Source organism: Streptomyces sp. NPDC005925 (genome assembly GCF_040638805.1).
Taxonomy (GTDB): Bacteria; Actinomycetota; Actinomycetes; order Streptomycetales; family Streptomycetaceae; genus Streptomyces.
In genome coordinates this window covers 1-57,671 of sequence record NZ_JBEXVL010000006.1, presented here as the reverse complement: position 1 = coordinate 57,671, position 57,671 = coordinate 1, and the positions used below count along the sequence as shown (strand labels likewise).

General features: G+C 73.2%; 39 protein-coding genes (1 of these 39 running past the window's edge). 18 read left to right on the top strand and 21 right to left on the bottom strand.

Translation table 11 applies throughout. The features are described 5' to 3' along the window. Together ABZ354_RS10480 and ABZ354_RS10475 are read left to right on the top strand one after the other, a co-directional pair. On the top strand, positions 1-873 hold the 3' portion of the coding sequence (locus tag ABZ354_RS10480) for an erythromycin esterase family protein (RefSeq protein ID WP_358655073.1). Its footprint begins 339 nt before the window's first position; 873 of the gene's 1,212 nt are visible here — the last part of the coding sequence; its start codon lies beyond the left edge, outside the window; it ends in the stop codon at positions 871-873. 547 nt (positions 874-1,420) lie between these two features. Continuing rightward, on the top strand, positions 1,421-2,023 hold the full coding sequence (locus ABZ354_RS10475; protein ID WP_358655071.1) for a hypothetical protein: 603 nt from the start codon (positions 1,421-1,423) through the stop codon (positions 2,021-2,023). Positions 2,024-2,142: 119 nt separating this feature from the next. Here ABZ354_RS10475 and ABZ354_RS10470 read toward each other — a convergent pair whose 3' ends face one another. Next, positions 2,143-2,949 (bottom strand): M23 family metallopeptidase, encoded by an 807-nt coding sequence (locus ABZ354_RS10470; protein ID WP_358655069.1) that lies wholly within the window; start codon positions 2,947-2,949, stop codon positions 2,143-2,145. Positions 2,950-3,389: 440 nt separating this feature from the next. Continuing rightward, on the bottom strand, positions 3,390-3,536 hold the full coding sequence (locus ABZ354_RS10465) for a hypothetical protein (RefSeq protein ID WP_358655067.1): 147 nt from the start codon (positions 3,534-3,536) through the stop codon (positions 3,390-3,392). A 316-nt stretch (positions 3,537-3,852) separates the two neighbouring features. Between ABZ354_RS10465 and ABZ354_RS10460 the strand changes: the two genes are divergently transcribed. The 4 genes from ABZ354_RS10460 (at position 3,853) to ABZ354_RS10445 (ending at position 8,025) form a co-directional block, all read left to right on the top strand. Then, positions 3,853-4,146: a metalloregulator ArsR/SmtB family transcription factor gene (locus tag ABZ354_RS10460; protein WP_358655065.1), complete on the top strand. Its 294-nt coding sequence runs from the start codon at positions 3,853-3,855 to the stop codon at positions 4,144-4,146. Beyond that, positions 4,143-4,529: a VOC family protein gene (locus ABZ354_RS10455; protein ID WP_358655063.1), complete on the top strand. Its 387-nt coding sequence runs from the start codon at positions 4,143-4,145 to the stop codon at positions 4,527-4,529. Before ABZ354_RS10460 ends, ABZ354_RS10455 begins: the two co-directional genes overlap by 4 nt. A 492-nt stretch (positions 4,530-5,021) precedes the next feature. After that, positions 5,022-6,122: a serine/threonine-protein kinase gene (locus tag ABZ354_RS10450; protein WP_358655061.1), complete on the top strand. Its 1,101-nt coding sequence runs from the start codon at positions 5,022-5,024 to the stop codon at positions 6,120-6,122. A gap of 217 nt (positions 6,123-6,339) precedes the next feature. After that, positions 6,340-8,025: a carbohydrate binding domain-containing protein gene (locus ABZ354_RS10445; RefSeq protein ID WP_358655059.1), complete on the top strand. Its 1,686-nt coding sequence runs from the start codon at positions 6,340-6,342 to the stop codon at positions 8,023-8,025. Between the two features lie 88 nt (positions 8,026-8,113). On the opposite strand, the gene ABZ354_RS10440 is transcribed toward ABZ354_RS10445, so the two are convergent. The 3 genes from ABZ354_RS10440 to ABZ354_RS10430 form a co-directional block, all read right to left on the bottom strand. Further along, positions 8,114-9,451, bottom strand: a complete 1,338-nt coding sequence (locus ABZ354_RS10440) for a 6-phospho-beta-glucosidase (RefSeq protein ID WP_358655057.1) — start codon at positions 9,449-9,451, stop codon at positions 8,114-8,116. Between the two features lie 159 nt (positions 9,452-9,610). Further along, positions 9,611-10,081, bottom strand: a complete 471-nt coding sequence (locus tag ABZ354_RS10435; RefSeq protein WP_358655056.1) for a hypothetical protein — start codon at positions 10,079-10,081, stop codon at positions 9,611-9,613. Continuing rightward, positions 10,014-10,280, bottom strand: coding sequence for a maleylpyruvate isomerase N-terminal domain-containing protein (locus ABZ354_RS10430; protein ID WP_358655054.1), 267 nt, complete (start codon positions 10,278-10,280; stop codon positions 10,014-10,016). Before ABZ354_RS10430 ends, ABZ354_RS10435 begins: the two co-directional genes overlap by 68 nt. Positions 10,281-10,528: 248 nt before the next feature. Between ABZ354_RS10430 and ABZ354_RS10425 the strand changes: the two genes are divergently transcribed. Then, positions 10,529-12,616 (top strand): hypothetical protein, encoded by a 2,088-nt coding sequence (locus ABZ354_RS10425; RefSeq protein WP_358655383.1) that lies wholly within the window; start codon positions 10,529-10,531, stop codon positions 12,614-12,616. A 141-nt stretch (positions 12,617-12,757) separates the two neighbouring features. Here the strand turns inward: ABZ354_RS10425 and ABZ354_RS10420 are convergent, their stop codons facing one another. From ABZ354_RS10420 to ABZ354_RS10410, 3 genes are all read right to left on the bottom strand, one after another. After that, positions 12,758-13,738 (bottom strand): hydroxyacid dehydrogenase, encoded by a 981-nt coding sequence (locus tag ABZ354_RS10420; protein ID WP_358655052.1) that lies wholly within the window; start codon positions 13,736-13,738, stop codon positions 12,758-12,760. A 329-nt stretch (positions 13,739-14,067) separates the two neighbouring features. Then, positions 14,068-14,409, bottom strand: coding sequence for a plasmid stabilization protein (locus ABZ354_RS10415; RefSeq protein ID WP_358655050.1), 342 nt, complete (start codon positions 14,407-14,409; stop codon positions 14,068-14,070). Between the two features lie 723 nt (positions 14,410-15,132). Continuing rightward, positions 15,133-15,330 carry a hypothetical protein gene (locus ABZ354_RS10410; protein ID WP_358655048.1) on the bottom strand — a complete coding sequence of 66 codons (198 nt, stop codon included), beginning with the start codon at positions 15,328-15,330 and terminating at the stop codon, positions 15,133-15,135. Between the two features lie 517 nt (positions 15,331-15,847). On the opposite strand from ABZ354_RS10410, the gene ABZ354_RS10405 reads away from it, so the two are divergent. The 3 genes from ABZ354_RS10405 to ABZ354_RS10395 all read left to right on the top strand — a co-directional run bounded on the left by ABZ354_RS10405 (position 15,848) and on the right by ABZ354_RS10395 (position 19,671). Then, a complete protein-coding gene (locus tag ABZ354_RS10405; RefSeq protein ID WP_358655046.1) occupies positions 15,848-16,930 on the top strand; it encodes an NUDIX domain-containing protein in 1,083 nt (360 codons plus the stop codon). 259 nt (positions 16,931-17,189) lie between these two features. After that, positions 17,190-17,906, top strand: a complete 717-nt coding sequence (locus tag ABZ354_RS10400; RefSeq protein ID WP_358655044.1) for a hypothetical protein — start codon at positions 17,190-17,192, stop codon at positions 17,904-17,906. Between the two features lie 262 nt (positions 17,907-18,168). After that, complete coding sequence (locus ABZ354_RS10395; protein WP_358655042.1) at positions 18,169-19,671, top strand: mannitol dehydrogenase family protein; 1,503 nt, start codon at positions 18,169-18,171, stop codon at positions 19,669-19,671. 365 nt (positions 19,672-20,036) lie between these two features. On the opposite strand, the gene ABZ354_RS10390 is transcribed toward ABZ354_RS10395, so the two are convergent. Continuing rightward, positions 20,037-21,743 (bottom strand): hypothetical protein, encoded by a 1,707-nt coding sequence (locus tag ABZ354_RS10390; RefSeq protein WP_358655040.1) that lies wholly within the window; start codon positions 21,741-21,743, stop codon positions 20,037-20,039. 209 nt (positions 21,744-21,952) lie between these two features. Then, positions 21,953-22,180, bottom strand: a complete 228-nt coding sequence (locus tag ABZ354_RS10385; protein WP_358655038.1) for a DUF5133 domain-containing protein — start codon at positions 22,178-22,180, stop codon at positions 21,953-21,955. Between the two features lie 194 nt (positions 22,181-22,374). Between ABZ354_RS10385 and ABZ354_RS10380 the strand changes: the two genes are divergently transcribed. Together ABZ354_RS10380 and ABZ354_RS10375 are read left to right on the top strand one after the other, a co-directional pair. Continuing rightward, the gene (locus ABZ354_RS10380) at positions 22,375-22,659 is read left to right on the top strand and encodes a zinc-ribbon domain-containing protein (RefSeq protein WP_358655036.1); all 285 of its coding nucleotides are present in this window, start codon (positions 22,375-22,377) and stop codon (positions 22,657-22,659) included. Between the two features lie 322 nt (positions 22,660-22,981). Further along, entirely contained in the window at positions 22,982-26,134 is a 3,153-nt protein-coding gene (locus ABZ354_RS10375) for an NACHT domain-containing protein (protein WP_358655034.1), read from the top strand. Between the two features lie 273 nt (positions 26,135-26,407). On the opposite strand, the gene ABZ354_RS10370 is transcribed toward ABZ354_RS10375, so the two are convergent. Both ABZ354_RS10370 and ABZ354_RS10365 read right to left on the bottom strand, forming a co-directional pair. Then, positions 26,408-27,205, bottom strand: coding sequence for a VOC family protein (locus ABZ354_RS10370; RefSeq protein WP_358655032.1), 798 nt, complete (start codon positions 27,203-27,205; stop codon positions 26,408-26,410). A 160-nt stretch (positions 27,206-27,365) separates the two neighbouring features. After that, positions 27,366-28,577 carry a S8 family peptidase gene (locus ABZ354_RS10365; RefSeq protein ID WP_358655030.1) on the bottom strand — a complete coding sequence of 404 codons (1,212 nt, stop codon included), beginning with the start codon at positions 28,575-28,577 and terminating at the stop codon, positions 27,366-27,368. Between the two features lie 408 nt (positions 28,578-28,985). Between ABZ354_RS10365 and ABZ354_RS10360 the strand changes: the two genes are divergently transcribed. From ABZ354_RS10360 to ABZ354_RS10345, 4 genes are all read left to right on the top strand, one after another. Beyond that, positions 28,986-29,411, top strand: coding sequence for a hypothetical protein (locus tag ABZ354_RS10360; RefSeq protein ID WP_358655029.1), 426 nt, complete (start codon positions 28,986-28,988; stop codon positions 29,409-29,411). 363 nt (positions 29,412-29,774) lie between these two features. Then, the gene (locus tag ABZ354_RS10355) at positions 29,775-30,389 is read left to right on the top strand and encodes a dihydrofolate reductase family protein (RefSeq protein WP_358655027.1); all 615 of its coding nucleotides are present in this window, start codon (positions 29,775-29,777) and stop codon (positions 30,387-30,389) included. 372 nt (positions 30,390-30,761) lie between these two features. Then, positions 30,762-32,030 carry a glycosyltransferase family 4 protein gene (locus tag ABZ354_RS10350; RefSeq protein ID WP_358655025.1) on the top strand — a complete coding sequence of 423 codons (1,269 nt, stop codon included), beginning with the start codon at positions 30,762-30,764 and terminating at the stop codon, positions 32,028-32,030. Continuing rightward, positions 32,027-32,881, top strand: coding sequence for a transferase (locus tag ABZ354_RS10345; RefSeq protein WP_358655023.1), 855 nt, complete (start codon positions 32,027-32,029; stop codon positions 32,879-32,881). Before ABZ354_RS10350 ends, ABZ354_RS10345 begins: the two co-directional genes overlap by 4 nt. Here the strand turns inward: ABZ354_RS10345 and ABZ354_RS10340 are convergent. Continuing rightward, positions 32,871-33,893, bottom strand: a complete 1,023-nt coding sequence (locus ABZ354_RS10340) for a LacI family DNA-binding transcriptional regulator (RefSeq protein WP_358655022.1) — start codon at positions 33,891-33,893, stop codon at positions 32,871-32,873. The two genes, ABZ354_RS10345 and ABZ354_RS10340, sit on opposite strands and share 11 nt — an antisense overlap. Before the next feature lie 138 nt (positions 33,894-34,031). Between ABZ354_RS10340 and ABZ354_RS10335 the strand changes: the two genes are divergently transcribed. Both ABZ354_RS10335 and alr read left to right on the top strand, forming a co-directional pair. Then, positions 34,032-34,883, top strand: a complete 852-nt coding sequence (locus tag ABZ354_RS10335; RefSeq protein WP_358655020.1) for a phytanoyl-CoA dioxygenase family protein — start codon at positions 34,032-34,034, stop codon at positions 34,881-34,883. A gap of 220 nt (positions 34,884-35,103) precedes the next feature. Beyond that, positions 35,104-36,231, top strand: a complete 1,128-nt coding sequence (gene alr, locus ABZ354_RS10330) for an alanine racemase (protein ID WP_358655018.1) — start codon at positions 35,104-35,106, stop codon at positions 36,229-36,231. 414 nt (positions 36,232-36,645) lie between these two features. Here the strand turns inward: alr and ABZ354_RS10325 are convergent, their stop codons facing one another. From ABZ354_RS10325 to ABZ354_RS10290, 8 genes are all read right to left on the bottom strand, one after another. After that, positions 36,646-38,112 (bottom strand): MFS transporter, encoded by a 1,467-nt coding sequence (locus ABZ354_RS10325; RefSeq protein ID WP_358655016.1) that lies wholly within the window; start codon positions 38,110-38,112, stop codon positions 36,646-36,648. 7 nt (positions 38,113-38,119) lie between these two features. Next, a complete protein-coding gene (locus tag ABZ354_RS10320) occupies positions 38,120-38,725 on the bottom strand; it encodes a class I SAM-dependent methyltransferase (protein WP_358655014.1) in 606 nt (201 codons plus the stop codon). After that, positions 38,725-39,462 carry an alpha/beta fold hydrolase gene (locus tag ABZ354_RS10315; RefSeq protein WP_358655012.1) on the bottom strand — a complete coding sequence of 246 codons (738 nt, stop codon included), beginning with the start codon at positions 39,460-39,462 and terminating at the stop codon, positions 38,725-38,727. Before ABZ354_RS10315 ends, ABZ354_RS10320 begins: the two co-directional genes overlap by 1 nt. 5 nt (positions 39,463-39,467) lie before the next feature. Next, positions 39,468-40,694: an acyl-CoA dehydrogenase family protein gene (locus tag ABZ354_RS10310; protein ID WP_358655010.1), complete on the bottom strand. Its 1,227-nt coding sequence runs from the start codon at positions 40,692-40,694 to the stop codon at positions 39,468-39,470. Further along, a complete protein-coding gene (locus tag ABZ354_RS10305; RefSeq protein WP_358655008.1) occupies positions 40,691-41,914 on the bottom strand; it encodes an FAD-dependent monooxygenase in 1,224 nt (407 codons plus the stop codon). Before ABZ354_RS10305 ends, ABZ354_RS10310 begins: the two co-directional genes overlap by 4 nt. A gap of 10 nt (positions 41,915-41,924) precedes the next feature. Beyond that, positions 41,925-52,592 carry an amino acid adenylation domain-containing protein gene (locus ABZ354_RS10300; RefSeq protein WP_358655006.1) on the bottom strand — a complete coding sequence of 3,556 codons (10,668 nt, stop codon included), beginning with the start codon at positions 52,590-52,592 and terminating at the stop codon, positions 41,925-41,927. Then, entirely contained in the window at positions 52,589-55,885 is a 3,297-nt protein-coding gene (locus ABZ354_RS10295; RefSeq protein ID WP_358655004.1) for an amino acid adenylation domain-containing protein, read from the bottom strand. Before ABZ354_RS10295 ends, ABZ354_RS10300 begins: the two co-directional genes overlap by 4 nt. After that, on the bottom strand, positions 55,882-57,671 hold a 1,790-nt coding region (locus ABZ354_RS10290), incomplete at its 5' end, for a phosphopantetheine-binding protein (protein ID WP_358655002.1). The genes ABZ354_RS10295 and ABZ354_RS10290, both read right to left, overlap by 4 nt.

Sequence of the window (57,671 nt, the reverse complement as noted above, 5' to 3'; positions counted from 1 at the left end):
GGCCGGCCCACGTCCGAGCAGGTCCGCTTCGCCGGTTTCGACGGCCCGCTGGAGATCACGGAAGCCGCGAGTCCCCGCCGCGTCCTCACCGCGCTGCACGACTACCTCTCCTTGCGGGTCGACCCGGACCTGCTCCCCTGCACCGCGGGAACGCTCGACCGCCTGCTCGGCAGCGACGACCGGTGGACCGACCGGGCCGCGATGACGGACCCGTCGCGATCCGTGGGGCGGTCGGCGGAAGCCGGGGAGCTGCGGCTGCTCGCCGACGACCTGGCGGAACTGCTGGACGAGCAGACCCCGCACCTGCTGACGACGACCTCACGGGAGGACTTCGACCGGGCGCGCCTGTACGCGCGTACCGCCACCGGTCTGCTGCGCTACCACCACTGGATGGCCGACACCTCGCCCGCCCGCCTGACGCGGCTGGTGGGCGTGCGGGACCGGATGATGGCCGACAACCTCCTCGCGGTCGCCGAACGGGGCCCGGCACTGGTCCACGCCCACAACACCCATCTCCAGCGGCACAGGAGCACGATGCGGATGGGCGGCCGGCCGCTGGAGTGGTGGGGTGCCGGCGCGATCGTCAGCACCCGCCTGGGAAAGGACTACGCCTTCCTGGCCACGGCCCTCGGCACGATCCGGCACCAGGGCGTGGACACCCCGCCGCCGGACACCCTCGAAGGGTTCCTGTACGCCCTCCCGGGGGACGCCTGCGTCATCGACCCGCGCCGGCTGGCCGCCGCCCTGGGCGATCCCCGCCCCCTCCCCCGCGTGTCCCCCTGGTTCGGCTACGCCCCCTTCGACCCGGCCCGCCTGACCGACGCCGACGCGCTCGTGTTCGTCAGGGACCTCCCGCGGGGCGGGCAGCGCTAGCGGGCCGTCCTCGCGGCGGGGCGACGCGCGGCGGGCGGGCGGCCGATGTGTCGCTTTCAGGCCACCCGAGTCACGAACGCGGCGCGCCCGTCGGCACGTCGACCGCGACCCCGTGAACGAGCACGACCATGAGGTAGGTGCACCATGGCCGCACATGTACCGGTATGCGCGTTCTCCATGCCACCTACCGAACACGCTCATGAATGTTCACGACTACCGCAGCCACCGGCCCACCGCGCCTCGACCCTTCACGGATTGCGGGCCCGCGGGGCGACCGACGCCGCCCCGCCGAAATGCAGTCACCCGTCAAGGACCCCGGCCTTTCCTTACTCTCGGACGACTTTGTTACCCCCGGTAACTTGTCTTGTTCCATTCCAAGCCGAGTATTGCGATCCGCGCTTCCCGGCCCTTAAATTCCAGGCAGTGCTCGATCGGTCGGCCGGCGAATCCGGCTGACGTTTCCGTTACGTTTGCCACGTCTGCGGTTGCCGCCCGATCGGGGACGGTTTCCGCGGGCGCGGCAACCCCGCAGAAGGGAACCGGAACCATGCACCGCGTCACCCGCACGGTCCTCACCGCTGCCGCCCTCAGCGGCGCGGCCCTCGGCCTCACCGTCGCCCCCAGCTCGGCCGCCGCACAGGCCACCTGGACCGTGTCGCCGGGCGGCAGCTTCACCGGACACGCCGACAACCCGGGCTTGGTGACGGACTCCGGCACGCACTCCTGCACCTCCGCCGACGTCGCCGGCTCCGTCAAAAGCGGCTCGGGCCTGTCCGGCACGGGCATCGGCCAGCTCAACACGATGTCGTTCACCGGCTGCTCGGCGCTCGGGCTCAGCGTCACCATCACCGCCTCGGACACGCCGTACGCCATCGACGTCACCGGTGTGGACGCCACCGACCCGGACCGGGTGAACGGCGAGGTCGTCGGCGTCAAGGCCCACGTCTCCGGCTTCGCCTGCTCGGCCGACTTCACGGGCACGGTCCACGGCTACTTCGACAACGCGGCCGGCACCCTGGTGGCCGACGGGACGAGCCGGGACCTCGTGGCGTCCGACGCCAGTTGCCTGGGGATCATCAGCAACGGCGACACCGCGGCCCTCCAGGCCGTGATCAAGCTCAACCCGGCGTCGAGGATCACGCTGGACTGACAGGTCGGGCCGCGCGGCGAGAAGCGATTCGCCGCGCGGCCCGTTCATTTCCCTTTTCCCTCCCTTTCCTTCCCCGCGGCCGGTCCCTGACGGCGGGGAAGAAAAGAAAAGGGTCCTGCTCAGCAGTCCGGAATCACATTCCCGCTGTTGTCGCGCGCCTCGTCATTGCCCCAGCGGGACAGATAGTAGGCGGAGACGTACTGGCCGCCCGGGCCGACGTCCAGGTCGGTCTTCAGCCACCAGTGGTTGAAGCTCCCGGAGCCGTCGCGGATCTCACGGCCCCACGCCTTGCAGAACACGTAGTTGGTGCCCGCGTTGAGGGTGCCGGTCTGGGTGGTGCTGGTCGGCGAGGCGTACCCCGGCGCGTTGGCGAACGTGTCCACCCAGTACTTGCCGCCACCGCCACCGCAGCCGTTGTCGCTGGTCAGGTACTTCTGGTTGTACGAGCCCGGGTACGGGGCCAGCGAGGCGCCGTTGATGTGGATGGTCTGACCCACACCGTTGTAGAGCTGCTCGTAGTGGTTGTGCGCGCCGGAGCTGTTGCCGGTGGAACCGGTGTAGCCGATCGTCTGGCCCTGGGCCACGCCCTGTCCGTGGCTGATCGCGTAGGACGACAGGTGGAAGTAGTACGTCTTCCAGCCGCCGCCGTGGTCGATGACGACGTAGTTCCCGGCGCCGTTCGCCTCGTAGTAGCGGTAGGCGGTGCCCGAGGCGGACGCCAGCACCGGGGTGCCCGCGGTGGCGCCGCCGTCGGCCCGGACGAAGTCCAGCGCGAGTCTGACCTCCGCCGAGTGGTGGCTGTAGGTCCACTTCTGACCGCACGGGTAGGGCGCCTTGAAGTTGGGTGCCGCCTGCGCCGACGGGGCGGTGACCAGGCCGACGAGGAGCGCGCCCAGGACCATCATGATGATCCGGAGATGACGCATCGAACCTCCTGAGAGTGGGGTTTGCCAACAGGCAGAAACACGACGGCGGTCCGGAAGGACGATGCCGTCGCTGTCACACGTGCGCCCGGCGGCCGCACCGGCGGGCCGGAGTCCTACGGCGAGCCGTGGGCGCCACGGCCGTGCCTCACGGGAGGGTGCCGCCCGGGCCGTCGTGACGGTTGCCGTACGGCACGTCGACAAGCCGCATGCACAACTCCACTTCGCTGGTCATCCGCGCTGGGCGGGCGAGGCCGATCCGATCGTGCTCATGACAGACGATACCGACCAAGTCGACCGCGAAACAGGGGCGTCGGGCTAGACCGGCTGCCGCCACCTGCAATCGAGTTTTCCTCGACCGCGCGGCGGTGCGGGGTGGAGAACAGCGGTCACCCGCCGACGCCGGGCCGCGCGTCGGCCGCGCGCGTCGGCAGGTAAGGGCGTCAGCGGCGCGAGCGCAGCCGGGCCAGGAGTTGCCGGGCCTGGGCGCGGCGACGGGGATCGGACGCGGCACGCCGCGCCTGGTCGACGGTGCGCCGCCCCTGCGGGCTCCGCGCGAACCGCTTGATTCGTTCGATCAGACCGGGCATGACACTTCCTTCGCTGGGTCCGGCCGGGTTCGGCACCCCGGCTGTCGTACCGGGCCGAGGGCCGGAGGGTCGTACCGGGTCCGGACCCGGAGGTCGTACCGGGTCCGGCACCCCGCTCTCATGTGACCCCGTCTACCCGGTACCCGCAGGTCCATCCCGGCGGACGGAGGGCCTCCTCACCCGTTCGGCCCGGGCCGTGCCCCCGCGGCGCACGCCACGCGCCCGTCACCGCGACGCCCGCGAACGGGGCGACGGCGCGCGGACCCGATCCGGCCTCCACTTGATAGGCAAGTCACTACTTGCCTATGGTGGGGTCATGGCTGAGGATGTTTTCAAGGCCCTGGCCGACCCGACCCGTAGGCGCATCCTCGACGAACTGGTGGAGCGGGACGGCCAGACCCTGTTCGAGATCTGCACCCGGCTGGTGACGAAACACGGCCTGGGGCTGTCCCGGCAGGCCATCAGCCAGCACCTGGCCGTGCTGGAAGCCGCCGGCCTGGTCGTGTCACGGCGCCAGGGCCGCTACAAGTTCCACGACCTGAACACCGCACCGCTTGAGCGCATCGCCACCCGCTGGCTCAGGCCCCACAGACCGGAGAGCACATCATGAGGATCCACCTGTCGAGCGTTTTCGTGGACGACCAGGAGAAGGCCCTCCGCTTCTACACGGACGTCCTGGGCTTCGTGAAGAAGCACGACGTCCCGCTGGGCGAGGACCGGTGGCTGACCGTGGTCTCGCCCGAGGACCCGGAGGGGACCGAGCTGCTGCTGGAGCCCTCCGGTCACCCCGCGGTGCAGCCGTACAAGACGGCGCTGGTCGAGGACGGCATCCCGGCCACCTCGTTCGCCGTGGACGACGTGAGCGCGGAGTTCGACCGGCTGCGCGGGCTCGGGGTTCGGTTCACCCAGGAGCCGCTGGAGATGGGCCCGGTCACCACCGCCGTGCTGGACGACACCTGCGGCAACCTGATCCAGATCGTGCACAGCAAGTAAGAGACCGTACGGGCGGACGGACAGCCGCCTGCCCGTACGGCCGGGCCGGTCGCCGATCCCGTTCCCGGTCCGGGGCATTCCCGCGGAGTCCCGGGCGGCGGGCGGCCCGTGGGCACGGCTGCCCCGCGGGGTCGCCCCGACCGCCGACGCCGAGGAACCGCGGCCATGGCCGCTCCCCTGGACGCGCCGGCCCCGCCACCGGGTCCTGGTCCGCAGCCCCGCACGTGCCGCTCCCGCGCACCGCACGTGCGAGTGACAGTCCTGACGGTACTCGCGCTGTAAGCAGTGGACCCGGGTCGGCCGTCTCCGTCGCATCCGTCCGCCCTCGGGCCGCTCGGCGGGACGGTGCAAGGCGTCGGCGGGGGGCAGAGGCGGAGGACGGTGGCGAACGGCCGGGTAACCTGGGCCCGTCGTACCCCACATCACGACTCATCGTAGGATTTCGGGGCGGTGCGGGGTCCTGGTGTCGCGACGATGTGGGGTGGGCGGGCAGTGCTCTTGGCGGATCGCTACCGACTGCACGGGCTGCTGGGGCGCGGCTCCGTGGGCGAGGTGTGGCAGGCCACCGACGAGGTCCTCGGACGCCGGGTCGCGGTCAAGCTGCTGCGCACCGAGGAAGCGACGGACGTCGAGCGGTTCCGCATGGAGGCACTGACCGCCGCCCGTCTCAACCATCCGCACGTGGTGAGCGTGTACGACTTCGGTTCCGACCGGGGCCAGTTGTATCTGGTGATGGAGTGCGTCGACGGCTGGAGTCTGGCCCAGGAGCGGTCCCTGCGCGGCGTCCTGCCCCCGCGGGAAGCGGCCGTACTCGCGGCGCAGGTGGCCGCCGGTCTGTCCGCGGCGCATCAGCACGGCGTGATCCACCGGGACATCAAGCCCGCCAACATCATGCTCGGCGCCGACCGCACCGCAAAGATCACGGACTTCGGGATCGCACGCTTCGCCGACCAGGCCGACTGCTCCCTCACCGCCACCGGCAAGATCGTGGGAACCGCCGACCACCTCGCCCCCGAGCGCGCCCTGGGCCGGCCCGCCCGCCCACCGGCCGACGTCTATTCGCTGGGCTGCGTGCTGTACCAGCTCCTCACCGGCCGGGCGCCGTTCCAGGGAGCGACGTCCCTCGCCGTGGTGCGCCAGCACGTCGACGCCGTGCCGATCCCCCCGGCCCGGCTGCGTCCGGACATTCCGCCGGCCCTGTCCGACTACGTACTGCGCCTGCTCGCCAAGGACCCCACGCAGCGGCCCACCGCCGACGAGACGGCCGACTGGCTCAACGCCGGGCGCTGGGCGCTGCCGCCGCTGCCGGACCCGGCCCCGGCAGCGGCGGAGTCGGCCGGCGACAGGACCGCCGCCGGGTTCGCGCCACCGCCGTCGAGCGTCACCACGCCTTCGCCGCTCCACCCAACCGCCCCTGCCCGCTCCCGGGTCCGCAGTCGCGGCGTGCCGGCCTCGAAGGTGGTGCTGGGTGCTGCCGCCGCCCTCCTGTTCGCCGGGGCCGCGGCCGTGGGCGCGTCGATGAACTCCGGCGACGAGAGCCCCGTACCGCCGGCATCGTCGCCCACGCCGACGGCCGCCGCGTCCGCACCGTAGACCGGTCGCCTTGCCAGCCTGCCCGCACCGCGGGCCGTATGCCGGACCCTCCCTCCCCGGTCCCTCCCTCCCCTCGATCCCCAATCCCTCCGCATCCCTTGACACCGCGATTGGTCCATACCAACTTGGTTGCGCACACTCAGCAGTGCCTCGCACCTCTCGGTACTCCTCGCAGTCCCTGCACTCCCGAGCACCTCCATTTCTTCAGGGAGATCGCGTGCGCAACACATTCCTGCGGCGTTCCAGACGCCGCCTTCTCGCCCTGCTCGCCACGGCCGCTCTCGCACTCACCGGAGCGGTCGCGCTGCCGGGTACCGCCCAGGCGGCCAACACCCTGTCCAGTCCGGGCTTCGAGTCCGGCCTGTCCCCGTGGTCGTGCACCGGCGGCCTCGGCTCGGTCGTCACCTCCCCCGTGCACAGCGGCTCGAAGGCCCTCGCGGGCGCGGTGAGTTCGAGCGACATCGCCCAGTGCAGCCAGACCGTCACCGTCCAGCCGAACACCGCCTACGCCCTGACCGGCTGGGTGCGCGGCTCCTACGTCTACCTCGGCGTGGACGGCGGTTCCTCGACGTGGACGTCGTCCCCCTCGGCCTACAGCCGGCTGAGCCTGTCCTTCACCACCGGGGCCACCCAGACCCGCGCCACGGTCTACGTCCACGGCTGGTACGCCCAGGGCACCTACTACGCCGACGACATCAGCCTCGACGGGCCCGGCGGAGGCGACGGTTCGGACAGCCAGGCGCCGGCCGCGCCCGGCAGCCTGCGCTCCACCGGGAAGACCTCCTCCAGCGTGTCCCTGGCCTGGAACGCGGCCACCGACAACGTGGGCGTCACGGCGTACGACGTCTACAGCGGGTCCAACCAGGTGCTGACCGTCGCCGGGACGAGCGCCACCGTCAGCGGGCTCTCCCCGAGCACCGCGTACACGTTCACCGTCCGGGCCCGGGACGCGGCCGGCAACGCCTCGGCTGCCTCCAACGCGGTGTCGGTGACGACCGGCCAGGGCACGGGCAGCGGCACCGGATTCACCCAGGCGGCGCCCTACCTGTACCTCGGCTGGGGCGACCCGCCCAGCGCGACCTCGGTCATGAGCTCTACGGGCATCAAGTGGTACACGATGGCGTTCATCCTGTCGTCCGGCGGCTGCAACCCCGCCTGGGACGGGCAGCGCCCTCTGACCGGCGGCAACGACCAGGCCGTCATCAACTCCATCCGTTCCGCCGGCGGTGACATCGTGCCGTCGATCGGCGGCTGGAGCGGCAACAAGCTGGGCCCCAACTGCTCCACGCCCGAGGCCCTCGCGGGCGCCTACCAACGGGTCATCGACGCGTACGGTCTGAAGGCGATCGACATCGACATCGAGAACTCGGACGAGTTCGAGAACGAGGTCGTTCAGGACCGCATCCTCAACGCCCTGAAGATCGTCAAAGCCAACAACCCGGGTCTGCGCACCATCATCACCTTCGGCACGTCGACCACCGGACCCAACTACTGGGGCAACCGGCTCATCGACCGGTCCAAGGCACTGAACGCGAACATCGACGTCTTCACGATCATGCCGTTCGACTTCGGCGGCGGTGCCGACATGTACGGCAGCACCGTGAGCGCCACGGACGGGCTGAAGAACAAGCTGAAGTCCACGTTCGGCTGGGACGACGCGACCGCGTACGCGCACGTCGGCATCTCCGGCATGAACGGGCTGAGCGACCAGCAGGAGCTGACCTCGACGGGCGCCTGGACGCAGATCCGCGACTGGGCCAACTCCCACCACATCGCCCGGCTCGCCTTCTGGTCGGTCAACCGTGACCGGCCGTGCCCGGGCGGCGGCGTCACCAGCAACTGCTCCGGCATCAGCCAGAACAACTGGCAGTTCACCTCCATCACGGCCGGCTTCACCGGCTGAGCAGAACCGTGCGGGGGCGCCTCGACTGTCGCGAAAGCGCCGCCGAGGCGCCCCCGCACCCGTCGGGGCCGGTCCGCTCCCGGCCCGGCTACGTGAGGTAGGCGAGACCGGGATGGACGGCGGTGTAGCCGTCGACGAGCCGCTGTGCCACCCGGACGGAGTCCACGAGCGGGTGCAGGGCGAAGGCCTTGACGGCCGTCGCGCGGGAGCCCGAACCGGCCGCTGCCAGCACCTCGCGTTCCACGGCCTTGACCGCGCAGACCAGGCCGGTCGCGTGGCCGGGCAGCGGGTCCACGGCGACCGGGTGCGCGCCGTTGGCGTCGACCAGGCACGGCACCTCGATGACGGCGTCGGCGTCGAGGACGGACAGCGTGCCGCGGTTGCGGACGTTGAGGATCAGCGTGGCGCGCTCGTCACGGGCGACGGCCCGCATCAGGGCGAGGGCGACCTTCTCGTAGCCGCCGGACAGATCGTCCTCGTCGCGCTCGCCCGCTCCGGCCGTCTCCCGGTTCTCCGCCATGTAGGTGGCCTCGCGTTCGGCACGCGTGCCGTCCCAGAGGTCCAGGGCGGGGGCCGCCGGGTCGGCCATCCGGGCGTAGAAGCCGGCCTGCTGTTCGTGCAGGAAGGCACCGCGGGTCTTCTCGGCCTGCTGGTAGGCGCGTACGGTCTCGCGGTTGAAGTAGTAGTAGTGCAGGTACTCGTTGGGAATCGCGCCGAGCGACCGGAGCCAGTCGGCGCCGAACAGTCTCCCCTCCTCGAACGAGCCCAGCAGGTGGGGGTCGGCGAGCAGGCGCGGCAGTTCGTCGCGGCCGTCGACGCGCAGGCCGCGCACCCAGCCGAGGTGGTTGAGGCCGACGTAGTCGATCCACGCCCGGTTCGGGTCCGCGCCGAGCACCCGGGCGATACGGCGGCCGAGGCCCACCGGTGAGTCGCAGATGCCGATGACGCGGTCGCCGAGGTGGCGGGACATGGCCTCGGTGACCAGGCCCGCCGGGTTGGTGAAGTTGATGACCCACGCGTCCGGGGCGAGGGAGGCCACGCGACGGGCGATGTCCACGGCCACCGGGACCGTGCGCAGGCCGTAGGCGATGCCGCCGGCGCCGACGGTCTCCTGGCCGAGGACGCCCTCGGCGAGGGCCACCCGTTCGTCGTCCGCCCGGCCCTGGAGACCCCCGACGCGGATCGCCGAAAAGACGAAGTCGGCGCCGCGCAGCGCCTCGTCGAGGTCGGTGGTGGCGCTCACCTCGGGCGCGTCGGGGACGCCCGCGGCCTGTGCGGCCAGGACGCGGGTCACCGCGGAGAGCCGCGCCGCGTCCAGGTCGTGCAGCACGACGTGCGTGACCCGGCCCTCGGCGCGGTCGCCGAGCAGGGCCCCGTACACGAGCGGCACCCGGAATCCGCCGCCGCCCAGAATCGTCAGCCTCATGTCCGCGCCTTTCCGCCCCGCCGCTCCGTCCGGGGAGGACCGCGCCCGGTCCCCCGGTGAGCCGGTGATGTTGTCCCGCCAGTACGGATGAACCCTACTGGTCATCCTCCGTGACGCCCCTGACCACGGTCGGTCACGACCGCCATGCGGTCCGCCGGGTCAGCCGAGGACGAGGGGGACGCGCACGGCCGACTCGCACAGCGCGTCCCTCTCGGCGTGGGTCGGGACGCGGCGCCCGGTCCCGACCAGCAACGCGTCCTCGTCGGAGAACGACGTCGGGAACGGCGCCCCGGCGATCCTCTCCAGCGCCGCGCGGGCCGCGGCGAGGGTCTCGGCGGGCGGCCCGGCGGCCGATGCGGCAGCGGGCCCGGCGGCCGGGGGCGGCAGGTGCGCGATCAGGTCGAGGTGGTGCAGCGTCCACTCCATGACGTACGCCGACAGGTAGTCGCCGACGGTGAGCACCTCGTCGCGGGTGCCGACGCGGGCGGCGGGGTCGGCGAGTCCGGCGGCGCGCCCGGCCGCGGAGCCGACGTCGTCGAAGTGGAACTTCAGCCATCTCGGCTCACCGTACGCGGCGGCGAGCCGTGGAATCAGGGCGTCGAGCGGGTCCTCGCCGGTCGGCGGCTCCACCCGTTTCCAGTACGTCGCCGCGTCGACGGTGGGTTCGGCCTCGGTGGGTGATCAGGACGTCCTGGGCGTCGATGACCAGGTGGCACACCAGGTCCCGGACGCTCCAGCCGGCGCAGCCGGACGGCCGTTCCCAGTCCTCCTCGGACAACTCGTCGACGGCCGCGCGCAATGCGTTCCATGAACGGGAGAAGAGATCCACTGCGGCACGATAGGCCGCGGGGGGAACGCCGTACAAGCGCGGGTGAAGCGTCCGGGGTGCGTCGTCCGCCCGGCCGGTCGCCGGGCTTCGCCGTGCGTGTGCGTGGACGGACGGTGAACTTCCTCCGTCCTGCCGCTGTACAACCTTTCCCGCCCTTTCCCCGTCGAACTGGCCAACGACGGCGCTTTTGCTGCCGTTCGTGGGTTCCGGGGGGAAGGTTACTCGTGATGGTTCGTCAGTTGCGCGCTGTGCTGGGTGGGCGGGGCAGGGTCGACCTGTTCCTGATGTTCGGGTTCGTCGCCGGGTTCGCGGCCCTGCCCGTGTTCGCGTTGTGGCCGTCCGTGTGGGGGTTCGCCGTGGCGTCGGCCGCGACGTACGTGGTGGACGAGGTGCTGCATTCCCGCGCACCGGGTTTCGTGCGGCGGGTGGCGGCGCTGCAGTTCACGCGCACGCTGCGGTTCGCGGTGCGGACGGTGATGGTGTACGCCCTGGCCGTGCGGATGAACGCGCCGGACGCGGTACTGGTGGCGGCGATGGCCGTGTTCAGTGCCCACTTCGCGCTGGTGATGCTGTCCATGGCGGTGCACCACGCCATCCGCAGGCGGCGGGTGCTGCCGCTGGTGGTACGCAATCTCGACATGAGCCGGGCCGGTGTCCCCGAGCCTCCGCCGGCCGTCCTCTACCGGCGTTCCCTGCGCAAGCTGCTGCACCTCGACGTGCCGGCCCACGCGGGTCTGCTCGCGGCTCTTTTGGTGGGCGCCCGGTACCCGGCGCAGGCGGGCTTCACGCTGACGGCCGGCCTGTCGGTGGCGGCGGTGCTGGCGCTGCTGTGGCAGTGGCGCCGCGCCCGCCGGATGCCGTCGGACGCCGACGTGATCGCGGCGGTCAACGGTCAACTGGCCGACTACCGGCCCGAAGTCGCCCTGTACTTCAGCTTCGCGGCCGTCTCGCAGGACTTCATGTACCAGGTGAACATGTGGATCGAGACGCTGGAACAGCTCGACCGGCGCCCTGTGATCATCCTGCGTGAGCGGGCCTCGTTCCGCTCCCTGAGCCGTACTTCGCTCCCGGTGGTCTGCGTGCCGGCGGCCGACGACCTGGCCCAGCTGGACCTGTCCGGCGTGCGGGTCGTCCTGTATCCCGGCAACGCAGGGAAGAACGTGCACATGCTGCGGGTCGCCGAGGCCAAGCACGTGTTCATCGGCCACGGCGACAGCGACAAGCTCGCCAGCAGCAACCGGGTCAGCAAGGTGTACGACGAGATCTGGGTCGCCGGGCGGGCCGGGCGTGACCGCTACCAGCGGGTGCGGCACGCCATCAGCGACAAGGCCATCGTGGAGGTGGGCCGTCCGCAGCTGGCGCCGATCCGCCCGCACGACGGGCACGCTCCCGGTCCCCTGCCGGTCGTCCTGTACGCCCCGACCTGGGAGGGCTGGAGCGACGACGACTGCCACACCTCGCTGATCCCGATGGGCGTGCCCCTCGTCGAGAAACTGCTCGCGGAGAACGTACGCGTCCTCTACAAGCCCCACCCGCTCACCGGCAAGCGGTCTTCCGAAGCGGCCGCCGCCGACCGGGCCGTCCGGGAGATGCTGCGTGCCGACAACGAGCGGCGGGAGGCCGGTCGGGCGGACGCGGAGAGCGCGGTGGCCGCCGCCCGCCCGAGGCTCCGCGAGATCCAGGCCCGCCTCGACGACCTGTCCGGCAGGCACCCGGGCGACGACGCCCAGCAGTTCCGCGAGGCACGGCTCCCCGACCGTGACGCTGCGGCCGAGTGGCACGAACTGCGGGCCGAGTGGCACCGGATCTTCTGGGAGAGCCGCGGCGCGGTCCGGCACCACGCGATCCTCGCCCAGCTCCCCACCTTGTACGAGTGCTTCAACCAGGCGGACCTCCTGATCAGCGACGTCTCCTCCGTGGTCGCCGACTTCGTGGCCGGCCTCAAGCCCTACGCGCTGACCAACGCGCACGACCTGCCGGACGTCGACTTCCGGGCCGCGTACACCACCGCGGGCGGCGCGTACCTCCTCGACCGTGCCTGCACACGGCTGCCGGAGATTCTGCGGTCGGTCCGCGAGCCCGTCCACGACCCGATGGCCGCGCGGCGCCGCATCCTCAAGGAGTACCTCCTCGGCCCGGACCGTCCCACGTCCATGGAGCGGTTCAACGCGGCCGTCAACGCCCTGGCCGACAAGTCCGCGGCGGAACTGGCCGAGGCCCGGACGGAGCTGCCGGACTCACTGGTTCCGCTTCAGCGGACCGACTCGGCCGGCGTCCCGGCCGGACCGACGGGCAGGAACATGGCACTTCCGGGCAGCCCGGCCGCGGCCGTGTGAGCGGCGGTCCGGGGAAGGGGCCCGGGCACGGTCCGCGGAAGGCGAACGGGGAAGCGACCGGCTCGAGTATTGCGGGGCTCAAGGACCGCAGGTGTCTCCCCGCTTGTCCCCTCGCTCGGAGACGGACGTCGCCGCCGTGCCTCAGGCCTGTACCGCCAGGTCCTGCCGGGTGATCGGGGCGAGGGCGGGCAGGCCGGCGGCGTAGCGTTCCAGTTCGGTCAGGGCCATGGCGCTCATCCGGCGGGCCTCGGAGCCGAGGGATCCGGCGATGTGCGGGGTGAGCATCACGTTCGGCAGTGTGTACAGGGGTGAGTCGGCGGGCAGCGGTTCGGGGTCCGTGACGTCGAGGACGGCGTGCAGACCGGCGCCGCACGCGGCCTCCAGCGCGGCGGTGTCCACGAGGCTCCCCCGTGCCGTGTTGATGAGGACGGCGTCCCGGGGCAGGGCGGCGAGTTCGGCGGCGCCGATCATGTGCCGGGTCGCGGGCAGCGCGGGCGCGTGCAGGCTGAGCACGTCGGCCCGGGGCAGAGCGTCGGCGAGAGTGGCCGGTTCGGCGCCCGCTGCGACGACAGCGGCGGGGTCGGCCACCGGGTCGACGACGAGGACGCGCGCGAGGTCCAGGTCGCGCAGCAGCCGGACCAGGCGGCTGCCGATCCGGGAGAAGCCCACGATCACCACGGTGCGGCCGACGCCGCCGAGTTCGCCTCGGCCGTCGACGTAGCTCCAGTCGTCCCGGCAGCGCCGGGCGTCGTTGGCGAGGAAGGGCGCCTTCTTGAACGACCAAAGGATCGCCGCGAGCGTGAAGTGCGCGACCGGCTCGGCGTTGGCGTCTGCCGCTGTGGTGACGAGGATCCCGCGGTCGAAGACGGCGTCGGTGACGTGGCCCCGTACCGATCCCGCCGCGTGCAGGACAGCCCGCAGCCCGGGAGCCGCCCGAAGGACGTCGTCGCCCAGGCGTGGGCAGCCCCACGAGGTGATCAGCACCTCCGCCTCGGCGAGCCGGCGCGAGGCGTCCGCTGAACCGAGGTCGTCCACCACGACGGGGTCACCGAGGGTCGCGGTGGCGCGGAGCCGGGCCATCTCCTCGGGGCCGAACTGCATGCCGCGTGCCCGGTCGTCCATGACGAGCAGGGTCTTCGGCCGCCTCACCCGGTGCTCCGGTCCGCGGAGCCGGTGTCGCGGACGGCGGGACCGGCGCCCCCGTCCGCGGATCTGCCGCCCCAGACGGTGGATCCGGTGTCCCCGTCCGCGCGTCCGGTCCCCCCGGCAGCGGGTCTGCCGTTCTTGGCGGACCGTCCCGTGTACCGGTGCCGCTGGGTCGCCGAGCACGCCGTCAGGGACATGGTCCGCCTTCCTCTCCACCGTCTCCACACGACGCGGGGAGCCGGCTCCCCACTGGCACCGGCCGTCACGGCACCGACACTCGCCTGCCGACGGGCCGCAGTCAATCGTCAGTGCCCCAGGGCCCGTGCCAGTTGCTGCTTGTTCATCGAGGAGCGGCCCTCGATGCCCTTGCGCCGGGCCTCCTGGTACAACTCGTCGCGCGTGGCGCCGGACCGGGAACCGCCTCCGCCCGAAGACTTCGATCCGCCGCCCTGGCGGGACGAGGAACTCTTCCGTGATCCGCCGCGAGAGGACCCGGAGGAATGGGCCTCACCCGTCCGGGACCGCTGTTTGTTGACCGTACGCGCCGCCATTTCCTTGGCCCGCCCGGTGGAGGCGCCCCTGTCCTCCGCGCTTTCCTTGATGTGCTCGTACTGGCGTTCGCGTTGTGAACTGGATCCCGAAGGCATTACCCCTCCACCTTTCCACGCTGTCCGACCGCCACACCGATTGCGCACGGTCCGACGTCGGAGTTTCCCGGCGGCGGACGGCAAAACCATTCCCGTCACACCACCCGACGAACCCGGGGGCGGCCAGGATAAGACATGCGCATGCCACGCACATCATCCTCTCTCACCACACAGAACGTGCCGCTCATTCGCATGTCCTCGAAAGACAGGCTCGACACAGCACCCCGCACAAGTGCAGTTCGTACAACTCTTCGAGCCGCTGCCGGAGACAGGGCGAGCCCGTTGGCGGCAACCCGTGGGGGTCCACGTCACGCGCGGCGCCTCGCGCGGTGTCATCCGCCGACCCCTACGGGGACAACCCCGGGCACGCTCTGCCCGGCGTCCCGGCCGCCGCACTCGTACGGCGGGGAGGGTGGCACTCGTGCGGCAGGGAGGGCGGGGTCAGGCATCACGCGCATCGCGGGGGAATTGCCGGGCGGGGACTCCGGGCAGCCCCACGGCCTTTCGGTGCGCGTCGTCCGCACGTCCGACGTGCGCGTCCTCACCCGCGTGACGGCACTACGCCCCTGGTCAGGTGGCGTCACGTCCTCGCGCCGCCGCCGGGGCGGGGAACCTGGGCGGGAACCGGGGGGAAACCACGGTGGGCCCCCGGATCAGGTGATCCGGGGGCCCACGGGGTGACGCGTCGCGCCGTCAGGCAGCGCCGTCAAGCCGGCCGTGCCGTCAGCGCGTGGCGGCGTTCAGGCTCGTGCCGAGCGAGAGGTCGCTCTCGGTGCCCGCGACAACGACGTCGCCGCAGACGTCGCCGATCGACGTCTCGAGGAAGAGACCGCCGGAGCCGCCGACGGCGAGTCCTCCGGAGATCCCGTCCAGGCTGGCGTCCGAGATTTCGACCGTCTCGACCTGGTGACCAAGGTTCATAACGCGCGGTTTCCTTCCGATTGAACTTCGAGGCAAGACTTCCGAGTCGCAGAGTTCCGCCGGCTCGAAAGCGGGAAGCGTTTTTCCGGCGACCCGTGCCGGTTCAGGATCAAAGCACGCATCCCGAAGAGGTGACCAACTGACAGAAAGTCAGCGGGACTTCACCGTGAGCGAGGGCTTCACGTACGTGGCCCCGCGGTGACCAGTCTCAATCGAATTCTTCACATGATCCGACCTCCGACGGCACCGGGGAGCCGGTGCAGGATTCCTGCAAGCCCGCATACCCGTGCCGAGTCCGCCGACGGACGGGGCCATTATGACAACTGTTCAGTTCTCGAACACCAGTCGCCTGACGGTGTGCAGGTTTCCCGGATATTCGGCACAGCCCCGCCCCGCATGGTCCGAAAACCCCGGCCCCCCGTCGTGGCCCCGCGGATTCCCCGGGGACTTGCTCCCGTGACGACTGGCAGGACTCCGCGGCGGGCAGAGCACACTGAACCGGCAGCGAGGAGCCCACGTGACCTGCATCCCGCCCGAGCGAGGGGACGCGCACTACACGAGCGGCGTCACCTTCCGGCCCCTGAGTGACGCCGAACGCCGGCTGCTCGCCGAGCACGCCCCGGCGCCCGACGGCGGACGCGCCCTCGACGTGGGCTGCGGGCTCGGCGAACTCGCCCGTCACCTCGCCGCCGCCGGCTACCGGGTCGACGCCGTCGACTCCGCCCCCGCCGCCGTGGCCCACGCGGCAGCCCAAGCGGAAGACGAGGGGGTGGCCGAGCGGGAGAACGACAACCCGGCGCAGTCCGGGACCGGAGGCGCGGTGACCTACCGGGTGTTCGACATCGAGCGGGACGACCTCGGCGGCCTGGCCCCCGCCTACGATCTGATCACCTTCCGCCTCAGCTGGGCGTTCCTCCGCGACCGCACCCGCGTCATGAGCCAGCTGCGCGAACGCCTGCGCCCCGGCGGCACCGTCTGTGTCATCACCTCCCTCACCGACACGGTGCCCCGCTCCGGGCGGCACAGCGCACTGGACGAGGACGAGATCGCGCTGCTGTGCGCCGGCTGGGGCACCGCCGACCGCCACGACGCCGACGGACTCGCCGTCGTCGTCCTGCGCGACCCCGCCCCGCCCGAGGTCACGTACGCGGGCCGGGGACAGCCTTCGCCGCACGCCCTCACCGGCGCCGGGGCGGTGGTCACCGATCCCGACGGGCGCGTCCTGCTCGGCTGGTCCCGGCGGGGCGTATGGGAACTGCCGGGGGGCAAGAACGACGCCGGTGAGGGCTTCCTCGACGCCGCGGTACGGGAGTTTGAGGAGGAGACCGGCCTCAGAGCGACCAAGGCGCGTGTACTGGCTCTGCTGATGGACTCCACGCATGGCATCCCGCGTATGACCGCCGCCGTGCGCATCCTCACGTACACCGGTGAACCGGTGGTGCGGGAACCGCGCCTGATCCGCCGCTGGGAATGGCACGAGCCCGCCGACCTGCCCGCCCTCACCCAGCCGTTGTTCACTCCGAGCGCGCATGTCATCGACACCGTCTGGCCGGGACTGCTGACCGGCCTGCCCCGCGTACACCGCTACCCCGTCGCCTGAGGGCAGCGCGCACGACGGCCGTATGGTGCCTGCCCGTAGCGTCGGACGCCGCTCCGGGGTGTCACAACCCTGTCGGCGAGAGCGGCAGGGTGACGCGAAAAGGGAACAATCGGCCCCATTCCTCCGTACTATCGCCAACCACAGGTGTCGGCAGCACACGCCGCTCACCCGCCCCAGACGTGAACCTCCGTGCGGGACCCCGCGTTTCAGCAGGTGAGCGCGGTCCGCGCCGGGACACGCAGTGAGGAAGGTCAGCATCATGCCCGAGAACACCACGGCCGCCAGTGACCTGGCGTCGCAGTACGCCGCCCAGGTGACCGGCGATCTGGAACGCAACATCAAGGAGCAGGAACGTATCGGCGCGGACATCGCCGCGCTGCAGGAGCAGTTGGTGACTCTGGAGCGGGACTATGCCGTGCTGGTGAGCATGCAGCAGGCTCTCGGCGTGACCTCTCCCCCGGCCCTGCCGTCGTCCTCGCCCACGGTGCCCACGCCGAGGACGAAGGCCGCCCCGAACCGGGCCGGGAGGGGCACGCGCGCGCCGAAGACGGCACCGGCGGCGTCCGCCCCCGCGACGCCGAAGCCGAAACCGGGCCCGAAGGCCGGGAAGGCCGTCGCGGGGAAGGCCTCGGGCAAGGTGTCGGCGAAGGCCGCGGCCACCGGCCCGAAGACGGCGGCACCGACCCTCGTCGAACTCGTCCGCGCACACCTCACCCAGCAGGGCGAGCCACGCTCCGCCGCCGAGATCTCCACCGCGCTGGAGCAGGCGCACACCGACCGGCCGTTCAAGACGACGGTCGTGCGCAACACCCTGGAGAACCTCGTGGCCAAGGGCCGGGCCCAGCGCAGCAAGCAGGGCAGCTCCGTCTTCTACACGGCCCCCGACGTGTCGGAGCAGACGACCGGGGACGGGTCCGGCACCACGTCCGAGCCCGCGTCCGCGTCCGCGGTGACCGAGTCCGAGCTGCGCGCATGACGGTCGCGCTCGCCCCGCGGGGCCGGGCGCGGTAGTCGATGTGCGAGTCCTTGCCGGACACACCGGTTCGGCCGATTGCTCGGGCACGGGGCGGCGCCCGGGTGGTCGGCGATGTCCCCCGGCACGTACGGGGACGGTCCGAGTCCAGGGGTACGGTCACCTGAATGCCCCGTAGAGCTGTTTCGTGGAGCCCTGTCGCCGTGGGCGGGGCGTACGGATCTGTCCGACGAGTGACTCACCGACGCTTGGAGGCGAAAGCCGCGTGACGGACGAGCCGATCCTGACCCGTGCCCGCACGGCGGGCTATGACCGATCCGGTGTGACGCCGGGGATCGCGCACATCGGCGTCGGCAACTTCCACCGAGTGCACCAGGCCGTCTACCTGGACGAGTTGCTGGACCGTCGCACCGACCAGAGCGACTGGGGAGTCCTCGGCGTCGAGCTCCTTGGCGGTCGGCGCACGGCACAGCGCGCGTCCGCCCTGTCGCAGCAGGACAACCTCTACAGCCACACGGTGTTCCATCCCGACGGTGTGCGGGAGTGGCGCGTCGTCGGCTCGATCGTCGGCTACCTGCACGGCCCCGCCGACCCGGCCGCTGTGGTCCGCGCACTCAGCATGCCGAACATCCGGGTGGTCGGCCTCACCATCACCGAAGGCGGCTACCACCTCGACCCGGCCACCGGTGAGTTCGGCGGGGACGGGCCGGAGACGGCGGCCGCGGACCTCGCCAGGGAGCATCCGGAGACGACCTTCGGCGTGCTCACCGCCGCCCTGCGTGCCCGACGGGACGCCGGCATCGGTCCGTTCACCGTGCTGTCCTGCGACAACCTGCCGGGCAACGGGAAGGCCGCGAGAGCAGCCACTCTGGGGTTCGCGGAGGCGGCCGATCCGCCACTGGCGCACTGGATCGGACGGAACGTGACCTTTCCCGATTCCATGGTCGACCGCATCGCTCCCGCCGTGGACGCGTCCGTGCGCGACGCGCTGAACGCGGTCACCGGGCTGCCGGACCGGGTGCCGGTCTTCAGCGAGGCCCACCGTCAGTGGGTGGTCGAGGACGGCTTCTGCAACGGGCGGCCCGCCTGGGAGGAGGTGGGCGTGGAGGTGCGGCCGGACGTGGCGGCGTTCGTCACCGTGAAGCAGCGGCTGCTGAACGCGGCGCACTCGATGCTGGCCTATCCCGCGCTCCTCGCCGGGCACACCTACATCCACGAGGCGGTCGCCGACCCTCCGCTGGCCGAGCTGGCCGGCACCTTCATGGCCGAGGACGTCGCGCCGTGGCTGCGCCCACCGCGGGGGCTGTCACCGCGGGCGTACGCACGCGAGGTGCTGACACGGTTCGGCAACCCGGCCCTGCCCGACACGGTTGCGCGTGTCGCCGGTGACGGGGCTGTCAAGATCCCGGCATTCGTCCGCGCCACCGCCGACGAGCTGCTGCGCGGAGGTGACGTCCGCCGGCTGGCACTGCTGGCGGCGGCCTTTCGCAGCTGTGTCAACGGCCACGACGGACGGGGCGGGCCGCTCGCCTCCGAGCCGAACCTGCGCGACGGGGACTGGCGACTGCTGCGCTCCACCGACCCGCTGGACGCGTTGGAGGCGGGCCCCTTCCGGGGCTGGGGACTGGCCGGGCACGCGGGATTCGTGGAGGCGTACCGGACGAGTGTCGTCGCCCTGGACTCCGAGGGCGTGCACGCGGCCGTCCGCCGTGCGGTGGACCGGACGGCCCCCGGACGTGCGGCGGGCGCTCGCCGGCCCGGTCGTTGAGCTCGCAGGGGTCGGGGCCGACGTCTCACCCTCAGAGGTTCAGGGAGCGGGGCGACCGCTGACGAGTGGTCGGCCCGCGGGGAACGAGGTGGTCGCTCCCGGCGGGGTGGTCGCTCCCGCCGGGCCGGGCAGGGGCCGGCGCTCCTCCCGGCACATGTCACGGGGAGGGGCGCCGGCGCCGCCACCCACCGAACAGCCAGGCGGGGGGCCGGGCCGGGCGACGCCCCCCTCGCGTCCGAGCCCGTTCCTCTCGCCCGGCCATGCGCCCCCCGGACGACGCGCGCCAGTTCCACCAGCACGGACGGCCCCCGCCGGAACGGACTCCGACGGCTCAGCCCCGGCGAACCCGCCGCCGACGCGTCGTCTCAGCCGTGCTGGACGTACTCCCCGTCGGTGTCGTCGTCGACGGTACCGACGGTGAAACCGTCGGGGTTGACGGGGGCTCGGTCGGCGTCGTCGGTGTCCATGGTGTCGTCGCGGAGGGCGTCCTGGTCGTCGACGAGGTCGCCGGTGCCGTAGCCGTCCTCGACATAGTCGTCGTCCTCGTTGTCGTCGGGTTCGAACGCGTCGGCCTCGTCGCGGTCCTGGCGCAGGCGTTCGGCGCGGTACGCCTCGCGCCCGTAGCGTCGGTCGTCCTGCGTGCGGACGTCCGGGCGGGCGAAGAACTCCTCGGCGTCGGCGTTGTCGTCGCCGCCCGCGCGGCGCCAGTCGGCCATGATCGCCTGGGGGCAGGCGGCCACCCGTGGGGCGAGCACGCCGGGCAGGACGGTGAGCTGGTAGGCCTGGTCGACCGTGCTCGGCGAGCGGTAGGTGTACGTGAACAGTCTCCGCTGCGCGGGCGGGACGGCGTCGCCGAGGAGACGGGAGTAGGCGGTGATCAGGCCGGGGTTGGCGAAGTTGCAGAGGACGACCGTCGTGCCCGCCTGCACCAGGCTGAGAGCCTCGTTCAGGATGAGGGTCTGGAAGTCCGCGCCGTCGTCGCCGGTCCCGTACGTGCGCGCCGTCTCGGAGCCGAACCTCTCGGGGTGCGGCTGCCCGTCGGCGGGGATCCGCGTGCTGAACGCGGGAAACGGGCAGTCCATGAACACGATGTCCCGCGGGGTCGCGAGCGCGGTCGTCTGTCGGAAGTCCCGGCAGTCCAGCGAGAGATCGATGCCGCCGCACACGCCGAGGACGGCGTCGAGGGTGCTGCGCTCGCGGGCGCGGATCGCGCCGGTCCACTTGCCGATCGCCGGGTTCAGCGTGCCGTGGACGCCGCCGGCGGCGGTCAGTTTCGTGCCCCGGGTGCAGCGGTTGACCAGCCAGATGTACTTGAACGCGGTCAGTGCGGCGGTGTCCGGATCGTTGGCCGCGTTGGCCATCGCCGCCCGGCCGCCGGCCTCCAGTTCGTCGACGAACAGGCGGTAGTTCTCCTGGATGCGGAGGTCCCACAGGGCGGCACGGTGGGCGTAGACCTCGCCGGTGGCCGCTCCGTACCGGGCCATGGCGCGGTAGGCGCCGATGACGTAGTGGTTGAGGTCTCCGCCGACGACCGCGCTGAACGGCGGCATGCCCCCGCCGAGCGTCGGCCCCCAGTGGCAGGCGTTGAGGAAGACCTGCCCGGAGCCGATGAACGGCTCGATCAGGCGGGGAAACCGGCCCCCGTTGTCGATGAACTTGGCCCGCGCCACGTGGGAGAGCACCAGCTGGGTGAAGTACGTGCGGTTGTGCTTGTTGCCGGTGTACGGGCTGAGCCAGGCGAACCGCTTCGGCGCCGGCGGCAGGATGTTCGTGAACCGGCCGACGTAGACGGAGGTGCGCCGGACGAACCGCTGGTAGGCGGCGCCGCTCTCACCGGCGAAGTAGTTGAAGTCGCCCGGCACGCCCATGCCGCCCTTGTGCACCAGGTTCAGCCGCCGCACCGGCAGGTTCCGCGGGACGGGCTCGTTGGTGCCCCGGGTGATCGTGAACCCCGAGTCCCGCTGCCCGCGCCGCAGTGTGCCGAGCCCGCACACCTCGCAGGTCCGGCCCACCTGGTTCATGGCACCCGTGTAGTCCCGCTCGAAGCCGCACCGGTCGCAGTAGATGTGCATCGTGTTCCTCCCCCGTACCTCGGGCCTCCCCAGGCCCACGCAACGAGACACGTTCGTCACGATGCGTAGTCAAGTATGCACATAGCAGGGGGGAAAGGTAAAGAAGTCATGCAGGCCGGTCCGCGAACCCGCACCCCGGCGGCAGCACGCCGAGGGGTGCGGGCGGGTGTGGGGATGCCGCCGCGGCGGGGAAGAACCGGGGCGGTGGGTCAGGTTGTGAGGAGGGAGTCGTCCTCGGTCCGGGCGCCGGGAAGCCGATGCCGGGCGGCGATGAGGGCCGCGTCGATGTCGCGGGTGCCGGTCGAGACACACAGGGTGTAGGCGACGTCGTCCATGCGGCGGCGCGCCTGTTCGCCGCCGTTCTCGGCGTGCAGGGTGCGCAGCGCTTCGTACTGCCCGATCAGGTCCCGGAGTACCGCGGGGTGGGCCATGAGCATCGGGAGCCTCCCTCTTCGTCGCCCTTCACATGCCGATGCACCCATCGCGTGCCCCGGCCCGGCCGCCACACGCATGCCTTTCCGCCGGAGGGCTGCGGCAGGGGCCCCCGGGGGGTGGACACCGACCCTGCGGGAGTCGCGTCCGGTGTGCGCCGGTAGGTTCAGCTGGCGCTCTCCCGGGAAGGACCAACCAAATGATCATCTTCGGTACCAAGGGGTACCTGTACCAGCTCGCGATACTGACGCTGGTCTGCGGCCGGTGCGGCAACCCCGCCGCGCACACGCTCAGGAAACGCGTCACGAAGTTCACGCTGTTCTTCGTGCCGCTGTTCCCGTTCTCGACCAAGTACGCGACGCAGTGCACCTTCTGCGGCGTGGAGCAGCAGATCACCAAGGAGCAGGCGGAGCAACTGCAGGTGCAGGTGCAGGCCGCGAGTGGCCCGGGGCAGCAGGCGTACGGGCAGCCGTACCAGTCCTGAGCACCGGCCTCCGGCGCCGGTGTCCCCACCACCGGCGCAACGCGCCCGGACTCACATCCCCGTCCCGGCCCTGGAGACGGACGCCCCCGGGCCGGGGCCCCTGTCGGCCGGGGAGACGTCGACGCCGCCGCATCGCATGCGGTGCGGCGAGTCCGCATCCCTCTGCACCCGCGCGGACGGCGCCTCACCGCGACGTGCGCACATCCGTCCGGTCAATCGCCCGTCGGGAGGAGTACGCGCTTTTCCGTCCCGTGCGGTTCCGGTGCCGTGCCAGCGTGGTGAGCCGGTGACCGGCTGACGGGGCGCAGGTGGGGTTGTGGTGATGGGGACACCGTTCCGGCGGGCACACGTGCTGCGCCGGGCCGGACTGGCGGTGGCCTGCGGGGCCCTGGTGGCGCTGGCCGTCGTACTCGCGCTCGGGCGGGGCGACTCGGACACCGCGTCGATGTGGGTGTCGGTGGTGTCCGCCGTGCTGGCGGTGTGCGCCTTCGTCGTGGACCTGGTGCGCGGTCCGGACCCGGTGGAGCAGGGGGCGGCCGACCCTCCGGGCAGGCGGCGGCAGGCAGCCGACGCGCTCGCCGAAGCCGTCCGGACGCAGTGGTCGGCCGAGGTCCGCAGGCGGCGTCTGGACGACCCGGAGCCGCTGGACGTCCCGTGGTCCCGGGTGGGCCCACCACTCGCCGACCGTGTACCGGGTGTCCCGCTGCCCGCACCCCGGGCGGGCGATCAGCGGCCGGCCCGTGTCGTCGCGGCCTTCCGGGCCGTGCCCTCGGGGCGGCTGGTGGTCGTCGGAGAGCCGGGGGCCGGCAAGTCGGTGCTGGCCCTGCAGTTCGTGCTGGGTGTGCTGGAGGCACGGCAGGCGGGCGCGCCGGTGCCCGTGCTGCTGAGAGCGGCGGACTGGGACCCGTGCTCGTCGTCGCTGCGTGACTGGCTGGCGGACCGGCTGGCGAAGGACTACGGCTCACTGGCCGCGCCGGTCGACGACGGCCGCACTCTCGCACACGACCTGCTCGACGCGGGTCTGATCCTTCCCGTGATCGATGGTTTCGACGAGATTCCGCGGGGCGCGCAGCAGAGCGCGCTGCGGCTGCTGAACCTCGAACTCGACGCCCGCCTGCCCGTCCTGCTCACCTGCCGCACGGCCGCGTGGGCGGACGCGGTACGCCGGGGCGGCACACTGACCGCCGCCGAGGTCGTACGACTGCGGCCGCTGGACTTCACCGCCGCAAGTGCCTACCTGACGGACACCGCCCGGTACGGCAGCACCTGGGCGCAGGTTCTGCAGGACCGCCCGGCACCGCTGGTGGAGGCCCTGCGCTCCCCGCTGACGGTGACTCTGGCGCGTGCCGTGTACGAGGACCCGTCCCGCGACCCGGCCGAGCTGACCGACCCCGTCCGCTTCCCGACGGCGCAGTGCGTCGAGGAGCACGTGCTGGACGCGTTCGTGCCGACGGCGTACGCCGGACCGAAATCGCCCTGGCACCCGGAAGCGGCACACCGCTGGCTGAGCTGCCTCGCCCGTGATCTGGCCGGCTCCACGTCCGGTCTGGGCTGGTGGGAACTGCCCGCCGCGCTGCCCCGGTTCCTGCGGGTCCTCGGCCCGGCCGTGCTGGCGCTCCTCGCCACGGCAGCGCTCCTGGTGCCGATCGCCGTCCGCGGCGGCGGGGTGATCGCGAACTGGGACAGCACGGAGTCCGCGGTGCTCAACTTCGCGGGCATCCTGACCGGCCTGTGCTTCGGCCTCGCCCGGCTGCCGGCGCCGACGCCGCAGACCCGGCAGGGGCTGCGATGGCTGGTCAGGACGGCTGCGTGGACCACCGCCTTCGCGGCAGTCGTCGGCGTGGGACTCGGGCTGCTGGTGCCCCCGCTCGTCGGCTCCCGGCTCGGCGCCGTCATCACCCCGCGGCCCGCCTGGTACCTCAACGGCTGCTGTTTCGGCCTGATCCTGTCCATGATGTTCGCGGTGGCGGGGCTGACCCGCCGCCCGGCACCGCTGAGCGTGCCGTGGGCCGGCAGCCCGAGCGGCCCCCCGGCGATGCGCGCTCTGGGTTCCCTGCTCGTCTTCGCCGGCCTGGCGATCTACGGCTACACCCGCGCGCAGGTCCCGTCCGCGACCTGCGCGGTGGCCGGCCTGGTCCTGCTGCTGGCCGCCCTGGGCCGCACGGACCGCCCCGCGGGCTACGTCGCCCCCGCCGCGGCACTGCGCGGCTTCGCCCGGGGACTGGCGCGGGGCCTCGCGGCCTGCACCCTCATCGGCGTCTGCGCCGGGGCCGTCGTCGGGGTGACCAGCGGCACCTTCGCCGCCGTGGAGATCCGGTCGGCCCCCGACTGGAAATCCGGCACGGAGGTCGGGGACTGGCGGCTGACCGTGGTGGACGGCGAGCGCGCCGTCCGCTCGACGGCACCGCAGGACGTCCGGCTCGTCGAACGGGCGGGACTGGACGCCCCGTTCGCCGTGGCGAGGGGCGCGCGGATCTTCTACGACGGACGAGTGGAGCGGTACACGGGCCGTCTGACGATCCGTCACTCGACGGCGGACGGGTGGGTGACGGACTGGCCGGGCAGGCGCACCGCGTGGCAGGGCAGGCCGGTGGACGCCCACAACCTGGTCCTGATGCTCCCCCGCCCGGTCAGGCTGTGGCTGGTGCACCGCGACAGCACGTCCGTCGTCCTGGACGCCGTGGGCCCGCTGGTGTCCTTCGGTGTGCTCGTCGGCATGATCGGCGGCTGCGCGTCCGGTGTCTACCGGGCCCTGAACACCCCGTCCGACATCATCCGCGCCACCGGGCCCCGGGGCACGCTACGGACCGACCGCACCGCCACCCTCGCCCGCGGCGCCGTCGCCGCCCTCGTCGCGGGTGCGATGTGTCTGCTCCTGATCGCCGTGACGGACCGGGACAACACCCTGGGCACCATGCACACCGAGTTGTGGGTTCCCGTCGGCACGTCCTCGCTCGCGCTGAGCGCGTGGGGCCGTACCGCCACGGCCCGCCTCTGGCTGGCCCTGACGGGCAGGGCGCCCTGGCGGCTGATGACGTTCCTCGAGGACGCCCACCGTCGCGGCGTACTGCGCCAGGCGGGCGCCCGCTACGAGTTCCGCCACCAGCGTCTGCAGCACCGCCTGGCCGCCGCCGCACCTCCCCTCGGGGTCCGGCACCGGCCCCGGCTCCGCAGCCTCGCACTCCGCAGCGCCCTGGCCGTCGCGGCGTACGCGGTGGCCCACGTGACCGGCCGCCCCCTGCTCGACCACCCCCCGTCCTCGGGCCTGGAACCCTCGGAGACCGCCCAGGTGATCACCGCCGTCGGCGCCCTCGGCACGGCGATCGGCATGAGCGCAGCGGCTGTCATCAAGGCGGTGGCGCTGCTGATCCACGCAAGGGCGGACATGCACCGGGCGCGTACGGGCCTTCCGGCGCAGCCCGCACCGGAGGAGCCGGAAGAGGGGGAACCCGCGAGGAGTGGTGGGCCGGTGTGAGGGGGCCGGGTGTGGCGGCGATCGCCGGGCCGGGGCAGAACCACCGCACCGCCCTCGCCCGCGCGCCGATCTCCTGCCGCCGGGGCTCCCCCTGTCACGGCCGAGACCGGTCGACAGAGCCCGATCGGCCGTGCTCCGCCCGGCCGGGGCTGGGTCGGCCCGCCCCGGGCCCGGTCCCCGGCCCGTCATGACACGCCGAGGGGCGCCCGGCCGGGCCCGCAGCCCTTCCCCGGCAGCGCGTCGCCGTGCCGGGTGACGGAGGTGCCGGGGAATTCAGGTCCGGGCCGGCGCGAGTGCCACGAAGTCCGCGTGCGCCGGGTCGAGGCAGACGGCCAGGCGGCCCACGCCCTCCGCGTCCTGCGGGCCCATCTGCACGCTGCCGCCGTTCGCCGTGACCTTGGCGGCGGCCTCGTCGCAGTCGGTGACGGCGAAGACCGGGTGCCAGTAGGGCCGCCCGCCCGTCAGCATGAGGTCCTGCTCGCCGAGTTGCATCAGGCCGCCGTGCATCCGCTCCTCCGGGAGCCCGGCCGGGGTGATGAGGGTGTACGTGCCCCCGCCGCCCGGCAGGGTCATGTCGCCGAACCGCCAGCCGAGGACGCTGCCGTAGAACTCCTTCGCGGCTGCCACGTCGGTCGTGTACAGCTCGGTCCAGGACAGCGAACCGGGCTCGTCCACCAGGTCGACGCCCTTGGTGGTGCCCGGCTGCCAGACGGCGAACTGTCCCCCGAGCGGGTCACTGTACTGCGCCATCCGGCCCCACTTCTCGACGTCCATCGGGGGCACCCGCACGGTGCCGCCGGCGCCCTCCACGGCCCGGGTCGTGGCATCCGCGTCGGCGACGCTGTAGTAGATCATCCAGGCGGGCCGGGCGCCCTCCTCGGTGAGCTTGCCGAGCCCGGCGACGATCTTGCCGTCCTTCCGGAACATCCCGCCTTCCATGTCCTCCCCGTCCCCCATGGACTCGTAGTCCCAGCCCAGGACCGTTCCGTAGAAGGAGGCGGCGGCCCCGACGTCGGGGGAACCGAGGTCGAGCCAGCAGGGGGAACCGGGGGCGAAGTCAGTGGTGATCACCGCGATGTCCTTTCGCAGGTCCTCTTTCGCCTCAGCCTTGCACCTGACGCCGGCACTCGCCCGTCGGCCGTGTGCCCGGTACGGCGACGGAGCCGCAGAGGGATCGTTTCCCCTGCGGCCCCGTGGCCCACTGCCCTCGCGGCCCTACGGCCGCGTGTTGCTACTCGGTGACCTTCAGCAGCTTGTTCGGCGTGCCGGAGCCGGGGTTGCCGATCTTGTCGGCGGTGGCGCCGTCGGTGAGCGCCTTCGCCACGTCGGCCGGAGCGGCGTCGGGGTGACCGGCCAGGTACACGGCGGCGGCACCGGCCACGTGGGGGGAGGCCATCGAGGTGCCGGAGATGGTCTTCGTGCCGGTGTCGCTGTCGTTCCAGGCCGAGGTGATGTCGGAGCCGGGTGCGTAGATGTCGACGATCTGGCCGAAGTTGGAGAAGTCGGACTGGGCGTCGTCCTTGGTGCTGGAGGCGACGGTGATGGCCTCCGGCACCCGCGCGGGCGAGCCCTGCCCGGCGTCGGCGGACTCGTTGCCGGCCGCGACGGCGAAGGTGACGCCCGAGGCGATGGCCTTGGTGACGGCCGCGTCGAGCGCGGGGTCGGCGCCTCCGCCGAGGCTCATGTTGGCCACCGAGGGGCCCTTGTGGTTCTGGGTGACCCAGTCGATGCCGGCGATGACCTGCTCGGTGGTTCCGGAGCCGCTGTCGTCCAGGACCCGGACGGCGACGACGTTCGCCTTCTTGGCGACGCCGTGCTCGGCGCCGGCGATGGTGGCGGCGACGTGCGTGCCGTGCCCGTTGCCGTCGTCGGCGGTGTCGTCGTTGTCGATGGCGTCGAAGCCGTGCGTGGCCCGGCCCTCGAAGTCCTGGTGGGTGATGCGTACGCCGGTGTCGATGACGTAGGCGGTGACACCCTCCCCGGCCTTGTCGGGGTAGGTGTACGTGCTGTCGCCGGCCGTGTCCGCCTGGTCGATGCGGTCCAGGCCCCAGGAGGGCGGGTTGTCCTGGGTGGCCGTCGCGTGGAGGGTGCGGTTGGCCACCACGGTGCTGACGGCGGGGTCGGCCGCGAGGCGCTTCGCCTCGGCCTGGGTCAGGCTGCTCGCGGCGAAGCCTTCGACAGCGGCCCCGTAGGACCGGCTGAGCCTGCCGCCGTACTGCTGGGCCAGGTCCTTCTGCTCTCCGGCCGTCGTCTCCTCGTCGAGGACCACGATGTAGCTGCCGGCGACGGCCCCTTCGGCGTTCAGGCCGTACACCGTGCCCTGGGCGGGTTCGTCGGCCTGGGCCTGCGCCACCCCGATGAGGGCGGTCGCGGCCGTGGCCGTCACCGCGAGTATCGCGGTGGTGAGTTTCCGTGTGCCGACACGCCTGTGATGCGTCGTCATGGAGAGGGGTCTCCTCGTGATGTGGGGGGATTGGCCTCCGGCGCAGTGCTGCGCGGCGGCTGCTGAGAAGACTCACCACTTGTCGCGGTCAGATCAATCCCTGCGTGCGGCCCCCGGATGGGCGCCCGGACACATCTCCACACGGTCCGCCCATGTCAGAGCCAACCGGCACGCAAAGGCCCAGGTGATCATGTTGGTTGACGTCCGAACCACCGCCCGCGCGAGAACTGTGACGATCTCCTCGCTCGATCTTCACGGTGCCGGCGGTTTGGCGGAGGGCCGAGCGGCCCGGTGCCGGTCTCCGGTCGTCGGCGGTCACGACGGTTCGGCAGCCCTGCTCCCCCGCGCCCGGCGCGGGTGACAGTGCCTCACGTGTTTGGCACGGCGCTCTGTGGCAAGCCGGTCTCCATGACTGAACAGAACAAGAGCACCAATCGACAGGCGAACAACGCGACGACGCAGACCAAGGCGCGGCGCGCCGCCGGCAAGGCCGGCGCCCCCGCGTCACGCGCCGCCAAGGGCGCGTCCGACACGGCCGGTGACGCCGCGTCGGACGTCAGGTCCGGCGCGCAGCGGGCCGTCGACACGGCCTCCGGTGCCGCGCAGACCGCCGCCAGGGGCGTGGAAGCGGGCCGCAAGGCGCTCGTCACAGCTTCGGGTCAGGTCGCCTCCACGGCCAGGACCGCCTGGACGGTCGTCGCCAACCGCAAGATCGTCACCGCGGGTGTCGGCGTCGGCCTCACCGCCGTGACGGCCGCCTCGTACGCCGTGGGCCGGCGTTCGGCACTCCACACGCAGGGGCCGATCACGCGGCTCACCGGCGGACGCATCTGACGCGGACGCACGCCCGGGACAGGGACACGCCCGGGACGGGGGCACGCCCGGGACGGGGCGGTGATTCCGGCGACGGCTCCCTGAAGGGCCCGAGCGGTCCGGCGCCGCACCGTGGGCCCCGGCCCCGAGGGACCCGGCCCGTACGGCAGAACCGCGCGCCGCGGACCCCGCATCCCGAAGGTCCCGGCTCGCGCAGCGGAACGCTCCGCTGCGGCTCCGGCGCGCGGAAGCACCGCCGGGCGCACGGTCGGCGTGTCTCTCGGTATGCCGGGCTGCCTGTGTCAGGGCCCCTGCAAGCCCCCGCCGGTGGTCGTCTTCCTGAGGGACCGGTGAGTTCGGGCGGCGGATCGAGTCTGCACGGGTATGACGCGCATCATCGCCGACATCTCGGTCTCCCTCGACGGCTTCGTCACCGGGCCGGGCCCCGGACCGGACAACGGACTGGGCACCGGAGGCGAGGCCCTGCACACCTGGGCGTTCTCCGCGGACCCCGGGGACCGCCGTGTCCTGCGCGAGGCGACCACCCGCTCGGGCGCCGTCATCCTCGGCCGCCGCCTCTTCGACGTGGTCGACGGGCCGCACGGCTGGGACGACACGTCCGGCTACGGCGCCGGCGAGGTCGGCAGGCCACCGTTCGTGGTCGTGACCGGCTCCCGGCCGCAGTCGGTGCGGTTGGCCGATCTCGACTGGACATTCGTCACGACCGGTCTGCCCGACGCCGCCGCCGCCGCACGCGAACGCGCCGAGGCGGCGTCGGCCGGCACCGGCAGGGACCTCGACGTCGTCCTCATGGGCGGCGGCGCCACGATCTCCTCCGCCCTCGACGCCGGGCTCCTCGACATACTGACGCTGCACCTCGCCCCCGTCGTCCTGGGCTCCGGGACGCCCCTGTTCACCTGCGGAGCCCCGCGTTCGCTGGTCCGGCGGAGCGTGACCCCGACACCGAACGCGACCCACCTGACGTACGAGGTTCTCTGAGCGCGTGGCAGGGTCGGCGTGCGGTTCGACTGTCGCCCTTCTTCCGTCGGTGCTCCGCTGATGCATGAAGTTTCCCCCCGAACTTGCCCACCTGCCGCAGGGTGCGGTGCCCCGCTGTCGGCTGCACGTCGCCCGGGCCGACGGAGAGGCCGGCCAGTCCCCCAGCTCCCGACCCGGCCCGGTTTCCGGCGAGGGCTGGGGAGCCGTCACCCGACCCCGGTCCGGCCCCTCGTCCGACGCGCCCCGCGTCCCGCCCCGCCCCGCGCCGGACCACCCCGCCCGGCTCCGGCAATGCCCGGCAATGCCTCTCCTGCGTGCCACAAAGCAGTAACAAAGGGCAACCCCGCGGCAGTTGGACAGGTCTGGGCCGCCATGAAGATCTCATTCCTTCTGCACAACGCCTACGGGATCGGGGGCACGATCACCACCACGTTCAACCTGGCACAGGCTCTGGCCGGGCGGCACGACGTGGAGATCGTCTCCGTACTGCGCCACCGGGAGGACCCGGCCTTCGCCCTGGATCCCAGAGTGTCCCTGCGGCCATTGGTGGATCTGCGGCACGACAAGGAGCATCCGCTGCGCCGGCGGCCGGCACGGGTGTTCCCCGCGGGCGAGTACCGGTACCACCAGTACAGCGAGCTGACCGACGAGCGGATCGCCGCGTGCCTCGCCGACACCGACGCCGACGTGGTCATCGGTACGCGGCCGGGACTGAACGTGCACCTGGCGCTTCAGGCCCCGCAGCGGGTCGCCCGCATCGGGCAGGAACACCTCACCCTGGACAACCATCCGCCCCGGCTGCGCACCACCATGCGCCGGGCGTACCGCGGGCTCGACGTGCTGACCACGGTCACGGAGGCGGACGCCGCCACCTACCGCCGTAAGATGCGGCTGCCCGGCGTCCGCGTGGAGGCTCTTCCGAACAGTGTTCCCGATCCGGTACTGCCGGTCGCGGACGGCTCCGCCAAGGTGGTGATCGCGGCGGGGCGGCTCGTACCGGTGAAACGCTACGACCTGCTCATCGAGGCCTTCGCCACGGTCGCCGCCGAACATCCGGACTGGCAGTTGCGCATCTACGGCAAGGGCGAGGAGCGCGAGCGGCTGCGACAGCTCATCCAGCGCCTCGGCCTGTGCGGCCATGTCTTCCTGATGGGCGCCGCCGCCCCCATGGAAGCGGAGTGGGTGAAGGGATCGATCGGGGCCGCCGCGTCCGACTTCGAGCCGTTCGGCATGACCATCGTCGAGGCGATGCGCTGCGGACTGCCGGTGGTGAGCACCGACTGTCGGTACGGGCCCGGCGAGATCATCGAGGACGGCGTCGACGGCCGGCTGGTGCCCGTCGGCGACCGTGACGCCCTGGGCGGCGCGCTGCTGGAGCTCGTACGGGACGACGAGCGGCGTCGGCGTATGGGCCGGGCGGCCGTACGGAACGCGGCACGGTTCGCTCCCGCGCCCGTGCTGGAACAGGCCGAGCGCCTCGTCCACGCGGCGATGTCCGCCCGGCGAACGGGGCGGCCACCGGGCCCACCCGAACGGGGTCGGGTGCACCACGGCCTCGTCCAGCGGACCCACGCGGCCCGCGACCTGGCCCGCACCGCGGCCGGCGGAGTCCTGCGCACCTTGGGAAAGGGGCAGCGATGACCACCGCTTCCGGAGCCGTACCCGGCACGCCACCGCGCGTCGACTGCACCATCGACGCGGACGGGCGCACCGTGTTCACCCTGCGTGCGCCCGCGACCGCGGCATCCGGCGGTTCTCCCCGGCTGCTGCTGCGGCTGCGTCCCGCCAAGGGGCAGCCCGAGGAGACCACGCTCGCCGTCGACCTGACATCCCTGGACGAGGGCCGGCCGCGCGGAGTCCTGGAGTCGCGGACCGTGCTGGAGGAGGGGCGGTGGGACGTCTTCCTGGTGCCGGACCCCTCAGCTCCGCGGGTGCGGCTGCGGCCCGGGCTGCGCGACCAGCGGGCCCTTGTCGACGGGTACACCCGTGACTGGCCGTCACCGGTGGCCGTGCGGGTGCCGTACACCACCGTCGACGGTTATCTCGCGCTGCGGACCTGGCTGCGCACCGCCCACGCGGAGGTCGAGCGGATCGAGACCACGGACCGGTCGATGACGGTCGGGGCCCGGCTGCACGGTGTCTCGCTCTCCGGGTCGGCCTGTGTGCTGCTGCGCCGACGGGACGTCACGCGCCTGACACGGGAGGTGCCGGCACGGGTCGAGGGTGACGGGCGTCGGTTCCTCTTCACCGTGGACTACGCGGAGTTGGCCGGTGACAGTCCCGGCGGGGGTGTCGTCTGGGACGTCTTCGCGCGGGTCCGGGACGGGGAGGGGACCGCGCCGGTCCGGGTCGCGCGGCTGCTGGACGACGTGGCCGACCGCAAGGAGGTCTTCGTGCATCCGGTGGCCGTGGTCGGGGGCGACGCCGTGCGGCCGTACTACACGGTCGACAACGATCTCTCCGTGGAGGTGCGGGCGGCCGTCAGTCCGTAGCCGCGGGCCGCGTGCTGCCGCGGACCTCCAGGCGGTGCGGGACGACGACGTCGAGGGCGGGTACGTCCGCGGCGGGGTCCCGGATGCGGTCGACCAGGCACTGCAGGGCCCGCTCGGCGATCTGCCGTTTGTCGGGGACGACGGTCGTCAGGGGCGGGGTGGAGTAGCGCGCGTCCTCGACGTCGTCGAAGCCGACCACGGCGAGGTCGTGCGGGACGCGCAGGCCGCTCTGCCATGCCACGTGCAGCGCGCCCAGGGCGAGTTCGTCGCTGAAGGCGAAGACGGCGTCCGGTCGGGTGCCGGATTCCAGGAGGGCGGTCATGGCCTTCGCACCGTCGCGACGGTGCAGGGCGGTGACCGCCTTCTCGAGGGCGGGGTCGGGGGTCAGGCCCGCGCGTCGCAGGGCGTGGCGGTACCCGTCCAGGCGCTGGCGGGCGGTGCCGTTGTGCAGGTGGGGCTGGAGGCCGATCGCGGCGATACGCCGGCAGCCCGTCTCGATCAGGTGGGTGGTGGCCTGGTCGGCGGCGAGGACGTTGTCCACGGCCACTCGGTCGGCGGCGCCGTTCGGGTCCTGTTCGCCCAGCAGGACGACGGGGACGTCGCGGGCGTGCAGGGCCAGTTCCTCCGGGCTCACCGACCACGGGCTGATGATGAGGCCGTCGACCAGACGCCCGCCGCCGTCCTGCAGGAGTCTGCGTTCCGCCTCCGGGTCGCCGGAGGTCTGGTCGATGACGACGGTCCAGGACCGCTGCTGCGCGGCGTCGACGAGGAGGCCGGCGAGCTCGGAGAAGTACGGCGAGTGCAGTTCGGGGATCGCCAGGCCGATCAGGCCGGTGCGGCCCGCGCGGAGGTTGCGGGCGGCGAGGTTGGGGCGGTAGCCGAGTTCGTCGAGAGCCGCCTGGACGCGCGCCCGGGTTTCCTCGGCCACGGCCGCCGAGCCGCTGACGACGTTGGACACCGTACGCACCGACACACCCGCCACGGCGGCGACATCCTTCAGACGGCTCCTCACGGCGGTCATCTTCGCACGCCGCCCGGGAGCGGCACCAGAGATCTTGCACCGCGCCATTGCAACGTTGCAATCACCGATGCCACCATGGGAGCCGCATCGTCGACGGCCACGAGCCGAGGGCCAGGAGGAGGGCGTTTCATGAGTTCGCACGTGTTCGCGGGGATCAGCCCGAGTGACCTGGACATCGATGTCACAGCAGAGGTGTCCGCCCTGTACGAGGACGGCATCACCGCGCTCGGCGGCGCCTTCCCCGTGCCGTGGGCGGACCGGCTCCGGACAGACGTCGACGCCGCTTTCGAGGAGGCGCTGGCGCGGCCGGGGGGCGCGGTCGGGCGCGGTCCGCACCGCTACTACGTGGAGATCCACCCCGAGCAGATCCGCGGGTTCGCCGAGCTCGTCGACCACCCGTGGGTGCGGTCCGTGTGCACCGCGGTCCTCGGGCCCGCCTACCGCGTCGTGGAGCTGGGTTTCGACGTCCCGCTCGCCGGCGCCGTCAACCAGCCCTGGCACCGGGACTTCCCCATCCCGGAGGAGACCCGCCGCGAGCGGCGCCTGACGTCGCTCGCCTTCAATCTGACGACCGTCGACACCACCCCCGACATGGGGCCATTCGAGATCGCGCCGGGCACCCAGTGGGACGACGGCCCCGACTTCGACCACGGCATGTTCCCGCCCCGCTCGCGCTACCCCCGCTACCAGGAGCGTGCCGTCCGCAAGTTCCCGCAGCGCGGCGACATCTCCGCCCGGTCGGCCCTGACCATCCACCGGGGCACGGCCAACGAGTCCGGCAGGCCACGTCCGGTGCTCGTCCTCGGTGTGGACGGTCCCGAGGCGACCAACGGCGAGCGCCACGACATGGCGGTCACCCACGCCTACTGGGACACGCTGTCCGACCGGGTGCGCCGTCATCTCGACTGCGCCGTGGTGGACGAGCTGATCCCGGTGACGCAGAAGCACACCATCGAGGGGCTGGTGATGGGGGACGCCTGAGGTTTCCGTGTGCCGGCCACCCGCACCCGCGTGCCCGGCGTTCCGACGTAGGGCGTTCGTGAGTCCGTGGTCCGTGTGCCCGGCGTCCGTCGTTCGAGCCGGCGGGCCGTCTGTCGGCCGTGGTCCGGGTCGGCGGGCGCCGGATACCCGATCGGGCAGGGCGAACGGCCGCACGGCCGGGTCTGCCCGGGTCCGGGCGGCTTCCCTACGGTTGTCCCGCGTGAGCGATGAACCAGCCTCCCTGGCCCGCATCAGCCTCGCCGCCGTCCGCCACAACGTCCAGTTGCTGCGCGGGTGCGCGGGGCGGGCCGAGATGATGGCCGTGGTGAAGGCCGACGGATACGGGCACGGCGCCGTGCCGGTGGCGCGGGCCGCCCTCGCCGCGGGAGCCACCTGGCTCGGCACGGCCACCATCGACGAGGCCCTGCGGCTGCGCGCGGCCGGTATCGACGCCCCCGTCCTGAGCTGGCTCAACGGCCCGGGCGCCGACTGGGCCACCGCTCTCGCCCACCGCATCGACCTGTCCGCGAGCGACGTGGCCCTGCTGGAGGAGATCGGGAGGGCGGCGGTGCGCGGCGGCTCACCCGCCCGGGTGCACCTGAAGGCGGACACCGGTCTGGGGCGCGGCGGCTGCCCGCTCACCGAGTGGCCCGCGCTGGTGGACGCGGCGCTGAAGGGCGCGGCGGACGGCACGCTGGAGGTGGCCGGGCTGTGGTCCCATCTGGGCTCGGCGGACGACCCGCGCGACCCGCGCTGTCTGGCCCAGCTGGAGCTGTTCCGGGAGGTCACCGGGTTCGCCGAGCGCGCCGGGGTGCGGGGCGCCGTACGTCACCTGGCGAACTCGGCCGCCACCCTGGCCCTGCCCGAGGCGGCTTTCGACCTGGTGCGTCCCGGCATCGCCGTGTACGGGCTGTGGCCCGACGAGCCGCTGACCGACGCCGACCTGCGTCCCGCGATGTCGTTGCGGGCCCGGCTGGCCCAGGTGAAGCAGGTGCCCGCCGGGCAGGGCGTCTCGTACGGGCACGACTACCGCACCGCGCGCGGCGGCCGGCTGGGGCTGGTGCCCCTCGGGTACGCCGACGGGGTGCCGCGTGCGGCGGGCAACGCGGTGCCGGTGTGGGTGTCGGGGGCCCCGCACCGGATCGCCGGGCGGGTGTGCATGGACCAGTTCATGCTGGACCTGGGCGACAGCGCGGCGGCGGCCGGTGACGAAGTGGTGCTCTTCGGGGCGGGTCTCGACGGGGAGCCGACCCTGGCCGACTGGGTACGGCGGCTCGGCACCATCACCAATGAGATCGTCGTCCGGATCGGCGGTCGTGTCACCCGTGTCTACACCGATGAGCCGTAGCCGGTGTGGTGTGGTGCGGATCAGTCCGGTCGCGCAGTGCTGCGCCCTTCGGGACGGCCCGAGCGGGTCCGGTGGGTGCGGCTGCACGGCGGAAAGGGACTCGACGCGATGCGGCTCCCTCCCGCGCGGGCGCAGCCGCACGCGCGGGAGGGAGCGGTCGGCGGCGACGCCGCGGACGCGCGTGCCGGGTCCCGCGACGCCGGGACGGCTCGGCGACCGCCCCCAGGGGGCGTCTGCCCAGGTTCGCGGGTGAGGAGCGGTGTCCGGCGTGCTGCCGCGAGGCGGAGAAGAAGCGCCCTCGTGCCGGAGCCGCCAGGGCGGTTCGACGACGCGGCGAGCCCGTGCGCCGGGCTCCTGGCTCCGGGCTCCGGACCGCCGCGGACTGGTGCCGGACATCCCCTGGTCGCCAGGCCCCTAGGTACCGGGGGCGTTGCCGGCGTGTTCGGGCGGTGGTGCCGTGGGGGCGGCGGGGCGCTCGCGCCCGGCCCGGGTGAGCAGGACGGTCACCGTCGTCGCCAGCAGGCAGGACACGCCGGCCAGGATCAGGCCGTTGCGCAGGCCGGCCCCGAGGTCGGCCGTCGCGGTCAGGGCGTGGCCGTCCAGCGCGGACGGTCCCAGCACCGCGCCCAGGGAGGCGATGCCCAGCATCGCGCCGACCTGTTGCAGAGCCCCGCCCATGGCCGCGGCCTGGCCGGTGTCCTCCGGCCGGACGCCGCCGATCATCAGCCCGTTGTTCGGGGACATCACCAGGCCCATGCCGAGGCCCATGAGTGCCGCTCCGGGCCACCACACCGCGTACGAGTGGCCGGCCGTGAGGCAGGCGATGAACAGCAGTGACGCTCCGGCGAGTGCCGTGCCGGTGGCGACGAGCTGCCACGGTTTCAGGCGCCGTCCGGCCCGACCCGCGAGGAAGGCGCCGATCACGATGGCCGTCATGGTGGGCAGCAGCCGCGTGCCGGACTCGGCGGGCGAGACTCCTTCGACGACCTGCAGGAGGAGGCTGAGCACCAGATACGCGGCGTTGAGGGCGACGGCCATCAGGAACATCACCCCTGTGGCGCCGGCGAAGACCGGGATGCGGAAGAAGTCCAGCCGCAGCGCCGGGTGGGCGGTGCGGCGTTCCCTGGTGAGCAGCGCGAGCGCCGCCGCGGCGGCCAGCACCAGCGCGGCGGCCACGTCCGGCGCCGACCAGCCGGAGCGCGGCCCCTCGACCAGGCCGTAGGTGGCCGACGCCAGGCAGGCCACGATGAGGATGTGTCCGAGCCGGTCGAGCGGGCGGCGCGGGCCGGGGAGCGGGGCGGGCAGGCGCCGGCCGGCGGCCAGGGCGAACAGGCCGACCGGCACGTTGAGCAGGAACACGCTGCGCCAGCCGAAGGCCTCGGCGAACGAGCCGCCCGCCACCGGACCCAGTACCAGCGCGAGGCCGGACACGGCGGACCAGGTGCTGAGCGCCTTGGCGCGTTCGCCTTCGCCCGGGAACGCCTGGCTGAGCAGGGCCAGGGTCTGCGGGGTGACGGCGGCCGCCCCGATGCCCTGCACGGCGCGCCCGGCGGCCAGGACCTCCACCGACCCGGCCGCCGCGCACAGCAGGGAGCCCGCGGTGAACAGGCCCATGCCGATGAGGAAGACCCGCCGCCGGCCCCAGCGGTCACCGAGGTAGCCGCCGGTCAGCAGCAGTGCCGCGTACGCGCACACGTACCCCTCGACGACCCATTGCAGGCCGGTCAGGTCGGTGCCCAGGTCCCGGCCGACGGTCGGCAGGGCGAGGACGACGACCGTGCTGTCGAGGAGCGACAGGAACAGCGCCGAGCAGACCACGATCAGGGTCAGCGTGCGCTCGCGTGGGCCGGCCGGCGGGGCCGGCTTGGCCAGGTCAGTCATGTCTCCGTCACTTCTTGGTCATGACGAAGCACGCGGTGTGCTCCGGGGAGTCGAGGCGCTCGATGTGGAAAGCGTCGCCGAACAGGTCCTGTTCCTCGCCGGGCTCCAGCATGCTGTGCATCTGGGAGACGCCGGCGAACTTGAAGCGGGGCACGTCCTCCTTGCGGGCGTAGAAGCACCACAGGACGAACACGGTGCCGGGGTGGGCGTAGCGGTGGATGAGCTGCGCCATGCCCTTGCGGGGTTCGCCCGTCATGTCGTCCAGGGCGCCGAAGTCGAGGATCACGTCGAAGGTGCCGGCGACGCCGGGGACGGGGTAGGTGCTGATGTCGCCGTGCTCGAACCGGGAGGTGCGGTCCAGGCCTTCCTTCGTGGCGCGCTCGCGGGCGCGTTCGAGGGCGACGCGGGAGTAGTCGACGCCGACGACGTCGAAGCCCTGCCGTGCCAGGTAGACGGATTCGGAGCCGGTGCCGCAGCCGAGGTCGAGGACGCGGTTGCCGTTCTCGGGCTTGATGCGCCCGGACTCCACGAGGTCGACGAGGTGGGGCCGTACGCCGTTGTCCCAGGGGGCGATGCCCATCCGGTACAGGGTGTTGTAGAGCCAGGGGCGCATCAGGCCCTCCTTCCGCGGCGTCTTTCGACGTCCGCCTCGTCCGCCACCAGGGCGGTGTGGACCGCCTCGGTGAGCAGAGCGCGTTCGGTGTTGACGAAGAAGTGGTTGCCGGGCAGCAGCCGGAGCCGGAAGGCCCCGGTGGTGCGGTGCTGCCAGGCACGCAGGGTGTGCGGGGGTGCTTCGGGGTCGTCCAGTCCTCCGAAGACCGTCAGGGGGCAGCTCAGGGTGAGCCACGGTGAGGTGAGGCGGTAGGTGCCGGTGACCGTGAAGTCGGCGCGCAGCACCGGGGTGAGGATCTCCATGAGGTCGTCGTTGTCGAGGATTTCCTGCGGCGTGCCGACGAGGCCGCTCAGACGCGCGCGGAACTCGGGGTCGGGCAGCAGGTAGTCGCGGTCGGGTTCGCCCGGCAGGTCGGGCGAGGAGAAGGCGGACACCAGCAGGTGGGCGGGCGGCCGGCGGTGGACGTGTTCGAGGCGGCGGGCCAGTTCGAAGGCGAGCAGGCCGCCCATGCTGTGTCCGAAGAGCGCGTAGGGGCCGCGGTCGAGGGCGGCGAGCACGGTGGGCACGAGGTCGTCCACGAGCGCGTCGACGGACGTGCACAGCGATTCCGCCATCCGGCTGCCGCGGCCGGGCAGTTCCAGCGGCCGCACGTCGATGTCGTCGGGCAGCAGGGCCTGCCACGGGTGGTAGACGCGCAGGCCGGAGCCGCCGGCGTAGGGGAGGCAGAACAGGCGCACGGCCCTCACCCCCCGGGGCCCGCGGGACCGGCGTCCCGCAGGCCCGGTGCCTGGCCGGCGTGTTCCGTCACCCCGCGCAGCAGGTGCGCCGAGATGGCGCGGAACTGCATGTTGCTGGTGCCCTCGTAGATCTTGCCGACCTTGGCGTCGCGGTAGAGCTTCTCCACTCCCCCGGCCTCGGCGAAGCCCAGACCTCCGAGGACCTCGACGGCCAGTGAGGCGCTGCTCTCGGCGACTTCGGAGGCCAGGTACTTCGCGACGGCCGCCGCGCGGGTCAGCTCCCCGGTGTGCACGCCGTGCTCGGCGAGCCGGGTCGCGTTGTACAGCTGCACCCGGGCGGCCTCGAGTTCGGCGCTGACGCGGGCGAGCGGGAAGCGTACGCCCTGGTAGGCGCCGATGGGGTGGCCGAACTGGGAGCGGCGGCGGGCGTGGGCGACGGCCGCGGCCAGTGCCCCGTCGGCGAGGCCGACCAGTTGGGCGGCGATGCCCAGCTTGCCGATGTCGAGGGTCTGTACGGCGACCACGTCGCCGCGGCCGACGGCGCCGAGGACGTTGCGCCTGGGGACGCGTACGCCGCTCAGCTGCACCTCGCAGGTGGAGGTGGCGCGGATGCCCATCTTGGGGATGCGGTCGCCGACGGTCAGGCCGTCGGCGCGGCGGTCCACGAGGAAGGCGGTGACGCCCTGTTCGGGCACCCTGGCCAGCAGCAGGAACAGGTCCGCCTCGGCGGCGTTGGTGATCCAGCGTTTGCGGCCGTGCAGGACGAAGCCGTCACCGTCGGGGCGGGCGGTGGTGCTCAGCGCGAGCGCGTCGCTGCCCGCCTGCTCCTCGGACAGGGCGAACGCCCCGACGCCGCCGCCCGCGAGGGCGGTCAGGTGGGCGCGTTTCTGGTCGCCGCTGCCGTGCGTGAGCAGTGCCTGCGTGACCAGGGCGTTCTGCACGTCGACGAAGACCGCGACGGCCGGGTCGGCCTTGGCGAGTTCCTCGATGGCGACGATCACGTCGAAGAGACCGCCGCCGCGTCCGCCGTAGCGCTCGGGCGAGTGGATCGCCATGAGGCCGGCGGAGCGCAGCTCGGTGACGAGGTCCGGGGCGAGGACGGCGGCCCGGTCCATGCCTGCGGCCCGGGGCACGACGGACTTCTCCGCGAAGGCGGCGACCTGCTCGCGCCAGGCCTGTTCGTCCTCGGTGAGCCAGGTGACCGGAGCCGGCCGGTCGGGGCGGGGGGTCACCGGGTCTCCCGGACGGCGGGCCGGGTGGTCCAGGGCACCGGGGGGCGTTGCAGTTCGCGCCACAGGGTGCGCTGCTTGACGGCGATGACGACGGGGGCGATCACCTTCGTCACGAGCCACTTGACGACGCGGTTGTTGATCTGCGGCCACTTCACCAGGCGCATCACCTGCTCGCGCACCCAGCGCACCCGGGGGATGCGGCGCTGCTCGTAGGTGCGCAGGGCGGCCACCGGGTCGTCGCGGCCGGCGAGCGAGTCGGCCAGGACGACGGCGTCCTCGATGGCCTGGCAGGCGCCCTGGCCCAGGTCGGTGGGCATGGCGTGGGCGGCGTCGCCGAGGAGGGTGACGCGCCCGTCGCCCCAGCGTTCGCGCCAGTCGTGGTAGAAGATGTCGGTCCGGATCACGGCGTCGGCGTCGGTGGCGGCGACCAGCCTGCTGGGCAGGCCGGGCAGCGGCCGGGCGAGCTCGGTGGCGCGCTCCTTGAGGACGGAGGGGTCCTCGCGTTCGCTGGGGTCGGCGGCGCAGCTCAGGGTCCAGGCGACCCGGCCGCGGCCGACGTGCCATGCGCCGCCGCCGACACGTGTCCCGGCGTGGTGGAACATGTAGACGGTGCCCGGGTCGAGGCCCTCGGGGGTGGGGCTGATGCCCCGGTAGGTGGAGCGGCCGGTGTAGAGCGGATCGGGCAGTCCGCCGTGCAGCTGGGCGAGGATCGCCGAGCGGATGCCGTCGGCGCCGATGAGGACGCTGCCCTGCACGGTGCTGCCGTCCTCCAGTTTGAGGACGACTCCGTCGGCGTCCTGGTCGTAGCCGACGCAGCGTTGGCCCTCGTGGATGGTCACACCGGCTTCCTGGCACGCCTCCACCAGCAGTTCGATGAGGTCGCCACGGCTGATGCTGACGGAGGGGACGCTGCCCGGCCAGGTGTAGCGGGCGGTGCGCATGCGGTAGATGACGTGTTCGTGTTCGTTGACGCTGGTTCCGCCGCGGACCGGTTCGCCGCGGGCGAGGAGGGCGTCCTCCAGGCCGAGCGCGCCGAGCGCGGTGGTGGCGTTGCTCCAGATGGTCAGGCCGCTGCCGGCCATGAAGATGTCGCCGGTGCGGCGTCGTTCGTAGACCTCGACGGGAACGCCGCGCCGGGTCAGGCCGAGGGCTGCGGTGAGTCCTCCGATGCCGGCGCCTGCGATCAGGACGGGCCTGCTGGGGCTCGGTGGGGTGGGCACGTGTTCTCCGTTACGTCGTCGGGTCGGTCAGCGCCCGCAGGTAGCGGGTCAGCAGGTTCGTGTCGACCGCCGGGAAGGCGGCGTCCCGGCCGAGCAGCCGGGTGGTGGTGGCGCAGTCGTGGACGGGTTCCTGGAAGTCGTCGGCTCCTTCACGGGCGAGGGGGGCGTATTCCTGGACGACCAGGGCGAGGCCCGCGTCGTGCGGGTGCCGGTCGGCGAGGTCGGTGACGGCGGCGAGCCACTGGCCGGGCGGCACCAGGCGGGCGGTGTGCCCGGCGGGCGGCAGCGCCTCGGCGAGCAGCCGCAGCGGGGTCTTGGCGGTCGGGGCGTAGTGGAAGGTCTCGCCGAGGGCGTCGGGGCGCAGGGCGAGGGCGGTGATGGCGTCGGCGAGTTTCTCGACCGGGACCAGGTCGGTGGCGAGGGCGGTGTCGGGGACGAGGCCGGTCAGGGCGCAGGCGCGCATCAGGTGGCAGGCCACGTCCTCGCTCTGCCACAGGCCGGTGCGGCTGTCGCCGGCGATGCGGCCGGGCCGGTGCACGGCGACGGGCAGGCCCCGCCGGGCGGCTTCCCGGGCGAGGTGTTCGCCGGTCCACTTGGACTGGGCGTAGCCGTTGTCGTCGTAGGGCGGTGTGGTCGGCAGGTCGCTCTCGAGGAGGGCGGCGCCGCCGCGGGCGCGGCCGAACACGGCCCGGCTGGAGACGAGGTGCACGGGGGTGGCGCGTTCGGCACAGGCCAGCCGGAGGATCTCGCGGGTGCCGTGCACGTTGGCGGCGCGCAGGTCCCGGTAGGGCAGGGCGTAGTTGACGACGGCGCCGCCGTGCAGGATCAGGTCGACGCGGCCGGCGAGGGTGCGGAACGCCTGGTCGGTGAGGCCGAGCCGGGGCTCGGCGAGGTCTCCGCACACGGGCTCGACGCGGCCCGCCCAGTCCGGGTTCCACAGGTGCAGCGCGGTGAGGTGGTCCACGAGCCGGCGCCGGCCCGCCTCGGGGTCGCTCGCCCGGACCAGGCAGTGCACGGTGGCCGTGGTGTCGGTCAGGAGGCGGGTGAGGACGAAGGCGCCGAGGAAGCCGGTGCCGCCGGTGAGGAGGATGTGCCGGGGCGGCCCGTCCTGCCCGCGGGGCGGTGCGGGCCGTATGTCGTCGTCGAGGGTCGTGTCCGTCTCGGGGCTCACGTCCTGGCCGGTGTCCTGCCCGCCCGCGTCGAGTACGGCGGCCAGGGCGGCGGCCGTCGGATGGTCGAACAGGGCGCGCACGCCGGGGGCGGCGGGCCATTCCCGCTCGATGCGGGCGTGCAGGCGCGCGGCGAGCAGGGAGTGCCCGCCGAGGGTGAAGAAGTCGTCGTGCACGCCGACGTGTCCGGTGCCGAGGGCCTCGGCGAAGAGGGCCACCAGGCGCTGTTCGGTGGGGGTGGTGGGTGCGTCGTCCGGGGTGTGGGGCGCGGGTCCGCCGGGTGCGGGGAGTGCGGCGCGGTCGACCTTGCGGTTCGCGGTGAGCGGCAGCCGGTCGAGGACGACGGCCGCGGCGGGAACCATGTAGGACGGCAGCAGCCGAGCCGCGGCCCGCAGGACGTCGCGGCCGTCGTCGCCGATCGCGCCGGGTTCGGCCGGGACGAGGTGGGTGACCAGTCGCAGGTCTCCGGGGGCGGCCTCGTACGGGGTGACGACGGCCTGCGCCACCTGGGGCAGGCCGTTCAGTACGGCCTCGATCTCGCCGAGTTCGACGCGGTGGCCGCGCAGCTTGATCTGGGTGTCGTCGCGGCCGACGAACTCCAAGGCACCGTCGCTGCCGTGCCGCACGATGTCGCCGGTGCGGTACCAGCGGCTGCCGTCGTGGGTGACGAAGCGCTGCCGGGTCTGCTGTTCGTCGGCGTGGTAGCCGCGCGCCAGCTGCGGCCCGGCGAGCCACAGTTCGCCGGGGACGCCGACGGGTGCCCGGCGGCCCTCGCCGTCGGTGACGCGCAGGCGCACGCCGGGCAGGGGGCGGCCCAGCGGGAGCCGGGTCTCGGTGCCGGTGACGCGGTGGGCGGTCGCCCAGACCGTCGCCTCCGTGGGGCCGTACATGTGCCAGACGGTCGCGCCGCCGTTCACGAGGCGGCGGGCCACGTCGACGGGGACGCGTTCGCCGCCGCACACGGCGGTGAAGCGGGCGGGCGGCTGCCAGCCGGCGTCGAGCAGCAGCTGCCAGGTGGTGGGGGTGGCCTGCATGACGGTGACGCCGGAGTCGCGCAGGCGCCGTGCGAAGGCCGCGCCGTCGCGGGCCTCGTCCGGCGGGACGATCTCGATGGCGGCGCCGGTGACCAGGGGCAGGAACAGGTCGGGCACGGACAGGTCGAAGGCGGGCGTGGTGGGTGCCGCCATCCGGTCGTCCGGACCGATCCAGCCGAGCCCGGTGAGACCGTCGAGCAGCCCGGCGAGGGACCCGTGGCTGATCTCGACGCCCTTGGGCCGGCCGGTGGAGCCGGAGGTGTGGATGACGTACGCCAGGTCGTCGGGGCCGGCCGCCGGTTCGGGGTCGGTGTCCGGTTCGCCGGCGAGGTCGTCCGCGTCGAGGAGGACGACGGGCGGTGCGCCGTCGGGGACGCGCCCGGCGTCGTCGGCGGTCGTCACCAGCAGGTCGGCCCCGCAGGAGGCGAGGAGCGCCCGGACGCGTTCGGCCGGGTGGGACGGGTCGAGGGGGACGTAGACGGCTCCTGCTTTGAGGATGCCGAGCAAACCGGCGAACAGGTGCACGGAGCGTTCGGTGGCGAGCACGACCCGGCTGCCGGGCCGGGCGCCCCGGGCGCGCAGCCGGTGGGCGAGCCGGTTGGCCCGGGTGTTCAGTTCGCCGTAGGTGAGCTGCCGGCTGCCGTGCCGGACGGCGGCCCGCTCAGGGGTGCGTGCGGCGTGGGTCTCGAACAGCTGGGTGACGCACCGGGTGGCCGGTTCGGCGGGCGCGCCCGTGTCCCAGCGGTCGAGGGTCCGCTCCTCGGACGCCGACAGCACGGGCAGGTCGGAGAGCCGGCCGTCGGGGTCGGCGACGGCGGCCGTGGCCAGGGTGAGGAAGCGGTGCAGCATCCGCTCGGCGGTGGCGTCGTCGAACAGGTCGCCGTTGTACTCCAGTTGCAGCCGGTCGTCCGCGCCGTCGGCCCCCGGCTGCACGATGAGCGTGAGGTCGAACTTGGCGCCGCCGCCCGGCATGTCGACGGTCTCGGCCGTCACACCGGGCAGGTGCAGCGCGGGCGCCGGGAGCGGCATGAGGATGAACAGCACCTGGAACAGCGGGCTGCGTGACGGGTCGCGGTCGGGGCGCAGTTCCTCCACGAGCCGTTCGAAGGGCACGTCGGCGTGGTCGTAGGCGTCCAGGCAGGTGTCGCGCCGGCGGCGCAGCAGGGTGCGGAAGGTGGGGTCGCCCGTGGCGTCGGAGCGCAGCACCAGGGTGTTGGCGAAGTAGCCGAGGACGCCGTCGAGCTGGGGGTGGCCGCGGCCGGAGTCGGGGGTGCCGATCGCGAAGTCCGGCTGCCCGGACATGCGGTGCAGCAGGGCGCCGAAGACCGTGAGGAGGACCATGAAGGGCGTGGCGTCCTCCTCGGCCGCCAGCCGGGCGAGCGCGTCGGCCAGGTCGCGGGGCAGGGCCGCGGAGCGGGTGGCGCCGCGGTACGTCTGCCGGTTGGGCCGCTGCCGGTCGGTGTGCAGGTCGAGGGGCGGCACCCCGCCGAGGCGGCTGCTCCAGTGGGCGATCTCCTCGGCCAGACGGGTGCCGGTGAGGCGGTCCTCCTGCCAGGCGGCGTAGTCGGCGTACTGCACGGGCGGAGCGGGCAGTTCGGGTGCGTTGCCGCTGGTCAGGGCCGCGTAGGCGGCGGCCAGTTCCTTCACCATGATCTCGGTGGACAGCCGGTCGGACACCGCGTGGTGGGTGACGACGGCGAGGACGTGTTCCTCCTCCGACAGCCGTACGAGGGTGATGCGGGCCAGGGGTGCGCGGTCGAGCGGGAGGGGCCGCTCGGCCTCCTCCTCGAGCAGGCCGCGCAGCCGCTCCTCGCGCCGGTCGGCGGGCACGGCCGCGAGGTCGACGTGGCGCACGGGCAGGTCCGCGTGGCGGGCGACGCGCTGCATCGGGGCACCGTCGACGGTCACGAGGGCCGTGCGCAGCGTCTCGTGCCGCTGGACGAGGAGGTCCACGGCGTCCTGGAGCGCGCCCACGTCGAGCCGGCCGCGCAGCCGCAGCGCGCCCCGCATGAGGTAGGCGCCGGCGCTGTGGGGTGCGAGGCGGTCCAGGAACCACACGCGGCGCTGCTGGGCGGAGGCCGGCAGGAGAGTGTGGTCGCCCGCGTCGCGTGCGAGGACCGGGATGGGCGCATGGCGCTGCCCGACGCCGTCCCCGGCGAGGAGTTCGGCCTGGGCGGCGACGGTGGGCCGTTCGAACACGGACCGTACGGTGAAGGGTCCGCCGGTCGCGTCGCGCAGGGCCGTCACCAGGCGGGTGGCCAGCAGGGAGTGGCCGCCCAGGGCGAAGAAGTCGTCGTGGACGCCGACCCGGTCCAGGTCCAGCAGGCGGGCCCAGACGGCGGCGACGGCGCGTTCCTTGTCGTCGCGCGGTTCGACATAGCCGCTGCGGCCGGTGCGCTGGTCCGCGCCCGGGGCGGGCAGCTTGGCGCGGTCGACCTTGTTGCGGTTGAGGGTGAGGGGGAGTTCCTCCAGCACGACCAGGGCGCGGGGGACCATGTGGGCGGGCAGCCGGGTGCGGGTGAGGTCGTCGAGTTCCGCGATCAGCGTGTCGTGCGCGCACGGCTGGTCGGGGACGACGTATCCGACCAGGCGCGGGTCGCCGGGGGTGTCCTCCCGGACCGTGACGACACAGTCGCGGACGGCGGGGTGGTCTCGCAGCAGGGACTCGATCTCGCCGAGTTCGATGCGGAAGCCGCGCAGTTTCACCTGGAAGTCGGTGCGGCCGAGGAACTGGATGTTCCCCTCCGGGTCGTGGCGGACCAGGTCGCCGGTGCGGTAGAGGCGCCCGGCGGGGTCGCGCGGGTCGGGGACGAAGCGCTCCCGGGTCAGCTCGTCGCGGTGCAGGTAGCCCACGGCGAGTCCGTCGCCGCCGATGTACAGCTCGCCGGGCACGCCGATCGGGGTGCGGCGCAGGGCGGGGTCGAGGACGAGCAGGTCGGTGTTGGCGACGGCGTGCCCGAGCGGCAGCGGGTCGTCCTCGGGGCGGGCCCGGTGGACGGTGGACCACACGGTGGTCTCGGTCGGGCCGTACAGGTGCCAGACGGTCGCGCCCGCGCCGATCAGCCAGTGGGCGAGGTCGGCGGGTACCTTCTCGGCGCCCGCGAGGGCCATGAAGCCGTCCGGGGGTGTCCAGCCGGTCTCCTGGAGCAGGCGCCAGGTGGTGGGCGTGCCCTGGAGGTAGGTGACGCCCGCGGCGCGGAGCCGTCCGCTGAGCTGCTCGCCGTCGAGGACGTCGGCGAGGGGGACGGTTTCGATGCGGGCGCCGCACAGCAGCGGCAGGTACAGGTCGAGGACGGGCATGTCGCAGGAGACGGTGTTGGCCGCGGCCACCACGTCGTCGGCGCGCATGCCGGGCTCGTCGCGCATGCTGAGCAGGAAGTTCACCACGGGCCGGTGCGGGAGGACGACGCCCTTGGGGCGGCCGGTGGACCCGGAGGTGTAGATGACGTACGCCAGGTCGCCGGGGCCGGGACCGTCGGGCAGCGGGTCGGCCGGCTCCCGGGCGATGTCGGCCCAGTCGGCGTCCATCCTGAGCACGCGCGCCTTGGTGTCGGGCAGGTCGGCGGCGAGGTGGCGCTGGGTGAGGACGAGGGCGGCGCCGGAGTCCTCCAGCAGGTAGCGCAGCCGGTCCGGCGGGAAGTTGACCTCCATCGGCACGTAGGCGGCGCCGGAGCGCAGCACGCCCAGCAGGGCCACCATCAGGTCGGGGCAGCGTTCCATGAACAGCGCCACGAACGTGCCGGGGCCGGCGCCCTCGGCGCGCAGCCGGCGGGCCAGCCGGTTGGCGCGGGCGTCGAGTTCGGCGTACGTCAGGGTGTGCTCGCCGTCGCCGACGGCGACCCGGTCGGCGTACGCGGTGAAGGAGGGGGCGAGCAGGCCGGGCAGGGACACCTCGGGGATGTCCAGGGCGGGGCCGCTGCCCCACCGCCGGAGGGTGGCGTGCTCGTCGTCGGGCAGCACGTCGAGGGCGCCGATGTGCGTGTCGTCGGCGCACATCCGCTCCAGGGCGGTGGCGTACTGGCGCAGCATGCGCTCGACGGTGGCGGCCCGGAACAGGTCGGTGCGGTACTCGGCGACGATCCGCTGACCGCCCTCGTGCGGGAACGCGGTGAAGGTCAGTTCGTACTTCGCCGACTCCGAGACCGGTGGCAGGAGTTCGGCCCGGACGCCGGGCAGGGCGACGCCGGGGGCGCCGAGGTGTACGGCGATGAACATGGCCTGGAACAGCGGGGCGCGGGCGAGGTCGCGGTCGGGCCGCAGTTCCTCGACGATCTTCTCGAAGGGCACGTCGGCGTGCGCGTAGGCGTCCAGGCAGGTCTCGCGGACGCGGCCGAGCAGCTCCGCGACGGTCGGATCGCCGGTCAGGTCGGTGCGCAGCACCATGTTGTTGGTGAGGTAGCCGACGAGGTTCTCCAGCTCCGGCCGGGTCCGGCTGTCGATCGGTGAGCCGACGGCGAAGTCGTCCTGGCCGCTCCAGCGGGACAGCAGCAGCGCGTAGCCGGCCAGCATCACCATGAAGAGGGTGGCGTCATGGCGTTCCGCGAGCGCGGTGAGACGGCGGGTCAGGCCGGGCGGCAGGTCGAAGGTGGCGGTGGCCCCGGTGTAGCGGGGCGCGGCGGGGCGGGGGGCGTCGGTGGGCAGGTCGAGGACGGGCAGCCCGGCGAGGCGTTCGCGCCAGTGCTCGATCTGCCGGGCGGGTTCGGGCCCGGCCAGCCAGGTGCGCTGCCAGTCGGCGTAGTCGCCGTACTGGATGGGCAGGTCGGGCAGGCGCGGCTGGTCCCCGGCGTGCAGGGCGGTGCAGGCGGCGGCGAGTTCCCGGGTGAGGACGTCGATGGTGAGCCGGTCGGACACCGAGTGGTGGACGACCACCTGCAGGATGTGCTCCTCGGGGGCGAGGCGCAGCAGGACGACGCGGGCGAGGGGTGGCGCCGCGAGGTCGAAGGGCCTTTCGGCGCGTTCCCGCAGGATGTGCCGGGCGTCCCCGGGCCGGCCGGTGAGGTCGACGACGTCGAGCAGCGGCACGGGCTCGGGGTGGACGATCTGGACGGGCTCGTCGCCGACGACCGTGAACGAGGTGCGCAGCGTCTCGTGGCGGCGCGCGAGCAGCTCGGTCGCGCCGCGCAGCGCCTCCACGTCGAGCGGGCCGGTCAGGCGTTGCGCGCCGTGCATGACGTACGCGGAGGCGCTGTCGGGGTCGAGCTGGTGCAGGAACCACACGCGGCGCTGCTGGAAGGAGGCGGGCAGCAGGCAGGTCCCGGCGTGCGGTCCGGTCTTCTCCGGTTCGCGGGGCAGGGCGGGGACGGTCGCCGCGGCGGCGGCGTCCTCGTCGGGCGCGGGGAGCCTGGCCGCGAGGTCGGCGAGCACGGGGTGCCGGAACACGGTGCGCACGGGCAGGTCGACGCCGAGGCGGGCGCGCAGCCGGGCGGCGACGCGGGAGGCGAGCAGGGAGTGCCCGCCGAGCGCGAAAAAGTCGTCGTGGACGCCGGCCCGGTCGATGCCGAGGACGTCGCACCAGACCTGCGCGATCTCCCGCTCGGCGTGGGTGCGCGGCGGCTCGTAGGCGGGGTGGGCGACGGCCGTGGCGTCGGGGGCGGGCAGCGCGGCCCGGTCCACCTTGCGGTTGGCGGTCAGCGGCAGGGCGTCCAGCACGGTGTAGGTGGCGGGCACCATGGGAGCGGGCAGCGCGTCGGCGGCGTGGGCGCGCACGGCGGCGACGGTGTCCTCCTGGCCCTCTGTGTCCCCGAGGACGAGGTAGGCGGCGAGTCGCGGGTCGCCGGGGTTGTCCTCGCGCACGTGCGCGACGGCCTCCCGTACGGCGGGATGCGCGGCCAGGACGGACTCGATCTCGCCGAGTTCGATGCGGAAGCCGCGCAGTTTGATCTGGAAGTCGGCGCGGCCGAGGAACTCCAGGCGCCCGTCGGTCCGGTACCTGGTGAGGTCACCGGTGCGGTACCAGCGGCCGTCGGGGCGTTCCACGAAGCGCTCGGCGGTCAGCTCGGGCCGGTTCAGGTAGCCGTCTGCGAGGCCGGCGCCGCCGATCCACAGCTCGCCGGTGGCGCCGAGCGGGCGGGGCTCCCCGTCGGGACCGGCGACGCGTACGACGGTGTGGGCGAGCGGCCTGCCCAGCGGCACCGGGTCGGTGGCGCCGTCGCCGCGGACGGGGTGGGCGGTGGACCAGACGGTGGTCTCGCTGGGCCCGTACATGTTCCACACGTCGGCGCCGGTGGCGGCCAGCCGCGCGCCGAGGCCGGACGGCATGGCCTCGCCGCCGCACAGGGCGGTGAAACGGGCGGGCGGCTGCCAGCCGGCGTCCAGGAGCAGCCGGAAGGTGGTGGGCGTGGCCTGCAGGGCGGTGGCGCGGCAGGCGCGCAGCCGGGCGGTGAGGAGTTCCCCGTCGGCGGTCTCGTCGGTGGGGACGATCTCCACGCGGGCGCCGGTGACCAGCGGCAGGAACAGTTCCAGGGCGGCGATGTCGAAGGACACGGTGGTGACCGCGGCCAGCACGTCGTCGCCGGTCAGGCCGGGCTCGTGGGCCGTGGAGTGCAGGAGGTTGGTCAGGGCGCGGTGCGGGACGACGACGCCCTTGGGCCGGCCGGTGGAGCCGGAGGTGTAGACGACGTACGCCGGGTCGGCGGGACGGGGGAAGCCCGGCAGTCCGGCCTGCGGGGCGGGGACGTCGGGGGCGTCCAGGAGGAGGGCCGGGACGCCGTCGGCCGGGAGGTGCGCGTGCAGATCCCGGGTCGTCAGCAGGGCGCGCGGCCCGGCGTCCTCCAGGACGAGGCGGAGCCGGGCGGCCGGGTGTGCGGGGTCGAGGGGGACGTAGGCCGCGCCCGCCCGGAGCACGCCGAGGAGGGCGGCGGCGAGTTCGGGTCCGCGCCGCAGGGCCACGGCGACCCGGTCGCCGGGGGCGACACCGGCCGCGACCAGCCGGGTCGCGATCGCGTCGGCGCTGTCACACAGCTGGGCGTAGGTGAGGGACCGGTCCCCGGTGGCGACGGCGACGCGGTCGGGGTGTGCGGCGGCGCGGGCGGCGACCTGCTCCGGCACGGTCGCCTCGGGTACGTCCCGCACCGGACCGGTTCCCCACTCCGCCAGCAGGCGCTCCTCCTCGGGGGAGGCGAGGGGCAGCTCGGACAGCCGCAGGTCCGGCCGGCGTACGGCGGCGGCGAGCAGCCGGCCGTAGTGGTCCAGCAGGCGTTCGGCGGTGGACGCGTCGAACAGGTCGGTGTCGTACTCCAGCACGACGCGCATGGCGTCGCCCTGCGGGACGAGCGCGAAGAACACGTCGAACTTGGCCGCGCCGGTGTCGGTGCGCAGCATCTCCAGGCGGGGCAGTCCCGGCTCGTCGGTCTCGGGCATGGGCACGTTGCCGAAGACGAACATGACCTGGAACAGCGGGCTGCGTGACGGGTCCCGGCTCGGCGCGAGGTGCTCCACCAGCCGCTCGAAGGGCACGGTGGCGTGCGCGTAGGCGTCCAGGCAGGTGCCGCGGACCCGCTCCAGGAGCCGTTCGAAGGCCGGGTCGCCGGACAGGTCGGTGCGCAGTACCAGGTTGTTGACGAAGAACCCGACGAGGTCCTGTACCTCGGGCCGGTCCCGCCCGGCGACGGGGGTGCCGACCGGGATGTCGTCCTGGCCGCTCCAGCGGTGCAGCACGGCGCCGAACGCGGCCAGCGCCGTCATGAACGGCGTGGCGCCGTGCGCCCTGCTCAGTTCGCCGAGGCCCCGCACCACGTCGGCGGGCAGCTCGCCGGTGAGGGTGGCGCCGTGGTGGGCGCGTACGGCGGGGCGGGGCCGGTCGGTGGGCAGGTCGAGGACGGGCAGCTCCCACAGGCGGCGCGCCCAGTGGTCGAGCTCGGCCCGCTCCCGGCCGTCGCCGGCCCGTTCGCGCTGCCAGGCGGCGAAGTCGCCGTACTGGATGGGCAGTTCGGGCAGGTCCGGCTCGGCTCCGCCGGTGACGGCCTTGTAGCAGGTGAGCAGGTCGCGCAGGAACACGCTGCCGGACCACTGGTCGTATACCGCGTGGTGGAAGGCGATCACGAAGGCGTGCTCGTCCGGGCCGAGGGCGACGAGGGCCACGCGGAACAGCGGTGCCTGCTCCAGCCGGAACGGGCCGAGGACCCGCTCGCGCAGGACCGTGTCGAGGTCCTCGGGGCGGCCGGTGAGGTCGACCCGGACGAGGGGCACGGTCAGCTGCGGGCGGATCGCCTGCACGGGTTCCCCGTCGATCTCGATCAGCCCGGTGCGCAGCGTCTCGTGCCGTTCGACCAGGACGTTCACGGACCGTTCGAGCGCGTCGGCGTCGAGCGGGCCGCGCATCCGGACGGCGACGTGCTCCACGTGCGCGGCGGCGCCGCCGGGTTCCAGTTGCTCCAGCAGCCACAGCCGGTGCTGGCCGGACGAACACGGCATCAGGTACGCGTCGTCGGCGCCGTCGCCCGGGGTGTCCACGGCGGCGGACAGCTCCTGTGTCATGCCGTGCCACCTCCTTCCGCGGTGCCGCGGGTGACGCGGGCGCGGCGCGCGATGGGCGCGTCCTGGGCGGCCGGGGCCGTCGGCGCGCCGTCGGCCGGGGCGGGCGCGGCCGGGGCGGCGGGCGTCGCGGTGGCCAGGTCGGCCGCCATGGCGGCCACGGTGGGCCGGTCGAACACCAGCCGTACGGGCACCTCGATGCCGAGGGCGGCGGACGCGCCGAAGGCGACGCGGGTGGCGAGCAGCGAGTGGCCGCCGAGGGCGAAGAAGTCGTCGTGGACGCCGACGCGTTCCACGCCCAGCACTTCGGTCCACACCCGGACGAGGGCCTCCTCGCGTTCGTCGCGGGGCGCGACGTAGGCGGCGGCCAGGTCGGGGCGCTCCCCGCCGGGCGCGGGCAGCGCCTCGCGGTCGGTCTTGCCGTTGACGGTCAGCGGCAGCGCGTCGAGCCGGACCACCGCGGAGGGCACCATGTGCTCGGGCAGGTGGGCGCGCACGAGTTCCCGCAGCCGCTCGGTCGGGTCGTCCTCGTCGCCGGTGACGACGTAGGCGACGAGGCGGCGGTCGCCGGGGGTGTCCTCGCGGGCGATCACGACGGCCTCGCGCACGGCGTCGTCCTGACGCAGGACGGTCTCGATCTCGCCCGGTTCGATGCGGTAGCCACGGACCTTGACCTGCTGGTCGGCGCGGCCGAGGAACTCCAGGTCGCCGTTCTCCAGGTAGCGGGCCAGGTCGCCGGAGCGGTAGAGGCGGGCGTCGGGATCGTCGGAGAACGGGTCGGGCAGGAAGCGTTCCGCGGTCAGCTCGGGCAGGTTCCGGTAGCCCTTGGCGACGGCGGGTCCCCCCACGTACATTTCGCCGCCCACGCCGATGGGTGCGGGCCTGCCGCGCCGGTCGAGGACGTGGATCGACACGTCGGGCAGCGGCCGGCCGATGTTGTTGGGGATGCCGCCCGTGAGGTCGGTCCCGGTGACCCGGTGGAAGGTGCAGTGCACGGTGACCTCGGTGATGCCGTACATGTTGATCAGCTGCGGCCGGTCGGAGCCGAACCGCTCGATCCACGGCGTCAGGGTCGGCGCGTCCAGGGGTTCGCCGGCGAAGACGACGTAGCGCAGCGGGGGCTGCTCGTCGTCCGGCCGGGTCAGCGCCACCGCCATGTAGGCGCGGAACGCCGACGGTGTCTGGCTGAACACGGTGACCCCGTGCTCGCGCAGCAGGGCGTGCAGGGCCTCCGGGGAGCGGGCGTCGTCGCGCGGGACGACGGCCAGGGTGGCGCCGTTGCAGAACGCGCCCCAGGTTTCGAACACGGACACGTCGAAGGCGTAGGAGTGGAACATGCTCCACACGTCGTCCGGCCGGAAGGCGAAGCGTGTGCCGGCGCCGGCGACGAGGCGGGCCACGTTGCGGTGCGTCACGACGACGCCCTTGGGGCGGCCGGTGGAGCCGGAGGTGTAGATGAGGTACGCCGGGGAGTCCAGGCCGGTCTGCGTCGCGGGCGGCTCGTCGCCGAGCGCGTCGAGGACGGCGGCGTCGGCGTCGAGGTCGACGCGCGGGCCGTCGAAGCCGGGCACGCGGTCGCGGCCCGCGGCGTGCGTGACGAGGGCGAGGGCACCGGCGTCGCTCAGCGTGTAGGCGAGGCGCTCCGCGGGGTGCGTCAGGTCGAGCGGGACGTACGCGGCGCCGGACTTGAGGACGCCGAGGACCGCGACCAGCATGTCCGTGGACCGCTCCATCGCCAGGCCGACGGTGCTTCCGGGACCCGCGCCCAGGCCGGCGAGGTGCCGGGCCAGGCGGTTGGCGCGGCGGTCGAGTTCGCCGTAGGTGAGGCGGTCGGTGCCGCACAGCACGGCCGCCTTGTCGGGGTGCTCGCGGGCGCGCTCGGCGAAGATCTCGTGCAGGGTGGCCGCGACCGGGACGGGTTCGGTGGCCGCGAACTCGGCCAGCTGGGCGCGCTCGGCCTCCGGCAGCACCGGGATCTCCGACAGGGTCCGGTCCGGGTTGTCGATGATCGCCGTGAGGGCGGTGTAGAAGTGGTCGATGAGGCGCTGTGCGGCGCGGTCGGGGAAGCGGGTCCGGTCGTAGACCAGGCGCGGCACCGGCAGCCGCTCACCCGGCATGATGATCATGGTGATGGGGAAGTGCGGGCGGCCGTCGTACGTGGACTCGCCGATCTCCACCCTGTGCAGCGTCATGTCGGGGACGGGCACGTTCTCGTAGGCGAGGTCCATGTCGAACAGCGGGACGCTGCCGGGCAGCCCACCGAGGCGGCGCAGCTCGGGCAGGGCGATGTCGGCGTTCTCCCGGGCCTCGGCCATGTCCTGCTGGAGGTCGCGCAGCCACTCGATGAGGTGGGCGTCGGGGTCGACGTGGGCGCGCACCGGCATGGTGGCGAGCATCGGGCCCATGATCTGTTCGGCGCCCGGGAGCCCCGCGGGGCGCTGGGTGCCGGTGGAGCCGGCGATCACGTCGTCGCGGTCCAGGTAGCGGCTGAGCAGCAGCATCCAGGCGCCCTGCGAGATGGTGTTCACGGTCAGCCCGTGCTCGCGGGCCACCTCACCGAGGCGCGGCACGAGGGCGACGAGGTCACGGTCGGGCAGCATGCCGTGGCTGGGCTCGCCGGGCGCGGGGGGTTTGCGGTCGATGCTGCCCAGTTCGAGGGGGCGCTCCGGTGTCTCGAACCCGGAGAGGTGGCGGGTCCAGAACTTCTCCGCCTGCTCGGTGCTGCGCTTCTTCCACCAGGCGACGTAGCCGTGGTAGGGCCGGGGCCGCTCCAGGGTGGTGGGCTGCTTGCCCTGGGCGAGGGCGTTGTAGAGCTGGGTGAGTTCGTAGAAGCACAGGCCGAACGACCAGCCGTCCAGGAGGAGGTGGGAGAAGCTCCAGAAGAACTTCCACGTGTCGTCGGCGGTGCGCAGCAGCGCGAGGCGCATCAGCGGGGGCTTGTCGAAGGCGAAGCCGCGCATGCGGTCGTCCAGCGCGAACTGTTCGTAGCGGGCCTCCTGCTCCTCGGGGGAGGCGTCCCGCCAGTCCAGTTCGGGCATGTCGAGCGTCACGCTGCGGTGCACGACCTGCAGGGCCTTGCCGACGCCCTCCCAGTGGAAGCTGGTGCGCAGGACGGGATGCCGGTCGACGATGGTCTGCCAGGACTGCCGGAAGGCGGCCACGTCGAGCTCACCGTGCAGGGTGAGGGTGATCTGCTCCAGGTACACGCCGGCGCCCGGAGTGAACAGGTTGTGGAAGAGGAGTCCCTCCTGTACGGAGGAGAGTTCGTAGACGTCCTCGATGCCGTCGAGCCTCATCGGTTCACCTCACGGTTGCTGCCGTCGTTCGGGGGGAAGTCGTCGCCGGCCGGGCTCTTGCCGTCCGGGTCGTTGCCGTCCGCGCCGCCCGTCCCGTCGCCGAGGGCGGCGGCCAGGGCGGCGAGTGCCGTCTGGTCGAGTCCGGCGAGCGGGAAGTCGCTGGGGCTGACCGTGCCGCTGCCGGCCTCGGCGCAGTGGTCGGCGATGGTGCGCAGCGCGTCGGCGGTGCGTCCCGCCAGGTCCTCGGCCAGGGCGCGGGCGGCCTCGCCGCGGCAGGCCCAGTCCAGGTGCCAGCGGCCGTCGAGGCGGTACGTCGTGACGACGAGTGGGTGGCCGGGTGCCGCGCCGGGGTCCCACACGGGGGGTGCCACCGGCCCTTCGGGGGTGAAGGGGTGGCCCACGCGGGGCAGTTCGGCCAGCTCGTCGAGGTCCCGCAGCAGCAGGAAGGCGTCGCTGCGGCCCATGCCGAGGGTTTCTTCGCGTACGGCCGCCCGCAGGCGTTCCTTGGCGGCCGTCAGCAGCGCCTTCGTCTTGCCGGGTGCGTGCCGTTCGAGCGTCACCGGCAGGAACCGGGAGAACGCTCCGACGCTCTCGCTGACGTCGAGTTCCGCCAGGTTCAGCGTCCGGGCGTCGTCCTCGACGGCGAAGCGCAGGCTGTGCCGGTCGGTGGCCTCGAAGGCGGCGCCGGCGAGGGCGGCGAAGGCGACCTCGCGGCCGGTGAGCCGGTAGGCGGCGGCGGCCGGCCCGAGCAGGCGCTCGGCCTCGTCGCGGTCCAGCACGGTGCTGAACCGGTGGACGGGCTCCCCGTCGGCCGTGAGTCCGGGCTCCGTCTCCTCGGCCTCGGCCGTCTCGTCGGCGGCCTGTCCGGCGGCGGTCCTGGCCCACCGGGGGAACGGCCGGGTCGGCGGGAGCAGATCGGTGGGCTTGCCGTCGCGGAGCAGTTCGGCGGCGGCGGAGAAGTCGCTCAGCAGCAGCTGGACGCTGCGCAGGTCGGTGACCAGCGCGTGGGACAGCCACACGAGCCGCCGGTCGTCCGGGCCGAGGTCGAACAGGGCCGCCTTCACGGTGAGCCCGGTCAGCGGGTCGAGCTCCTCCAGCATGTCGTCGGCCATCTGCTCCATGGCGGACGCGCGGCGTTCGGCGGGCAAGGCGGACAGGTCGATCAGCGGCACGTAGGTTTCCGCGTCGGCGGCCCGGTCCGTCTCGACCTGGTACAGGCCCTGCGGCCCTTCGGCGAACCGCATGCGCAGGCCGGGGTGCCGGCGCCGCAGCAGTCCGAGGATCTCCTCCGCCTGCTCGGGCGTGAAGTCGGCCGCGACCGGGATGGTGAACCGGTGGGCCGCGGTGGGCAGGCCGGGAGCCGCCAGTGCGCACAGCTGCCGCTGGTAGGGCGTGAGCGGCAGGGTCTCGTCGTCGGCGGCCTCCTCCCCGGCGCTGCGCTCGTCGACGACGGCGGCGAGTTCGGCGATCGTGCGGTGCCGGAAGAGGTCCGCGGCCGTGATGTCCATGCCCTGGGCCCCGGCGCGGGACACCAGCTGGACTCCCATGATGGAGTCGCCGCCGAGGGTGAAGAAGTCGGCGTGCGGGTCGATCCCGTCGATGCCGATGATCTCCGCGGCCAGTTCGGCCAGCGCGACGGCGGTGGGGCCGAGCGCGGTGGCACGGGCCGGCTGGGCGGGGGCGGTACCGGCGGGGTCGGGGAGGGCGGCGCGGTCGACCTTGCCGTTGGAGGACAGCGGGATCTCGTCGATGACCATCACCACCGGCGGCACCATGTATCCGGGCA

Excerpts from the sequence above, each read along its gene's own strand:
- ABZ354_RS10460 (WP_358655065.1), top strand. The coding sequence starts at position 3,853 with ATGGCTGAGGATGTTTTCAAGGCCCTGGCCGACCCGACCCGTAGGCGC.
- ABZ354_RS10440 (WP_358655057.1), bottom strand. The coding sequence starts at position 9,451 with ATGAGGCTGACGATTCTGGGCGGCGGCGGATTCCGGGTGCCGCTCGTG.
- ABZ354_RS10465 (WP_358655067.1), bottom strand. The coding sequence starts at position 3,536 with ATGCCCGGTCTGATCGAACGAATCAAGCGGTTCGCGCGGAGCCCGCAG.
- ABZ354_RS10475 (WP_358655071.1), top strand. The coding sequence starts at position 1,421 with ATGCACCGCGTCACCCGCACGGTCCTCACCGCTGCCGCCCTCAGCGGC.
- ABZ354_RS10355 (WP_358655027.1), top strand. The coding sequence starts at position 29,775 with ATGACGCGCATCATCGCCGACATCTCGGTCTCCCTCGACGGCTTCGTC.
- ABZ354_RS10345 (WP_358655023.1), top strand. The coding sequence starts at position 32,027 with ATGACCACCGCTTCCGGAGCCGTACCCGGCACGCCACCGCGCGTCGAC.
- ABZ354_RS10335 (WP_358655020.1), top strand. The coding sequence starts at position 34,032 with ATGAGTTCGCACGTGTTCGCGGGGATCAGCCCGAGTGACCTGGACATC.
- ABZ354_RS10410 (WP_358655048.1), bottom strand. The coding sequence starts at position 15,330 with ATGAACCTTGGTCACCAGGTCGAGACGGTCGAAATCTCGGACGCCAGC.
- ABZ354_RS10455 (WP_358655063.1), top strand. The coding sequence starts at position 4,143 with ATGAGGATCCACCTGTCGAGCGTTTTCGTGGACGACCAGGAGAAGGCC.
- ABZ354_RS10300 (WP_358655006.1), bottom strand. The coding sequence starts at position 52,592 with ATGACACAGGAGCTGTCCGCCGCCGTGGACACCCCGGGCGACGGCGCC.
- ABZ354_RS10390 (WP_358655040.1), bottom strand. The coding sequence starts at position 21,743 with ATGCACATCTACTGCGACCGGTGCGGCTTCGAGCGGGACTACACGGGT.
- ABZ354_RS10365 (WP_358655030.1), bottom strand. The coding sequence starts at position 28,577 with ATGACGACGCATCACAGGCGTGTCGGCACACGGAAACTCACCACCGCG.
- ABZ354_RS10420 (WP_358655052.1), bottom strand. The coding sequence starts at position 13,738 with ATGGACGACCGGGCACGCGGCATGCAGTTCGGCCCCGAGGAGATGGCC.
- ABZ354_RS10380 (WP_358655036.1), top strand. The coding sequence starts at position 22,375 with ATGATCATCTTCGGTACCAAGGGGTACCTGTACCAGCTCGCGATACTG.
- ABZ354_RS10415 (WP_358655050.1), bottom strand. The coding sequence starts at position 14,409 with ATGCCTTCGGGATCCAGTTCACAACGCGAACGCCAGTACGAGCACATC.
- ABZ354_RS10295 (WP_358655004.1), bottom strand. The coding sequence starts at position 55,885 with ATGAGGCTCGACGGCATCGAGGACGTCTACGAACTCTCCTCCGTACAG.
- ABZ354_RS10360 (WP_358655029.1), top strand. The coding sequence starts at position 28,986 with ATGACTGAACAGAACAAGAGCACCAATCGACAGGCGAACAACGCGACG.
- ABZ354_RS10375 (WP_358655034.1), top strand. The coding sequence starts at position 22,982 with ATGGGGACACCGTTCCGGCGGGCACACGTGCTGCGCCGGGCCGGACTG.
- ABZ354_RS10385 (WP_358655038.1), bottom strand. The coding sequence starts at position 22,180 with ATGCTCATGGCCCACCCCGCGGTACTCCGGGACCTGATCGGGCAGTAC.
- ABZ354_RS10400 (WP_358655044.1), top strand. The coding sequence starts at position 17,190 with ATGCCCGAGAACACCACGGCCGCCAGTGACCTGGCGTCGCAGTACGCC.
- ABZ354_RS10325 (WP_358655016.1), bottom strand. The coding sequence starts at position 38,112 with ATGACTGACCTGGCCAAGCCGGCCCCGCCGGCCGGCCCACGCGAGCGC.
- ABZ354_RS10350 (WP_358655025.1), top strand. The coding sequence starts at position 30,762 with ATGAAGATCTCATTCCTTCTGCACAACGCCTACGGGATCGGGGGCACG.
- ABZ354_RS10320 (WP_358655014.1), bottom strand. The coding sequence starts at position 38,725 with ATGCGCCCCTGGCTCTACAACACCCTGTACCGGATGGGCATCGCCCCC.
- ABZ354_RS10470 (WP_358655069.1), bottom strand. The coding sequence starts at position 2,949 with ATGCGTCATCTCCGGATCATCATGATGGTCCTGGGCGCGCTCCTCGTC.